The sequence below is a fragment of the Pseudomonas chlororaphis genome (genome assembly GCF_001921865.1).
Lineage (GTDB): Bacteria > Pseudomonadota > Gammaproteobacteria > Pseudomonadales > Pseudomonadaceae > Aquipseudomonas > Aquipseudomonas chlororaphis_D.
Map to the genome: position 1 here is coordinate 238,015 of NZ_MSCT01000005.1, position 55,502 is coordinate 293,516.

The window sequence follows — 55,502 nt, forward strand, 5'->3', positions numbered from 1 at the left end:
CTCACGGAGAAACACTTTGCCCGCTGGCTGGGCCACAAGAATTACTACCAGCTGGAGCAGGGCGGCTACACCGATAACCCGGACCAGCGGATTTCCGAAGACCTCAACAGCTTCACCACCAATACCCTGGGGCTCGCCCTGGGCCTGCTGCGTACCATCGTCAGCCTGGTGTCGTTCTCGATCATCCTGTGGGGCGTGTCGGGCAGCATCGAAGTCTTCGGCTACAGCATTCCCGGCTACATGTTCTGGTGCGCGCTGGTGTATGCGGCCGTCGGCAGCTGGCTGACGCACCTGATCGGCCGGCGCCTGATCGGCCTGAACAACAACCAGCAACGTTTCGAGGCCGACCTGCGTTTCTCCATGGTCCGGGTGCGCGAGAACGCCGAGAGCATTGCCCTGTACAACGGCGAGCCGAATGAGAACAAGCGCTTGAGCGCGCGTTTCGGCATGGTCTGGCACAACTTCTGGGACATCATGAAAGTGTCCAAGCGCCTGACCTTCTTTACCTCGGGATACGGCCAGATCGCGATCATCTTTCCGTTTATCGTCGCGGCCCCGCGCTACCTGTCGGGCAAGATCGAGCTGGGCGAGCTGATGCAGATCAACTCGGCGTTCGGCAACGTCCAGGAGAACTTCAGCTGGTTCATCTCCGCGTATTCCGATCTCGCGGCATGGCGCGCCACTTGCGACCGCCTGCTGAGTTTCCGCCAGGCCATGGGCGAAAACGAAGAACGCCCACCGGCCATCGACGTGCAAAGCGAGGGTGAAACCCTGCAGGTGCATGACCTTGGGCTGGACCTGGCGGATGGCCGGCACTTGCTGGCCGGCGCCGAGATGACGGTGGTCCCTGGCGAGCGCCTGATGCTCAGCGGCCGCTCCGGCAGCGGCAAAAGTACCCTGCTGCGGGCGATGGGGCGGCTCTGGCCTGCCGGTCACGGCAGTATCCGCATGCCTAACGAGCGTTACCTGTTCCTGCCGCAGAAGCCTTACCTGCCGATTGGCAGCCTGCGCGAAGCCTTGAGTTATCCACAGGCGGGCGACACTTACTCGCAAGAGCGGTATGCACAGGTGCTGGAAACCTGCCGCCTGCCCCATCTGGTGGCGCGCCTGGACGAGAGCAATCACTGGCAGCGCATGTTGTCTCCGGGCGAGCAACAACGCTTGGCCTTTGCCCGGGCGCTGCTTTTTGCGCCGCAATGGCTGTACATGGATGAGGCCACCTCGGCCATGGACGAAGAGGACGAAGCGAGCCTCTACCAAGCGCTGATCGACCAGCTTCCGGGCCTGAGCATAGTCAGTGTCGGGCACCGCAGCAGCCTCAAGCGTTTCCACCTGCGGCACATCCGTATCGAGCACGGGCATCTGGTCGACCAGGCGGTGACGGCGTAGTCAACAGTGATCGTACAACTTGGCTGAGCTATGATGCGCCATCAGTTTTCGGAGAAAGATCTTCACCATGGACAACCAGAACCCGGCGCCACGCCTTCCACGCAAGCGCCGTAGCCTCGCCCAGGAGCTGGTGGCCGTGCTGTCGGAGCAGATCCGCGACGGCCTGCTCAAGCGCGGGGACAAGTTGCCGACCGAGTCGGCGATCATGGAAACCCATGGCGTCAGCCGGACCGTGGTACGTGAAGCCATTTCCCGGTTGCAGGCCGCCGGACAGGTGGAAACCCGCCACGGCATCGGTACCTTTGTGCTCGACACGCCGAGCCCGAGCGGTTTCAGGATCGATCCGGCGACCGTGGTGACCTTGCGCGACGTGCTGGCGATTCTGGAGTTGCGCATCAGCCTGGAGGTGGAGTCGGCCGGGTTGGCGGCGCAACGGCGCAGCACCGAGCAGTTGGCGGCGATGCGCGCGGCGCTGGATGCCCTCAACGAAAGTGCGGCCCATGACAGCGATGCCGTGGCCTCGGATTTCCAGTTCCACCTGCAGATAGCCCTGGCCACCGGCAACCGTTACTTCACCGACATCATGACCCACCTGGGGACCAGCATCATTCCACGCACTCGCCTGAATTCGGCGCGCCTGGCCCACGACGACCAACAGCACTACATGGGCCGCCTGAGCCGTGAGCATGAAGAAATCTATGAAGCCATTGCCCGCCAGGATTCGGACGCAGCCCGGGCGGCCATGCGCTTGCACCTGACCAACAGCCGCGAACGGCTGCGCCATGCCCATGAAGAGGCGCAGGCGCAGCGCGGGTAAGCGCACAACCGGCGCCAGACCGGGGAGGTTTGGCGCTTGGGCTGAGGCTATTGCGAGCAAGCTAGCTCCTACAGAAACATTGCTCGTCTTCTGTAGGAGCAGCCTGTCGACGCTCGATTGCTCGCGATGCTTTTAGCCTTTGAGGATCGAGCGATCCACCCTCACCGCCAGTTGCCCGGCCCCGGGCTTGGCGTCGAAGGCAACGTGCCCTTTGGCGTCGACGGTCGCCCGGGCGACCGGGGTGCCGTTGAGCAGCAGTTCCAGGGGCGCGCCCTGCAGGGATTGGCCCGAGGCCAGTTCTAACGTCAGATTGATAGCCATGTCGATGTCCTTATCAGGCATTGCGGTCGATGTAGGTGGTGGTGCTCTTGTCGAGCGATGCGATCAGTTCCGGCGAGCTGCCGCGGAACTGGCGGAAGAGATTGCGTCCGCTGGAACCGTTGCCGCTGTCCAGCGGTACGTTCAGCGTCGGCTGGAAGCGCTCGCTCAATTCGGCGTAGGCGGACCAGGGGCCGATGTACGACTCGTTCAAGCCATTGGTGTAGCTGAAGGCGTAGCGCACGGCATGGCCTGGCAACCAGTTGGGTTCGCTCGGCGTCTGACTTTGCCAGCCGTCGGCCTGGATGCTCGGGGCAAGCGTCGGTGCCTCCAGATAACCTGCCGGCTTGTTGGGCTTGTAGTCCTTGAGCAGCAGGTAGGTGCTCCAACCCCACCAGTTATCGATGGTTTTCGTGTCGTTCAGGTTGTTCACGTCGTTGCGTCGCAGCACTTTGTCGCCCTGCATGACGAACAGCGGTGAGAAGTTGCCGCTCTTGGCCGCGTTCAGGTCGGGCAGCAGTTTCAGTGCGGTGAAGTTGCCGGGAGCAGGGGCCGTACCGCTGAGGTAGCTTTCGAAGACCTCGTCCGCCGAGCGTTGCACCGCCAGCTTGACCTGCTTGCGGTTGCTGCTGTCGATCGTGTCGAAGTAACGCTTGTCGCCATAGGCATGCCAGCGGTCGCCCTGGGCGTTGCTGACGTTGAGGCCGAACTTGCTGTCTTCGTCGTGCATGAAGCGGGTGATCAACGAGCCCAGGTCGCTCGGCGTGACCACTGCCGCCAGTTGCTTGCGCGGCACCCGCACATGCCCGGCGGAAAACAGGTCGGTGAGGAAGTGGTCGGCGAAGGCGTTCATGGCATAGGCCAGTTCCAGCTGTTTCTCGTCCGAGTTGTTGTGCGCCAGCACCGCTTGCTGCACGGCGGCGGTGTGCCCGGCCACGTAGGCCAGCAAGGCCCACTCGCCAAAATGGTCGGCATTGTTGGCCGCCAGTTTCAGGTAGCGGCCCAGGGGGAACAGGGCCGAGACGAAACTGCCGCCGCCGGTGATCTTGTTCCACTCTTCGGACAACGTATCACCCAGGGCGTCATACGCCTCGTGGGGCTGCTTGCCGTCTTTGATCGCCTGGTTGGCGGCAGCGATTTCTTTCTGCATGACCGCGAGAATCTGCTTCGCCTCGTCTTTGGCCGCCGGCAACACGGCGAGCGAGTTGAACGCGGCGGTAAAACGCTGCAGGCGATCCGCCGGCGTGGCGCCTTCGCAGATCGGCCGGTCGGGAATGCCATAGAAATCGCCGCCCAGCGCGACCACCTGGCCGTAGGTCAGGGCCAGGCCGTTGGGCAGGTGCAATTCGACCTGCCAGGCCGGAATGCCGGGGGCGTCCTTGGCGAAGCGCAACAGGGTGGCGTCGCCGATGGCGGTGTGCTCACCACCCTCGAAACGCAGCTGGGGCAGGGCTTTGAGGTTTTTTCCGGGGCGCGCGGGGAGAATCCCCGGCTGGTGGTACTTGATGGTGTGATGGCCGTCGGCGATCAGTACCAGGTGGTCGCCGTCACCGGAAATGGCGACGCCGCGTTCGCTGAAAAGGCTGTCCAGGTCGGCAACGATCTGGCCTTTGTGCTGCAGGTTTTCCTGCTGGTGAGTCTGTAGACCTGACATTTCTATCTCCTTGATATGTCGTGGGTACCTGATAATTTAACTGTATATATGTACAGTTGTTTTCGAGCATAAAGCAAAATATCGGAGCGTCAAGCAGGTATTTTTTACCGCACATTTTTCAAGGCAGGGGACGAATTGCTGTTGACGATTGTCTTTTAAGTTGTACGATGACTTACAACTTCAGCCAAGGCTGATGTGTTTTTCATCACAATGTGCGTCCAGGGTGTTCGAATAATGAATCCACAAGAACTGAAGTCCATCCTCTCCTCCGGCCTGCTGTCTTTCCCGGTGACCGATTTCAATGCCCAGGGCGATTTCCATCGCGCGGGCTATATCAAGCGCCTGGAATGGCTGGCTCCTTACGGCGCCTCAGCGCTGTTCGCGGCGGGCGGCACCGGCGAGTTTTTCTCCCTGGCGGCCAGCGAATATTCGGAAATCATCAAGACGGCGGTCGATACCTGCGCCACTAGCGTGCCGATCCTGGCCGGCGTCGGCGGGGCCACCCGCCAGGCCATCGAATACGCCCAGGAGGCCGAGCGTCTGGGCGCCAAGGGGCTGTTGCTGTTGCCGCATTACTTGACCGAAGCCAGCCAGGACGGGGTTGCCGCCCATGTGGAGGCGGTGTGCAAGTCGGTGAAGATCGGCGTGGTGGTCTACAACCGTAACGTCTGCCGCCTGACCGCGCCGTTGCTGGAGCGCCTGGCCGAACGTTGCCCGAACCTGATCGGCTACAAGGACGGCCTGGGCGATATCGAGCTGATGGTGTCGATCCGCCGCCGTCTCGGCGATCGTTTCAGCTACCTGGGCGGCTTGCCGACCGCCGAAGTCTATGCCGCGGCCTACAAGGCCCTGGGCGTTCCGGTGTACTCGTCGGCGGTGTTCAACTTCATCCCGAAAACCGCGATGGATTTCTACCACGCCATCGCCCGGGAAGATCACGCCACCGTCGGCAAGATCATCGACGACTTCTTCCTGCCTTACCTGGATATCCGCAACCGCAAGTCCGGTTATGCCGTGAGCATCGTCAAGGCCGGAGCGCGCATCGTCGGGCATGACGCCGGCCCGGTGCGGGCGCCGCTGACCGATCTGCTGCCGGAAGAATATGAGGCGCTGGCGGCGTTGATCGACGCCCAGGGCGCGCAGTAATCCATCCCCGGGGCCGCTGAGCGATCAGCGGCCTTTTGCGTAAGGTTTTGTGTAAGGAGAGGGCGTGTGGCAGAGATGAAACGCTTCGATAACTACATCGGTGGCCAATGGGTCGCCGGTGCCGACTGCTCGACCAATATCAACCCGTCCGAGTTGTCCGATGTCATTGGCGAATACGCCAAGGCCGACCTGGCGCAGGTGCAGGCCGCGATCGATGCGGCGCGCGCGGCATTCCCGGCCTGGTCGACCTCCGGTATCCAGGCGCGCAGCGATGCGCTGGACAAGGTCGGCAGCGAGATCCTCGCCCGCCGCGAAGAGCTCGGCACCCTGTTGGCCCGGGAGGAGGGCAAGACCTTGCCCGAAGCCATCGGCGAGGTGAGCCGGGCCGGTAATATCTTCAAGTTTTTCGCTGGCGAATGCCTGCGCCTGTCGGGGGATTACCTGCCGTCGGTGCGTCCGGGCGTCAACGTCGAGGTAACCCGCGAGGCCCTGGGCGTGGTCGGCCTGATCACGCCATGGAACTTCCCCATCGCCATCCCGGCCTGGAAGATCGCCCCGGCCCTGGCCTATGGCAACTGCGTGGTGCTCAAGCCGGCGGAGCTGGTGCCGGGCTGTGCCTGGGCCCTGGCGGAAATCATCTCCCGCGCCGGCTTCCCGGCCGGGGTGTTCAACCTGGTGATGGGCAGCGGCCGACTGGTCGGCGAGGCCCTGGTCAACAGCCCGAAGGTCGACGGCATCAGCTTCACCGGCTCGGTCGGCGTGGGCCGGCAGATCGCCGTCAGCTGTGTCTCGCGCCAGGCCAAGGTGCAGTTGGAGATGGGCGGCAAGAACCCGCAGATCATCCTCGACGACGCCGACCTCAAGCAGGCGGTGGAACTAGCGGTGCAGAGCGCCTTCTATTCCACCGGGCAGCGTTGCACCGCTTCCAGCCGGCTGATCGTTACTGCCGGTATCCACGACAAGTTCGTCGCGGCCATGGCCGAGCGCATGGGTTCGATCAAGGTCGGCCACGCGCTGAAGGCCGGCACCGATATCGGCCCGGTGGTGTCCCAGGCGCAGCTTGAACAGGACTTGAAGTACATCGACATCGGCCAGTCCGAAGGCGCGCGGCTGGTCAGCGGCGGCGGCCTGGTGACTTGCGACACCGAAGGCTACTTCCTGGCGCCGACCCTGTTCGCCGACAGCGAGGCCTCGATGCGTATCAGCCGCGAAGAGATTTTCGGCCCGGTGGCCAACGTGGTGCGCGTGGCCGATTACGAGGCGGCGCTGGCCATGGCCAACGACACCGAGTTCGGCCTGTCGGCGGGCATCGCCACCACCTCGTTGAAGTACGCCAACCACTTCAAGCGTCACTCCCAGGCCGGGATGGTGATGGTCAACCTGCCGACGGCCGGTGTCGACTACCACGTACCTTTTGGTGGCCGCAAAGGTTCATCCTATGGTTCCCGCGAGCAAGGTCGCTACGCGCAGGAGTTCTACACCGTGGTGAAGACTTCCTACATCGGATCGTAAGCCCCCGCTGCACCCCGCCCGGCCTTTGCCTGAGGCCTGGCGGGTCGATGAAAAAGCATGTTTACCCGCATAAAAATAACGAGTGGGAGTACATCCAAATGCAAGCGACCCAGCCGACTCGCGTCCGCTACCTGATCCTGTTCATGCTGTTCCTGGTGACCACGATCAACTACGCCGACCGTGCGACCATCGCCATCGCGGGCTCCAGCCTGCAGAAAGACCTCGGCATCGACGCCGTCACCCTCGGCTACATCTTCTCCGCATTCGGTTGGGCCTACGTGGCGGGGCAGATCCCCGGCGGCTGGCTGCTCGACCGTTTCGGCTCGAAGAAAATCTATGCCTTGAGCATTTTCACCTGGTCGCTGTTCACCGTGCTGCAAGGGTATGTCGGCGAGTTCGGCGTCTCCACCGCAGTGGTGGCGCTGTTCATGTTGCGGTTCCTGGTCGGGCTGGCCGAGGCGCCGTCGTTCCCCGGCAACGCGCGCATCGTCGCGGCCTGGTTCCCCACCGCCGAGCGCGGCACGGCGTCGGCGATCTTCAACTCGGCGCAGTACTTCGCCACGGTGCTGTTCGCGCCGCTGATGGGTTGGATCGTCTATCACTTCGGCTGGCAGCACGTGTTCATCGTGATGGGCGCGATCGGGATCGTCTTCTCCCTGATCTGGCTGAAGGTTATCCACAGTCCTCGCCAGCATCCGCTGATCAACGAGGCCGAGTTCAAGCACATCGCCGACAACGGCGGCATGGTCGACATGGACCAGGACGCCAAGGGCAAGCGCGGCGACGGCCCGAAATGGGACTACCTGCGCCAGTTGCTGAGCAACCGCATGATGCTCGGCGTGTACTTGGGCCAGTACTGCATCAACGGCATCACCTACTTCTTCCTCACCTGGTTTCCGGTGTACCTGGTGCAAGAGCGCGGCATGACCATTCTCAAGGCCGGTTTCATTGCGTCCTTGCCGGCCATCTGCGGTTTTATCGGCGGGGTGCTGGGCGGGGTGATTTCCGATTACCTGCTGCGCAAGGGGCATTCCCTGACCTTCGCCCGCAAGGCACCGATCATTGGCGGCCTGCTGGTTTCCAGCAGCATCGTGGCCTGCAACTACGTGCAGATCGAATGGATGGTGGTGGGTTTCATGGCCCTGGCGTTCTTCGGCAAAGGCGTGGGCGCGCTTGGCTGGGCGGTGGTGTCCGATACCTCGCCGAAACAGATCGCCGGCTTGAGCGGCGGGCTGTTCAACACCTTCGGCAACCTGGCGTCGATCACTACGCCGATCGTCATCGGCTACATCATCAGCTCCACCGGCTCGTTCAAATGGGCGCTGGTGTTCGTTGGCTGCAATGCGCTGCTGGCAGTGTTCAGCTACCTGGTGATCGTCGGCCCGATCAAGCGTGTGGTGCTCAAGGAGCCGCCGAGCAACGGCCCCGAACTGAGCCAACTTTCCCAAGCGCATTCCTGAAGGGGCGGGCGTCATGCAGTTGATTGAACATTCCGATTCGCCGCGCTACATCCGCCTGCACGAGCGGGATAACGTGGTGGTCGTGGTCAATGACCAGGGCGTGCCGCAAGGCACGGCGTTCGCCGATGGCCTGGTCACCCTGGAGTTCGTGCCCCAGAGCCACAAGGTGCTGCTGGAGGACCTGGCCGCCGGCGACCCGGTGATCCGCTACGGGCAGGTCATCGGCCATGCCCAGCAGCCGATCCGACGCGGCAGTTGGGTCAAGGAAGACCTGCTGCGCATGCCCGGCGCCCCGGCGCTGGACAACCTGCCGCTGGCCACCGAGGTGCCGGCCGCCCAGGCGCCGCTGGAGGGCTTCACCTTCGAGGGTTATCGCAATGCCGACGGTACCGTGGGCACGCGCAACATCCTCGGTATCACCACCACCGTGCAGTGCGTGACCGGGGTGCTCGATCACGCAGTGAAGCGGATCAAGGACGAGCTGCTGCCCCGCTATCCCCATGTCGACGACGTGGTGGCGCTGACCCACAGCTATGGTTGCGGCGTGGCGATCAGCGCCACCGATGCCTATATCCCGATCCGCACCGTGCGCAACCTGGCGCGCAACCCGAACCTGGGGGGCGAGGCGCTGGTGATCAGCCTCGGTTGCGAGAAGTTGCAGGCCGGCCAGGTGATGCACGAGGACGACAGCTCGGTGGACCTCAGCGAGCCGTGGCTGTATCGCTTGCAGGACGCCAGCCACGGCTTCACCGAGATGGTCGAGCAGATCATGGCGCTGGCCGAAGTGCGGTTGCGCAAGCTCGACCAGCGACGCCGGGAAACCGTGCCGGCCTCGGAACTGGTGCTCGGCATGCAGTGCGGCGGCAGCGACGCTTTCTCCGGGATCACCGCCAACCCGGCGCTGGGGTATGCCTCGGACCTGCTGCTGCGAGCCGGAGCGACGGTGATGTTTTCCGAAGTCACCGAAGTGCGCGATGCCATCTACCTGCTGACGTCCCGCGCCGAATCCGCGCAGGTGGCTCGGGAGCTGGTGCGCGAGATGGACTGGTACGACCGTTACCTGGCCAAGGGCGAGGCCGACCGCAGCGCCAACACCACGCCGGGCAACAAGAAGGGCGGGTTGTCGAACATCGTCGAGAAGTCCCTGGGCTCCATCGTCAAGTCCGGCAGCAGCGCGATCAACGGCGTGCTGGGGCCGGGCGAGCGGTTTACCCGCAAGGGCCTGATCTTCTGCGCGACCCCGGCCAGTGATTTTGTCTGCGGGACCCTGCAACTGGCGGCGGGCATGAACCTGCATGTGTTCACCACCGGGCGCGGCACGCCCTACGGGCTGGCGATGGCGCCGGTGGTCAAGGTCTCGACCCGGACCGAGCTGGCCCAGCGCTGGCCGGACCTGATCGACATCGATGCCGGGCGCATCGCCACTGGGCGGGCGAGCATCGAAGAGCTGGGCTGGGAACTGTTCCACTTCTATCTGGACGTGGCCAGCGGCAAGCAACAGACCTGGGCCGAACGACACAAGCTGCACAACGACATCACCCTGTTCAACCCGGCGCCGATCACCTGACCGTGATCGCTCTTGATATCGCAGGAGGTCCTGCGGACCTATCGCAGCCTACGGCAGCGGCTACAGAGTTCGTGTTAGGCCCGATTGGGTGGCACCCTGCAACCTCTGTAGCCGCTGCCGAGCAGCGCGAGGCTGCGATCGACCGCAACGCGGGCGTGGCTGTTGATCGCGATGGGGGCCTTGTGGCTCGATGGATTTGCGCCTGATCCGGGCAAATCTGCCAGGCTTAAGCGTGCCGGCTGGCTTATCATTAGCGACCTAACGACAGGCTCAAGGTTGACCCGGCATGCTGGCCATATTTCTCGAAACCCTGAATATCACCGCGCCGGTATTCGCCATGTTGTTTCTCGGGGTGCTGCTCAAGCGCATCGACTGGATCAACGACGGTTTTATCCACACCGCGTCGGCCCTGGTGTTCAACGTCACCATGCCGGCGCTGCTGTTCCTCGGCATCCTGCACGCCGACCTGCATTCGGCGCTCAAGCCCGGGCTGCTGATCTACTTCGCCGTGGCCACCCTGGCCAGCTTTGCCTTCGCCTGGGGCTGGGCGATCTGGCGTTGCCCGCGGGAAGACCGGGGCATCTATACCCAGGGCGCGTTTCGCGGCAACAACGGGGTCATTGGCCTGGCGCTGGCGGCCAGCATGTACGGCGACTACGGGATCTCCCTCGGGGCGATCCTCGCGGCGCTGGTGATCCTGTTCTACAACACCCTGTCGACCATCGTCCTGGCGGTGTACAGCCCGGTGATCAAGTCGGACCCGTGGAGCATCTGCAAAAGCGTGGTCAGCAACCCGCTGATCATCAGCGTCCTGGCGGCCACGCCGTTCGCCGTTTTGCAGATCGGCCTGCCGACCTGGCTGGAGACCTCCGGCCAGTACCTGGCGCAGATGACCCTGCCGTTGGCGCTGATCTGCATCGGCGGCACCTTGTCCCTGGCGGCGCTGCGCAAGAGCGGCAACCTGGCGTTGAGTTCGAGCCTGGTAAAAATGGTTGCCCTGCCGGTCATGGCAACCCTGGGCGCCTGGCTCTGCGGATTCCGCGGGGCGGAGCTGGGGATTCTGTTCCTGTATTTCGGCAGCCCGACCGCCGCGGCGAGTTTTGTCATGGCCCGGGCGGCCGAGGGCAATCACGAATTGGCGGCAGCGATCATCGTCATCACTACCTTGATGGCGGCGGTGACCACCAATATCGGGATCTTCCTGCTGCAGTGGGGCGGGTGGATCTAGCGGGCCCTTGTACTTGTAGGAGCGAGCTTGCCCGCGATCCGGCAGTGAATCCACAAGCGGCCTTCGGCCTATCGTGAGCAAGCTCGCTCCCACATAAAGGGGAGGGGTTATTCGGGTTTCTGGTAGGTGTCGATCACTTCCTGGGCGGCGCGGAATGCGTCGATCGCTGCCGGTACTCCGGCGTACACCGCGCAATGCAGCAACGCCTCGCGAATCTCTTCCACCGTGCAACCGTTGTTCAACGCGCCACGGACATGCCCCTTGAGTTCCTGCGGGCACTTGAGTGCGGTCAGGGCGGCGAGGGTGATCAGGCTGCGGGTTTTCAGCGGCAGGCCTTCGCGGTTCCATACTCCGCCCCAGGCATGTTCGTTGACGAAGTCCTGCAACGGTTGGGTGAATTCGGTGGCGTTACCCAGGGCGCGATCGACGAAGGCGTCGCCCATTACCTGGCGGCGTACTTCCACGCCCTGCTTTTTATTATTCCCGGTCATTGCGCTTCCCCTTTGTGGTGTTGGCGGCGCCAGGCTCGCAGCGAACTGAACAGCAGAAACGCCACCAGCACTGGCAGGACGAAAAACAGCATCAGGCGCTCCAGCTTGCCGGCCAGCGGCATGCCGGTGGTGAAGGACACCACGTGCAGCCCGTACGCCAGGTACAGGCCGAGAAACAGCAGGCCTTCGGCGCGGGTGACCCGGTAGCCCGAATAAAACACCGGCAGGCACAGCACGGCGACGCCCAACAGCACGGGCAGGTCGAAGTCCACGGCGTTGGGCGATACCGACAGCGGCGTTGGCGCCAGCAGGGCGGTGAAGCCCAGTACCCCGAGCAGGTTGAACAGGTTGCTGCCGATGACGTTGCCCACGGCGATGTCGCGCTGGCCGCGCAGCGCGGCGATCAGCGAGGTGGCCAGGGCCGGCAGCGAGGTGCCGACGGCGACGATGGTCAGGCCGATGATGCGCTCGGACAGCCCCAGGTCGGTGGCGACCTCCACCGCGGCCTCGACCAGCAGATGGCCGGCGAATACCAGCAGGAGCAGGCCGCCGATCATCCACAGCAGGCTGCTCAGCCAATGCGCGCGAGCAGGGGCGTCTTCCTGATGGGCGTGCGGGCGCATCGAATGCCGCGACTGGCGCAGCAACAGCCCCAGGTACAGGACCAGGGTGGCCAGCAGGATCAGGCCGTCCAGCGGTGTCAGTTCTTCGTTGTAGGCGAGGACGAACACCAGCAGGCTGGCGAGGATCATCAGCGGGATGTCCAGCCGCACCAGTTGCCGGGAGACCCGCAGGGGAATGATCAACGCCGACAGGCCGAGGGTGACGAGGATATTGAAGATGGCGCTGCCGATCACGCTGCCGACGGCGATATCGCTGTTCTCGGCCAGGGTCGCTTGCAGGCTGACGGCCATTTGCGGCGCGCTGCTGCCGAAGGCGACGATGCTCAAGCCGATGATCAGGGGGCGGACATGCAGGCGAGCGGCGAGGCGGACCGCGCCGCGGACCAGCAGCTCGGCGCCGGCGACCAGCAGGATCAGGCCACTGAACAACTGCAGGACGCTGAACAGCGGTAAATCGGTTAATCCGAAAATGGTCTGGGCTCCGTGGTCAGTCGCTGATGGCTTGCACGCGAACCTTCGCGGTGCCGCTTCTGATCATACCCAACTGTTGCGCGGCGGCACGCGACAAATCGATCAGGCGGCCACGGGTGTGCGGGCCGCGGTCGTTGATGCGGACCACGACGCTCTTGTCGTTGTTGAGGTTGGTGACCTTGACGCGGGTGCCGAAAGGCAGCTCGCGGTGGGCGGCGGTCATGCCATGCTGGTTGAAGGGTTCGCCGCTGGCGGTGCGCTTGCCGTGGTGCTTGGCGCCGTAATAGGAGGCGGTGCCGGTCTGGTCGTAACCCCGAGGGTCGATGACATGGCTGGCGCAGCCGGCCAGGAATGAAAAAAGGAGCAGACAGCCCAGCAGGCGTTTCATCGATCGGGACCCCAGATACAAGTGTAGGAACGAGCATGCTCGCGATAGCGTTCTGTCTGAGACAACGCATCGCGAGCAAGCTCGCTCCTACAGGGGGCGAAAAAAGTGAATTTCGCCTTCAGCACCGCACTCAGCCTTCGAGTTTGCTCTTGAGCAGTTCGTTGACTTGCTGTGGGTTGGCCTTGCCTTTGGAGGCCTTCATCGCCTGGCCGACGAAGAAGCCGAACATCTTGCCGCGCTTGGCTTCATCGGCGGCGCGGTATTGCTCGACCTGTTCGGCGTTGGCCGCGAGCATTTCGTCCAGCACCGCGGAGATCGCACCGGTGTCGGTGACCTGCTTGAGGCCGCGCTTTTCGATGATCTCGTCGGCCTGGCCTTCGCCGTTGGCCATGGCTTCGAACACGGTCTTGGCGATCTTGCCGGAGATGGTGTTGTCCTTGATGCGCAGCAGCATGCCGCCCAGTTGTTCGGCCGAGACTGGCGCCGCGTCGATTTCCAGGCCCTGCTTGTTCAACAGGCTGCCCAGCTCGACCATGACCCAGTTGGCGGCGAGCTTGGCGTCGCCGGCGATCTTCACCACTTGCTCGAAGTAGTCCGCCTGCTCGCGGCTCGAAGCCAGCACGCTGGCGTCGTAGACCGACAGGCCGAACTGCTCCTGGAAGCGCTCGCGTTTCTGCGGCGGCAACTCCGGCAGGGTGGCGCGTACCTGGTCGAGGAACGAGTCCTCGATGACCACGGGCAGCAGGTCCGGATCGGGGAAGTAACGGTAGTCGTTGGCTTCTTCCTTGCTGCGCATCGGACGGGTTTCGTCCTTGTTCGGGTCGTACAGGCGGGTTTGCTGGATGACCTTGCCGCCGTCCTCGATCAGCTCGATCTGACGCTGGATTTCCGAGTTGATGGCTTTTTCGATGAAGCGGAACGAGTTGACGTTCTTGATCTCGCAACGAGTGCCGAACTCAGCCTGGCCTTTGGGGCGGATCGAGACGTTGCAGTCGCAACGCAGGGAACCTTCGGCCATGTTGCCGTCGCAGATCCCCAGGTAACGTACCAACGCGTGGATCGACTTGACGTAGGCCACGGCTTCCTTGGCGCTGCGCATGTCCGGCTCGGAAACGATTTCCAGCAGCGGCGTGCCGGCGCGGTTCAGGTCGATGCCGCTGGCGCCGTTGAACTCCTCGTGCAGGCTCTTGCCGGCGTCTTCTTCCAGGTGTGCGCGGGTGATGCCGACGCGTTTTACCGTGCCGTCTTCCAGCGGGATGTCCAGGTGGCCCTTGCCGACGATCGGCAGCTCCATCTGGCTGATCTGGTAGCCCTTGGGCAGGTCCGGGTAGAAGTAGTTCTTGCGGGCGAACACGTTGTGCTGGCCGATCTCGGCATCGATGGCCAGGCCGAACATGACCGCCATGCGCACCGCTTCCTGGTTCAGCACCGGCAGTACGCCGGGCATGCCCAGGTCGACCAGGCTGGCCTGGGTGTTGGGCTCGGCGCCGAAAGCGGTGGAGCTACCGGAGAAAATCTTCGATTGGGTGGTGAGCTGGGTGTGAATCTCCAGCCCGATCACGACTTCCCATTGCATGTGTGTCTCCTCAGAAGCCGGTTGGGGTGCGGGTGTGCCAGTCAGTGTTCAACTGATACTGGTGCGCAACGTTGAGCAAGCGGCCTTCCTGGAAATACGGGGCGAGCAATTGCACGCCGACCGGCAAGCCGTCGACGAAACCTGCTGGCATGGACAAGCCTGGCAGGCCCGCGAGGTTGGCGGTGATGGTGTAGACGTCTTCCAGATACGCAGCGACCGGGTCGCTGCTCTTGTCGCCGATTTTCCAGGCCGGGTTCGGCGTGGTCGGGCCAAGGATGATGTCGACTTCATTAAAGGCAGCCATGAAGTCGTTCTTGATCAGGCGACGGATCTTCTGTGCCTTCAGGTAGTAGGCGTCGTAGTAACCGGCCGACAGCGCATAGGCGCCGACCATGATCCGGCGCTGCACTTCGCTGCCGAAACCTTCGCCGCGGGAGCGCTTGTACAGGTCGCTGAGGTTGAGCGGGTTCTCGCAGCGATAGCCGAAACGCACGCCGTCGAAACGCGACAGGTTGGAGGAGGCTTCCGCCGGCGCGATCACGTAGTACGCGGGGATGGCGTGCTGCATGTTCGGCAGGCTGATTTGCTTGATCACGGCGCCGAGTTTTTCCAGCGCCTTGACGCTGTCATGGATCAGCTCGGCGATGCGCGGGTCGAGGCCGGCGCCGAAGTATTCCTTGGGCACGCCGATGCGCAGGCCTTGCAGCGAACCGTTGAGGCTGGCGCTGTAGTTCGGCACCGGTTCGTCGATGCTGGTGGAGTCGTTCGGGTCGAAGCCGGCCATGCCTTGCAGAAGGATCGCGCAGTCTTCGGCGGTGCGCGCCAACGGGCCGCCCTGATCGAGGCTGGAGGCGTAGGCGATCATGCCCCAGCGCGAAACGCGACCGTAGGTCGGTTTCAGGCCGGTAAGGTTGGTCAGCGCCGCCGGCTGGCGGATCGAGCCGCCGGTGTCGGTGCCGGTGGCGGCAGGCAGCAGGCGCGCGGCAACCGCGGCGGCCGAACCGCCGGACGAACCGCCTGGTACGCGTTCCAGGTTCCAGGGGTTTTTCGCCGGGCCGTAATAGCTGCTCTCGTTGCCCGAGCCCATGGCGAATTCGTCCATGTTGGTCTTGCCCAGGGTCACGGTGCCGGCGGCGGCCAGCTTGGCGACCACGGTGGCGTCGTAGGGCGCCTTGAAGTTGTCGAGCATCTTCGAGCCGCAGCTGGTGCGGATGCCTTGGGTGCAGAACAGGTCTTTGTGGGCGATCGGCGCGCCGAGCAGGGCGCCGTTCTCACCGTTGGCGCGACGGGCATCGGCGGCCTTGGCCTGCTGCAGTGCGAGGTCTTCGGTGAGGCTGATGAAGCTGTTGAGCTGCGGGTCGAGCTGGGTGATGCGCGCCAGCAGGGTCTTGGTCAGCTCTTCGGAGGAAAACTTCTTGTCGGCGAGTCCGCGGGCGATCTCGGCCAGGGTCATGGAATGCATTGCAGGCTCTTTCCCTTTAGTCGATGACTTTCGGAACCAGGTACAGGCCGTTTTCGACCGCTGGCGCGATGGACTGATAGGCCTCGCGATGATTGGACTCGGTCACAACGTCTGCGCGCAGGCGCTGGCTGGCTTCCAGTGGGTGGGCCAGGGGCTCGATACCGTCGGTATCGACTGCCTGCATTTCATCCACCAGGCCGAGAATGCTGTTCAGGGCCGAGGTGATGTGTGGAAGATCGGCATCATTGAGGCCAAGGCTGGCCAGATGAGCGATTTTTTCCACGTCGGAGCGTTCAAGCGCCATGGGATTCTCCAGTGGAAAACAAAGACGGACCTTGTCCGTGTATTGGATTGTCGGAACACTACCGCATTTTTGCGGTCACATAGGCCGCGATCGTGGGGATTGGTGCACAGAAAAGCGGCCAATTTAACATATTGGCGCCTTGCCCAAAATCCCTGTCGTTGTTAGAGTTTGCCGCACTTTTTTACCCACGCGTTGCCTAGGGTCCCTTTCCCATGTTCAAGAAACTGCGTGGCATGTTTTCCAGCGATCTTTCCATTGACCTGGGCACTGCCAACACCCTTATTTACGTGCGCGAGCGCGGTATTGTCCTGAATGAGCCATCGGTTGTGGCCATTCGGACCCACGGTAATCAGAAAAGTGTTGTGGCTGTCGGGACCGAAGCCAAGCGCATGCTCGGTCGTACTCCGGGCAACATTGCTGCCATTCGTCCGATGAAAGACGGCGTGATCGCCGACTTCAGCGTCTGCGAAAAGATGTTGCAATACTTTATCAACAAGGTTCACGAAAACAGTTTTCTGCAGCCCAGCCCTCGTGTGCTGATCTGCGTTCCATGCAAGTCCACCCAGGTCGAACGTCGTGCCATCCGTGAATCGGCCCTCGGTGCCGGTGCCCGTGAAGTGTTCCTGATCGAAGAGCCGATGGCGGCTGCGATCGGTGCCGGCCTGCCGGTCGAAGAGGCCCGCGGTTCGATGGTCGTGGATATCGGTGGTGGTACCACCGAGATCGCCCTGATCTCCTTGAACGGCGTGGTGTATGCCGAATCCGTGCGTGTCGGCGGCGACCGTTTCGACGAAGCGATCATCACCTACGTGCGTCGCAACTACGGCAGCCTGATCGGCGAATCCACCGCCGAGCGCATCAAGCAGGAAATCGGTACGGCCTACCCGGGCGGCGAAGTCCGTGAAGTCGACGTCCGCGGCCGTAACCTGGCCGAAGGCGTGCCACGCGCATTCACCCTGAACTCCAATGAAGTGCTGGAAGCCCTGCAAGAGTCGCTGGCAACCATCGTTCAGGCGGTGAAAAGCGCGCTGGAGCAATCGCCTCCGGAACTGGCTTCGGACATCGCCGAGCGCGGCCTGGTGCTGACCGGCGGTGGTGCCCTGCTGCGCGACCTGGACAAGCTGCTGGCCCAGGAAACCGGTCTGCCGGTGATCGTCGCCGAAGACCCGCTGACCTGCGTCGCCCGTGGCGGTGGCCGTGCATTGGAAATGATGGACAAACACACCATGGACCTGCTCTCCAGCGAATAATCGCGCCGGATGCACCCATGCGTACCGCTCGCAGGCAGCACTTTGCAGTGCTGCCTGTTGGCGTTTATCTTCTGTCATTCTGCTCCAGGCCGGTTTGAAGCCGTATGAATAAAGAGAATATTTGCCTGGGAGGAGCGGCTTATTAAACCGCTTTTCGCCAAAGGCCCCTCATTGGGCGTACGCCTGTTGGTGTTGGTCGTGCTATCGGTCGCGCTGATGGTGGTTGATGCCCGCTTCACACTGCTCAAGCCAGTGCGTAGCCAAATGTCGCTGGTGCTGATGCAGTCTTACTGGATCACCGACCTGCCGCAGCGGCTATGGCAGGGTGTGGCCAGCCAATTCGGCAGCCGCACCGAACTGGTCGCCGAAAACGAAAAACTCAAGACCGAAAACCTGTTGCTCCAGGGGCGCCTGCAAAAGCTCGCCGCCTTGACCGAGCAGAACGTGCGCCTGCGCGAGTTGCTCAACTCGTCCGCACTGGTCAACGAGAAGGTCGAAGTGGCCGAACTCATCGGCATGGACCCCAACCCTTTCACCCATCGCATCATCATCAACAAGGGTGAGCGCGACGGCGTGGTGCTCGGGCAGCCGGTGCTCGACGCCCGCGGCCTGATGGGGCAGGTGGTCGAGTTGATGCCCTACACCTCCCGGGTGCTGTTGCTCACTGACACCACCCACAGCATTCCCGTGCAGGTCAACCGCAACGGCCTGCGGGCGATTGCCAGCGGCACCGGCAACCCGGAACGCCTCGAACTGCGCCATGTGGCCGACACCGCGGATATCAAGGAAGGCGATCTGCTGGTCAGCTCCGGCCTCGGCCAGCGCTTCCCGGCGGGTTACCCGGTGGCGACGGTCAAGGAAGTGATCCACGACTCCGGCCAGCCATTCGCCATCGTGCGTGCCGTACCGACGGCGGCGTTGAACCGCAGCCGTTACCTGCTGCTGGTATTCAGCGATAACCGTACCGCCGAAGAGCGCGCCAACGACGCCGCCCAGGCGCAGGAAGCCCAGGACCAACAGGGCGGCGCCGCAGCCCCGATCGTTCCGGCGACCGTGCCCAAGCCTGTCGTGCCTGCGGCCCCGGCTCCCGCGGCAGCTCCTGCCGCCGCGGCTCCCGCGACGCCAGCCGCTGCGACACCGGTGAAGCCCGCGGCCCATCCGGCCCCGGTCAAGCCGGCCGCCACCAGACCCGTCACGCCCAAGCCGCCAGCGGCGGCCCCGGCCTCCACGGGAGGAAGAGAATAATGTCCCGAAACGGCTGGATGGTCTGGTTGACCTTCGCCATCGGCATGCTGCTCAGCGTGTCGCCCTTGCCGCAATTCATGGAAATCCTGCGCCCGCTCTGGCTGGCCTTGCTGCTGGCGTTCTGGGCCCTGGCCCTGCCGCACAAGGTCGGCATGGTCACGGCCTGGTGCCTGGGGCTGGCCGAGGATGTGCTGTACGGCACGTTGCTGGGGCAGAACGCGCTGATCCTGACCCTGATCACCTTCCTGGTGCTGTCGTTGCAGCAGCGCCTGCGCATGTTCCCGATGTGGCAGCAATGCCTGGTGATCCTGGTGATCTTCGGCCTGGCGCAGCTGGTGCAGCTGTGGCTCAGCGCCCTGACCGGCAACCGTCAACCGACCCTCGCCCTGGTCCTGCCGGCGTTGGTCAGCGCCTTGCTCTGGCCCTGGGTCAGCTTCGGTTTGCGCGGGTTGCGCCGACGTTTCAAAATCAACTGATTCGGTCAGGCATTTGCCCGTACCTCGACAGGGAGATGTCTTGATGAAAACGCTTTACCTCGCCTCAGGCTCGCCGCGTCGACGCGAACTGCTCACGCAGATCGGCGTGCCTTTTACCGCCCTCAGCGCGGATATCGATGAAACCCCGCTCCCCGATGAAAGCCCCGCGGCCTATGTCGAGCGCCTGGCGCGCGGCAAGGCGGCGGCCGGGCATGCGCTGCTTGCCCATGACCGTTCCGGTGCCTGCGTGTTGGGGGCGGACACGGCGGTGGTCCTCGATGGGCGGATTCTTGGCAAGCCCCTGGACCAGGCCGACGCGCGGTCGATGCTCATGGCGCTGTCGGATCGCGAGCATGAAGTGCTGACGGCCATCGCGGTGCTCGACGGCCAGCGCTGCGAGTCGCGGGTCATACGCAGCCTGGTGCGCTTCCGGGCGATCGACGAGGACGAGGCGGCACGCTACTGGGCCAGCGGCGAACCGTGCGACAAGGCCGGCGGCTACGGGATCCAGGGGCTTGCGGCGGTATTCGTGGCAGGGCTCAATGGCAGTTATTCAGCCGTCGTCGGCTTGCCGGTATGCGAAACCGCAGAATTGCTTGGCCATTTCGGCATACCCTGTTGGCAAACCCTTGCAGTGCACTAAGCGCCGCACCCGACCGATGCGGCCATCCCAGTGAATATGCCTGAACGAGACCCTGCCATGAGTGAAGAGATTCTGATCAACATCACGCCGATGGAGTCGCGCGTGGCGGTGGTCGAAAACGGTGTATTGCAAGAAGTCCATGTCGAGCGGACTCAGCGTCGCGGCATCGTCGGCAATATCTATAAAGGCAAGGTGGTTCGGGTCCTGCCGGGCATGCAGGCGGCGTTCGTCGATATCGGCCTGGATCGTGCGGCATTCATTCATGCCTCGGAAATCTCCCTGCGAGAAGGGCCGGCGGTGGAAAGCATCGGCGCCCTGGTCCATGAGGGGCAGAGCCTGGTAGTCCAGGTGACCAAGGACCCGATCGGCTCCAAGGGCGCGCGGTTGACCACCCAGCTGTCGATCCCTTCGCGCTACCTGGTGTATATGCCGCGTACCGCCCATGTCGGCATTTCCCTGAAGATCGAGGACGAGGCCGAGCGCGAGCGCCTGAAGCAGGTGGTCAGCGATTGCGTGGCCCAGGAAGGCATCAAGGAAGCCGGCGGATTTATCCTGCGGACCGCCGCCGAGGGCGCGGGCGCCGACGAAATCCTCATGGACATCCGCTACCTGCGCCGCCTGTGGGATCAGATCGCTGCCCAGATCAAGACCATCGGCGCGCCCAGCGTGATCTACGAAGACCTGGGCCTGGCCCTGCGCACGCTGCGGGACCTGGTCAGTCCGAAGATCGAGAAGATCCGCATCGACTCCCGGGAAACCTTCCAGAAAACCACGCAGTTCGTCGCCGAGCTGATGCCGGAAATCGCCGACCGCCTGGAGCATTACCCGGGCGAGCGGCCGATCTTCGACCTGTACGGCGTCGAAGATGAAATCCAGAAGGCTCTGGAGCGCAAGGTGCCGCTCAAGTCCGGCGGTTACCTGGTGGTCGATCCGGCGGAGGCGATGAGTACCATCGACGTCAACACCGGCGCTTTCGTCGGCCATCGCAACCTCGAAGAAACCATCTTCAAGACCAATCTCGAGGCGGCGACCGCGATTGCCCGCCAGCTGCGCCTGCGCAACCTGGGCGGGATCATCATCATCGACTTCATCGACATGGAAGACGAAGAGCACCAGCGCCAGGTGCTGCGCACCCTGGAGAAACAGCTGGAGCGCGATCACGCCAAGACCAACATCATCGGCATCACCGAGCTGGGCCTGGTGCAGATGACCCGCAAACGCACCCGGGAAAGCCTCGAGCAGGTGCTGTGCGAGCCCTGCAGCAGTTGCCAGGGACGGGGCAAGCTGAAGACCCCGGAAACCATTTGCTACGAAATCTTTCGCGAAATCCTGCGCGAGGCGCGGGCCTATCAGGCAGAAGGTTATCGGGTCCTGGCGAATCAGAAAGTCGTCGATCGGTTGCTCGACGAGGAGTCGGGCAACGTGGCGGAACTGGAGGCCTTTATCGGTCGGACCATCCGTTTTCAGGTCGAGACCATGTATTCCCAGGAACAATACGACGTGGTGTTGCTCTGAGTCCGCGTACCCTACATTTACCGGATACAGCTGGCTCCGGCTTGTGTATGACTTTTGCCATGGGGGCCAACTGACATGGAGCGTCTGATGCGCTTTCTTGCCGCTCTGACCCGCTGGGGGCTGGGGCTTTGTGCGTTGCTGCTGGTGCTGACGGCGTTGTACGTCAGCCTGGGTCGGGAATTGACCCCGCTGGTGGCCGAATATCGGACCGAGGTCCAGGCCAAGGCCGAAGAAGCCTTGGGCATGCCGGTGCAGATCGGTCGCCTGGAAGGCAGCTGGAGCGGCTTTTCGCCGATCCTGCTGGCCCAGGATGTGATTGTCGGCGAGGGCGCCAATGCCCTGCGCCTGGATCAGGTGCGCGTGGCGCCCGACCTGCCGGGCAGCGCGTTGGCGCGCCAGTTGCGCATCGAGCATCTTGAGTTCAGCGGCCTCAACCTGAGCCTGAAAGAAGGCCCGGACGGGCGCTGGGCGCTCGAAGGCCTGCCGGTGCAGGACGACCAGCCCGTCGATCCCGAGCAGTTGCTCAACCGTATGCAGATGGTCAGCGAGCTGTCGGTGCTCAATAGCCAGGTGACCCTGCAACCACAGGATCATGCGGCGATCGCCTTGACCTATGTCGGCTTGAATCTGCGCACCGGCGCCAGCCGGCAACGCCTGGATGCGCGCCTGACCCTGCCGGACGGCCAGCCGCTGGCGATCAACCTGCGTACGCGAATCCGCGCCAGCGCCTGGCGCGAGGGGCAGGCCGACGCTTACCTGAGCCTGCCGCAAAGCGATTGGGCGAAATGGCTGCCGCCGCGCCTGACCCGACAATGGCGCCTCTCCGAACTCAAGGCCGGCGGTGAGTTCTGGCTCAGTTGGGGCGAGGGGACGTTGCAGAGTCTGGTTGCGCGCCTGAACGCGCCGCAGGTCAGCGGAGCCTACGACGAGCGCAAGCCGATCACTCTGAAGAACCTGGCGCTCACCGCTTACTTCCAGCGCAATGACCAGGGGGTCAATGTCCTCTTCGATTCGCTGGCCATGAACCTGGGCGAGACGCGCTGGGAATCCCATGTGCAACTGCAACAGAGTGGTACCGCCAACAGCGCCGAAGAGCGCTGGCACTTGCAGGCCGACCGTCTCGACCTGACACCAATCACCCCGATCCTGGATGCCTGGGCGCCGTTGCCGCAGGGTGTGGCGACGGCGATCGACAACCTCAAGGTCACGGGCGCGCTGCGCAATGTCTTGCTCGACTACCGTCCGCAAGCCAGCGGCGATCAGCGCCTGAGTTTTGCCGCCAACCTGGAGCAGGTCGGCTTCAACGCCTATCACGGCGCGCCGGCGGCCCGTAACGTCAGCGGCAGCATCAGCGGCGACCTGGGGCAGGGCGAGCTGCGGATGGACAGCAAGGACTTTTCCCTGCACCTGGACCCGATCTTCGCCAAGCCGTGGCAGTACCTGCAGGCCAACGCCCGGCTGACCTGGAAGCTCGACCAGCAGGGCTTCACCCTGATCGCGCCGTACCTGAAGGTCTTGGGCGAGGAGGGCAAGATCGCCGGCGACTTCCTGATCCGCCTGCATTTCGATCACACCCAGGAAGACTACATGGACCTGCGGGTCGGCCTGGTCGACGGCGACGGGCGCTACACCGCCAAGTACCTGCCCGAGGTGCTCAGCCCGGCGTTGGACGAATGGCTGCGCACAGCGATTCTCAAGGGTGCGGTGGATGAAGGTTTCTTCCAGTACCAGGGTTCGCTGAACCATGGCGCGGCCGATACGGCGCGCAGCATCAGCCTGTTCTTCAAGGTCCATGACGCTGAGCTGGCTTTCCAGCCGGGCTGGCCGCATATCGGCAAGGTCAGCGGCGATGTGTTCATCGAAGACAGCGGGGTACGCATCCTTGCGAGCCAGGGCCAGTTGCTCGATACCCGGGTGAAGGACGTCTACGTCAATATTCCCCATGTGCCCGAAGGGCAAAACAGCCACATGTTTATCGACGGCGAGTTTGCCGGCGGTTTGGGCGACGGCTTGAAGATCCTCCAGGAAGCGCCGATCGGTACGGGAGAGACCTTTGCCGGCTGGCAGGGCGAGGGTGACCTGCAGGGCAAGATGAAGCTGGATATCCCGCTGGCCAAGGGCGAAGAGCCCAAGGTGGTGGTGGATTTCAAGACAGCCAAGGCCCGGCTCAAGCTGAGCGAGCCGGAGTTGGAGCTGAGCCAGCTCAAGGGCGACTTCCGCTTCGACAGCAGCAAGGGCTTGAGTGGCCAGGGCATCAGCGCCCAGGCCTTCGAGCGCCCGGTGACCGCGCAGATTTTCGCCGACGGCCGCCCCGGCAAGCTCGACACCCGGGTCGTCGCCAAGGGCCAGGTATCGGTGAAGGCGCTCACGCAATGGCTGAAATACAACCAGCCGCTGCCGGTTTCCGGCGACATTCCCTATCAGTTGCAGCTCAACCTCGACGGCGCGGACAGCCAGCTGATGGTCAGCTCGAGCCTCAAGGGCGTCGCCGTCGACCTGCCCGCGCCGTTCGGCATGGCGGCCAGCCAGGGGCGCGACAGTGTGTTCCGCATGACCTTGCAGGGCGCCGAACGGCGTTACTGGTTCGACTACGGCGAACTGGCCAACTTTACCTTCGCCGCGCCAAGCAGCAATTTCGCCGATGGCCGTGGCGAGCTTTTCCTCGGTGAGGGCGATGCTGTATTGCCGGGCCCCAAGGGCCTGCGGGTGCGTGGCGTGCTGTCGGAGCTGGATGTGGAGCCCTGGAAGGCGCTGATGGATCGTTATGCTGGGCAGGACGCGGGCGGTAGCGCCAAGCAACTGCTCAGCGGCGCCGACTTCCGGGTGGGCAAGCTCAGCGGGTTCGGCACCGTGCTGGACGAAGCCCGGGTACAGCTGACGCGCAAACCGTCCGCCTGGGCCTTGCAGCTCGACAGCCAGCAGGCCAGAGGCAACGTGGCGATTCCCGATGCCAAGGCGGCGCCGATGGCGATCAACTTGCAGTACGTGCGCCTGCCGGCCGCCGATCCGACGGCGCAGGCCGACGAGAATGCACCGGACCCGCTGGCCACGGTGGACCCGAAGAAAGTCCCGGCGCTGGACCTCTCGATCAATCAGCTGTACCAGGGCGACGACCTGATCGGCGCCTGGTCGCTGAAAGTGCGGCCGACCGCCAAGGGCATGGCCTTCAACAGCCTCGACCTGGGCCTCAAGGGCATGGTCCTGCAAGGCGCCGGCGGTTGGGAGGGCGAGGCGGGCGCCAGCAGCAGTTGGTACAAGGGGCGCCTGGGCGGCAAGAACCTGGCGGACGTGCTCAAGGGCTGGGGGTTTGCCCCGACCGTGACCAGCGAAGAGTTTCATCTGGACGTGGACGGGCGCTGGCCCGGTTCGCCGGCCTGGGTCGGGCCCAAGCGCTTCTCCGGCAGCCTGGATGCGACCCTGCGCAAAGGCCAGTTCGTCGAGGTCGAAGGCGGCGCGCAGGCCCTGCGGGTCTTCGGCTTGCTGAACTTCAACTCCATAGGCCGGCGCTTGCGCCTGGACTTTTCCGACCTGTTCGGCAAAGGCCTGAGCTACGACCGGGTCAAGGGGTTGCTGGTGGCCAGCAATGGCGTCTACGTGACCCGCGAGCCGATCGTGCTGACCGGTCCGTCGAGCAACCTGGAGCTCAACGGTACCCTCGACCTGGTGGCCGATCAGGTCGATTCGAAGCTGCAGGTGACGCTGCCGGTGACCAACAACCTGCCGATTGCCGCGTTGATCGTCGGTGCGCCGGCCGTCGGCGGGGCGCTGTTCCTGATCGACAAGCTGATCGGCGACCGGGTGTCGCGTTTCGCCAGCGTCCAGTACAGCGTCAAGGGCCCCTGGAAAGACCCGAAAATCACCTTTGAAAAGCCTTTTTGAAAAAGCCTGGTCCGGGCCCATGGAGTAGCATGGCCTTCTATCCAACCTGGAGTGCGCCATGTCTCTTGCGGTGATTCAAATGGTCAGCCAGAGCGAGGTGCTGGCCAATCTGCAGCAGGCCCGGCACCTGCTGGAACAGGCCGCCGCCGGGGGGGCGCGCCTGGCGGTACTGCCGGAAAATTTCGCCGCCATGGGCCGTCGCGATGCGGCGGCCATCGGCCGTGCCGAGGCCCTGGGCGAAGGCCCGATCCTGCCCTGGTTGAAACAGACCGCCCGCGACCTCAAGTTATGGATAGTGGCCGGTACCTTGCCGCTGCCGCCGGTGGGCCAGCCCGAGGCCAAGGCCCGCGCTTGCTCGCTGCTGGTCGACGAGCAAGGCGAGACGGTGGCGCGTTACGACAAGCTGCATCTGTTCGATGTAGACGTAGCCGACAATCGTGGCCGTTACCGTGAGTCGGATGACTATGCTCATGGAGAGCAGGTGGTGGTGGCGGATACGCCGGTGGGGCGGGTTGGCTTGAGCGTGTGCTACGACCTGCGTTTCCCGGAGCTGTACAGCGAATTGCGGGCCGCTGGCGCGGAACTGATCACGGCGCCTTCGGCTTTCACCGCGGTGACCGGCGCGGCGCACTGGGAGGTGCTGATCCGCGCCCGGGCCATCGAAACCCAGTGCTACCTGCTGGCGGCGGCGCAGGGCGGTACGCACCCGGGGCCCCGGGAGACCTTCGGCCATGCGGCCATCGTCGACCCTTGGGGACGGGTGCTGGCGCAACAGGATCAAGGCGAGGCCGTGCTGCTGGCCGAACGCGACAGCAGCGAACAGGCGTCCATCCGGGCGTGCATGCCGGTGGCCAGTCACCGGCGCTTTTTCTCGCAAGGCGCGCAGCGACTTGCTTAAGAACGACGAATTTAAGGCGTAAAGCATATGAGCGGGTTGTTATCTTCAGTCAGCGAACACCTTCTGGCGCCCGGTGGCGTAACCCTCGAAAGCCTGCAGGGCGTACTTGGTGACCTGGCGGGTCCGGGCATCGATGCTGCCGACCTGTATTTCCAGGGGCAGATTTCCGAGTCCTGGTCGCTGGAGGACGGCATCGTCAAGGAAGGCAGTTTCAACCTCGACCAGGGCGTTGGCGTGCGGGCGCAGTCGGGAGAGAAAACCGGTTTTGCCTACAGCAATGCCATCACCCTTGAAGCTCTGGGCCAGGCGGCCCGGGCTGCGCGCTCCATTTCCCGTGCCGGGCAGAACGGCACCGTCCAGGCCTTCACCGCCCAGGACGTGGCGCAGTTGTATGCGCCAGACAACCCGCTGGAAGTCATCAGCCGGGCGGAAAAGGTCGAGCTGCTCAAGCGTGTCGACGCCGCCACCCGCGCCCTCGATCCGCGCATCCAGCAGGTCAGCGTCAGCATGGCCGGGGTCTGGGAGCGGATTCTCGTGGCTTCCACCGATGGCGGCCTGGCGGCGGATGTGCGGCCTCTGGTGCGCTTCAACGTCAGTGTGATCGTCGAGCACAACGGCCGGCGCGAGCGCGGCGGCCATGGCGGCGGCGGTCGGACCGATTACCGTTATTTTCTCAGCGAAGACCGCGCCATGGGCTATGCCCGCGAAGCGCTGCGCCAGGCGCTGGTCAACCTCGAGGCGATTCCTGCGCCGGCCGGTACCTTGCCGGTGGTGCTCGGTTCCGGCTGGTCCGGAGTGTTGCTGCACGAAGCGGTGGGCCACGGCCTGGAAGGCGACTTCAACCGCAAGGGCAGCTCGGCCTACAGCGGCCGCATGGGCGAGAGGGTCGCTTCCAAGCTGTGCACCATCGTCGATGACGGGACCCTGGCCGGGCGTCGCGGCTCCTTGAGCGTGGACGACGAAGGTACGCCGACCGAGTGCACCACCCTGATCGAGAACGGCGTGCTCAAGGGCTATATGCAGGACAAGCTCAATGCCCGCCTGATGGGCGTGGCCCGCACCGGCAACGGGCGTCGCGAATCCTATGCGCACCTGCCGATGCCGCGCATGACCAATACCTACATGCTGGGCGGCGAAAGCGATCCGGCGGAAATCATCGCCTCGGTGAAAAAGGGTATCTATTGCGCCAATCTGGGCGGCGGCCAGGTGGATATCACCAGCGGCAAGTTCGTGTTTTCCACCAGCGAGGCTTATCTGATCGAGGACGGCAAGATCACCGCGCCAGTCAAGGGCGCAACCCTGATCGGCAATGGCCCGGAAGCCATGAGCCGGGTGTCGATGGTCGGTAACGACCTGGCGCTGGACAGCGGTGTAGGAACCTGCGGCAAGGACGGGCAGTCGGTGCCGGTGGGTGTCGGCCAGCCAACCTTGAAGATCGATGCGATCACCGTGGGTGGCACGGGCGCTTGAGATGTGGAGCGGCGGATGGGTTGCCGGGCAACCCATCCGGATCGAGTCTTAACGCAAACCGCGTTGCGTCTCGTCCAGCTCGCGGATGTATTTGAAGATTTTACGGCTGGAGGCGGGCGGCTTGTTATGCGCTACCTCATGCTGGGCCTGGCGGACCAGGGAGCGCAGTTGCTGACGATCCGCTTCCGGATAGTCGGCGACGAACTTCTCCAGGACCGCGTCGTCGCCCGCGATCAAACGGTCGCGCCAGCGTTCCAGGCCATGGAAGCGTTCGTTGTACTGGCGAGTCGAGGCGTCGAGCTGGTCCAGCAGTTCGAGGATCGCGCCGGTGTCCTGATCGCGCATCAGCTTGCCGATGAATTGCATATGGCGTTTACGCGCGATATGGGCGACATGCTTGGGCGCATCCGCCAGGGCTCGGCGCAAGGCGTCGGTCAACGGCAGTTTGTTCAGCAAGTCGGGCTTGAGTGTTGTAAGGCGCTCGCCGAGATCAACCAGAGCATGCAGCTCGCGTTTGACCTGGGATTTGCTTTTCTCCCCATCGAGGGAGTCGTCGTAAGAATCAACCATGGTGGCAGTCCGCAAAGAAACGCCGCCATGATAACCAGTCGGGGGCCGCTTGTCCGGCCCGGTCGCTCGAAGGCCTTAACCGAAAGCAGAATTTGAGTGGAGAAAACCATGAGTGCAGCACAGAGCGTCGGCCCGCAGGCTTTGCCGGCACTGCAGGATCAAGTCGAGCAGATCATCGCCGAGGCCAAGCGCCAGGGCGCCAGTGCCTGCGAAGTGGCGGTTTCCCTGGAGCAGGGGCTGTCGACTTCGGTTCGCCAGCGGGAAGTGGAAACCGTCGAATTCAATCGCGACCAGGGTTTCGGCATCACCTTGTACGTCGGTCAGCGCAAAGGCTCGGCCAGCACTTCGGCCAGCGGCCCCGAGGCGATTCGCGAAACCGTCGCCGCGGCCCTGGCCATCGCCAAGCACACCTCGGAAGACGAAAGCTCGGGGCTAGCCGATGCAGCCCTGATGGCCAGGGACTTGCCTGACTTCGACCTGTTCCACCCCTGGGACATCACCCCGGAACAGGCCATCGAGCGGGCGCTGGCTTGCGAAGCCGCGGCCTTTGCCGCCGATAGCCGGATCAAGAATGCCGACGGTACGACCCTGAGCACCCACCAAGGCTGCCGGGTGTATGGCAACAGCCATGGTTTTGTCGGCGGTTACGCCTCGACTCGGCACAGCCTGAGCTGCGTGATGATCGCCGAGGGCGACGGCCAGATGCAGCGCGACTACTGGTACGACGTCAATCGCCAGGGCGACCTGCTGCTGGACCCGGCGACCATTGGCCAGCGTGCCGCACAACGGGCCGCGAGCCGCCTGGGCGCACGCCCGGTGCCAACCTGCGAAGTGCCGGTACTGTTTTCCGCGGAGCTGGCCGGCGGTCTGTTCGGCAGCTTCCTGGGGGCGATTTCTGGCGGCAACCTGTACCGCAAATCGTCTTTCCTCGAAGGCGCCCTGGGCCAGCGGTTGTTCCCTGAATGGCTGACCATCGACGAGCGTCCGCACTTGATGCGTGCCTTGGGCAGTTCGGCCTTCGATGGCGATGGCCTGGCCACGTACGCCAAGCCTTTCGTCGAGAACGGCGAACTGGTGTCCTATGTGCTGGGTACCTATTCCGGGCGCAAGCTCGGCCTGCCCAGCACCGCCAACGCGGGCGGCGTGCACAACCTGTTCGTGACCCACGGCGAGGAAGACCAGGCAGCCTTGCTGCGTCGCATGGGCCGGGGCCTGCTGGTCACCGAGCTGATGGGCCACGGGCTGAACATGGTCACCGGCGATTACTCCCGGGGGGCGGCGGGTTTCTGGGTCGAGAATGGCGAGATCCAGTTCGCGGTCCAGGAAGTGACCATCGCCGGCAATATGCGCGACATGTTCAAGCAAATCATCGCCGTCGGTAACGATCTGGAGTTGCGCAGCAACATCCGCACTGGCTCGGTATTGATCGAACGCATGACGGTCGCCGGCAGCTAAGCCTCGACTGTTTCGACACAAGCGCGCGTCCCGTCCGGGACGCGCGCTTTTTTATTGCCCGGCTTTTCAGTGAACGACGAATTGCCCTGTTCCTGTAGGCGCGAGCTTGCTCGCGATAGCGTTTCGCCTGACCCACCGCTGATCGCGAGCAAGCTCGCTCCTACAAGGCTGGGGCTTACCCTGGGCTTGTGTTGATTCTCAATGTCATATAATAATAAATCTCATTATCGAATGAGCCCAGGTCATGAGTTCTGCCTTGCACGAGCAGCCTTACCTTGAAAGCTGGCGTTGGATGAGTCGCCAGATCCGTTGTGCCCTCGATCCGGACGAGCCGCGCCTGATCGAGCACTACCTGGCCGAAGGGCGCTACCTGGCGTGTTGTACCGCCACCTCGCCCTGGCTGATCGCCGAAACCTCATTCCGCCTGTTGCTCGATACCGCCACCGATACCGCATTGCCCTGGCATTGGCGCAGCCAGTGCATCGACCAGGCCTGGCGCCCGCTGCGCGACCTGGAACGCCTGTCTTTCTGCAAATGCCGGCTCAAGCGCTGGCAAAGCCATGCCTGGCAACTGGCAACCTGCTCGTTGCTGCCTTCCATTCCCCTTATCGAACTGGTGCAAGGATTTCCCGATGAGTAATACCCGTATCGAACGCGACAGCATGGGCGAGCTGCATGTCCCGGAGCAGGCGCTGTATGGCGCGCAGACTCAGCGCGCGGTGGATAACTTCCCCATCAGCCACCAGCGCATGCCGGCGCAGTTCATCCGCGCGCTGATCCTGGCCAAGGCGGCCGCGGCCAAGGCCAACGTCGAGCTCAAGCAAATCAGCGAAGCCCAGGGCAAAGCCATAGTCGACGCTGCCCAGGGCCTGCTGGAAGGCGACTTCATGCAGCATTTCCCGGTGGATATCTTCCAGACCGGTTCCGGCACCAGTTCCAACATGAACGCCAACGAAGTCATCGCCACCCTGGCCAGCCGCCTGCTCGGCGAGCCGGTCAACCCGAACGATCATGTGAACTGCGGGCAGAGCAGCAACGACATCATTCCCACCACCATTCACGTCAGCGCTGCCCTGAGCCTGCATGAACAATTGCTGCCGGCGCTGGTGCATCTGGTGCAGGTCGTCGAGCACAAGGCGGTCGAGGTGCATCCGTTCATCAAGACCGGGCGAACCCACCTGATGGACGCGATGCCGGTTCGCATGAGCCAGGTCCTGGAAGGCTGGGCGCAACAGCTCAAGGCCAATATCGGCCACCTGCAGGACTTGCTACCGAGCCTGCAATCCCTGGCCCAGGGCGGTACGGCGGTGGGTACCGGGATCAACGCCCACCCGCAGTTCGCTGCTGGCTTCAGCCATCAGTTGAGCAGCCTGACCCGGGTGCAGTTCACCCCGGGCAAGAACCTGTTCGCCCTGATCGGCTCCCAGGACACCGCTGTGGCGGTCTCGGGCCAGCTCAAGGCCATTGCCGTCACCTTGATGAAGATTGCCAATGACCTGCGCTGGATGAACTCCGGGCCATTGGCCGGCCTCGGCGAGATCGAGCTGGAAGGGCTGCAACCGGGCTCGTCGATCATGCCGGGCAAGGTCAACCCGGTGATTCCGGAAGCCACGGCGATGGTCGCGGCCCAGGTGATCGGCAACGACACGACGATCACGGTGGCGGGTCAGTCGGGTAACTTCGAGCTGAACGTCATGCTGCCGATCATCGCCCAGAACCTGTTGAGCAGCATCGAGTTGCTGGCCAATTCCAGCCGCCTGCTGGCGGACAAGGCCATCGCCAGCTTCAAGGTCAACGAGCCCAAGCTCAAGGAAGCGCTGTCGCGCAATCCGATCCTGGTCACGGCGCTCAACCCGATCATCGGTTACCAGAAAGCCGCCGAAATCGCCAAGACCGCCTACAAGCAGGGGCGGCCGGTGATCGACGTGGCGCTGGAGCATACCGACCTGTCGCGCAGCCAGCTGGAGATCCTGCTCGATCCGGAAAAACTCACCGCGGGCGGCGTGTAAATCCCGACACTGCTTTGGAGGTTCACCATGGAGCACTGGAAACGCACGATCGAAAGGGCAAACCGTTTCTTCATGCAGGGCGACCTGGTGGACGCCCGCGAGTATTACTTGCAGGCCCTGGCCCTGGCGCAAGTGTTGTTCGAGCGCTGGAGCGATGCCGACGAAGCGGTGGCCGCCTGTGTCATTTCCCATCACAACCTGGCGGACCTGCACCTGCGCCTGAACCAGCCCGAGGAGAGCGCTGAATACCTTTGCGCCATCCACCAGCGGCTGTTGCAGGCCATGCAGGACAGCCGCCTGGCGCCGGCGCTGCGCGAAGCCGCGCTGCGCCAGAGCAGCAAGACCTACGTCGGGTTGCTCAACTTCATCAGTGAGCACGGTGAATACCCCCGGACTCACCGCCTGCTGGAAAGCAATGTCGCGCAATCGACTTCCGGCACCGCGACCCCGAATGCCCCTCATTACGGAGCACATTGAAATGTCCTTTACCTTGCCTGCATTGCCCTACGCCTACGACGCCCTGGAACCGCATATCGATGCGCAGACCATGGAAATTCACTACACCAAGCACCACCAGACCTATATCAACAACCTCAACGCGGCCGTGGAGGGCACTGAATGGGCAGGGTGGTCGGTGGAACGGCTGGTGGCCGGGGTCCAGCAATTGCCGGAGAAGCTGCGGGCCGCGGTGATCAACCAGGGCGGCGGACATGCCAACCACTCGTTGTTCTGGGCGGTGATGGCGCCGACCGGCGGAGGCAAGCCGGACGGTGCGCTGGCCAAGGCGATCGAGGAGCAGTTGGGCGGTTTCGAGAGTTTCAAGGAAGCCTTTACCAAGGCTGCGCTCACCCGTTTCGGCAGCGGCTGGGCCTGGCTCAGCGTGACGCCGCAAAAGACCCTGGTGGTCGAGAGCAGCGGTAACCAGGACAGCCCGTTGATGAACGGCAACACCCCGATCCTGGGGCTGGATGTGTGGGAACACGCGTATTACCTGCGTTATCAGAACCGGCGGCCGGAATACATCAACGCGTTCTACAACGTGATCAATTGGCCTGAAGTCGCTCAGCGCTATCAGGCCGCGCTGGTTTGAGCTCCCTCCTATAAAAAGATCTAAGGCTGACTATGGGCACTGAAACACTGACGATCAGCAGCGGACGGATGTTTCGCTACGCATTCGGTTCGCTGTTGCTGTTGGCCGGTACCGCGCTGCTGGTGGCCCAGGCCTTGTCTTGGCTGGACCTGGAGCCGCGCCTGCTGCGTGCATTGCAGGGCGGGGCGATCTGCGCCCTGGGAACCGCGCTGGGAGCAGTGCCGGTATTGGTCATTCGTAAGATGCCGGTGGCGCTGAGTGATACCTTGCTGGGGTTCGGGGCCGGGGTGATGCTGGCGGCGACGGCGTTTTCGCTGATCGTGCCGGGGATCGCCGCGGCGGAAAACCTCGGCTTGTCGGCCTGGGCGTCGAGTGGGCTGATCAGTTTCGGCATCATGCTCGGGGCTTTCGCCCTGTTCCTGGTGGACCGCAAGGTGTCGGCGGGCAACCCGGAGGCCTTGGTGGGCACCCTGGAGCATCCGGTCATCCCGCCGCGAATCTGGTTGTTCGTGTTTGCCATCATCGCCCACAACATTCCCGAGGGCATGGCCGTGGGCGTTTCCGCGGGCGGCGGCATGCCGGAGGCGGACAGCCTAGCCATGGGGATCGCCTTGCAGGATGTGCCGGAAGGCCTGGTGATTGCCCTGGTGCTGGCGGGCGCCGGCATGTCCAGGGTCAAGGCGTTCCTGATTGGCGCCGCGTCAGGCCTGGTCGAGCCGGTGTTCGCTTTGCTCTGTGCCTGGCTGGTGAGCCTGGCCGAGATGCTGCTGCCGTTGGGGCTGGCGCTGGCTGCGGGGGCGATGCTGTTGGTGGTGACCCATGAAGTGATCCCGGAATCGCGGCGCAACGGTCACGAAAAGCTGGCGAGCCTGGGGTTGTGTGTCGGCTTTTGCCTGATGATGGTGATGGATACGGCACTCGCCTGAGTGCCTTTCGGCAGGGTTGCCCTGCCGACTTACTCGCCTTCGTCGAAGAAGTTATTGATCAATGCTGCCAGAGCATCCAGCGCTTCCTGTTCCTGCTCGCCTTCGGTTTTCAGATGAATCCGGGTGCCCTTGCCGGCGGCCAGCATCATCATTGCCATGATGCTCTTGCCGTCGACCATCGACTCCGGCGTCCTGCCGGCGCGAATCTGGCAAGGAAATTGACCGGCCACGCCGACGAACTTTGCCGAGGCACGGGCATGCAGGCCCAGTTTGTTGATGATTTCAATTTCCAGAGCAGGCATCGCGGGGTAGATCCTTTCAGCTGAGGTCGCGGTGGCGGACCTGGACGTTCTTCAGGGACTTCTGCAGGACTTGGCCCAGGCGTTCGGTCAGGTAGACCGAGCGGTGGTGGCCACCCGTGCAGCCGATGGCAATAGTGACGTAGGCGCGGTTGCTGGCGGCAAACCGCGGCAACCATTTCAGCAGGTAGCTGGAAATGTCCTGGAACATTTCCTCGACATCCGGCTGGGCAGCCAGGTATTCGGCAACCGGCTGGTCGAGCCCGGATTGGGCACGCAGCTCGGGTTTCCAGTACGGATTGGGCAGGCACCGCACATCGAACACCAGGTCGGCGTCGACGGGCATGCCCCGCTTGAACCCGAAAGACTCCACCAGAAAGGCGGTGCCCGGCTCCGGCTGGTTCAACAGGCGCAGCTTGATGGTGTCGCGCAGTTGATACAGGTTCAGGTTGGTGGTGTTGACCTTGAGGTCGGCGAGGTCGGCGATCGGGCCCAGCAAGTGGCTTTCGTCCTGGATCGCTTCGGCCAGCGAGCGGTTGTTGTTGCTCAGGGGGTGCCGGCGGCGGGTTTCCGAAAAACGCTTGAGCAGGGTTTCTTCGTCGGCGTCCAGGTACAGCACATCGCACTGGATATGCCGGCTGCGCACTTCCTCAAGCAGTTCGGGGAAACGCGACAGGTGGCTTGGCAGGTTGCGGGCATCGATCGATACGGCGACCAGCGGTTGCGCCAGTTCAGTGTGGATCAGCGCGCGCTCGGCCAGTTCGGGCAACAGCCCGGCCGGCAGGTTGTCGATGCAGTAGTAGCCGCTGTCCTCGAGAACATCGAGGGCGGTGCTTTTACCTGAGCCGGAACGGCCGCTGACGATGATCAAACGCATGGCTACTGACCGTTCTGCTCGTTCAGGACGACGTTGTACAGCGCTTCGTTGCTGGTGGCGCTACGCAGCTTGTCGCGCACCTCCTTGCGGTCCAGCATGCTGGCGATCTGCCGAAGCAGTTCCAGGTGAGCATCGGTGGCGGCTTCCGGGACCAGCAGCACGAACAGCAGGTCGACCGGGGCGCCGTCGATGGCGTCGAAATCGATGGGAGCGTCCAGGTGCATCAGGGCACTGATGGGCGACTCGCAGCCTTTGAGGCGACAGTGTGGAATGGCGATGCCGTTGCCGAAACCGGTGGAACCGAGTTTTTCACGGGCAATCAGGCTTTCGAAGACATCTTGCATCTCCAGATCAGGCACTTCGCGGCTGATCAGGTTGGCAATTTGTTCGAGGGCGCGTTTTTTACTGCCGCCCGGCACGTTCACCAGGGAACGGCCGGGGGTCAGGATGCTTTCAAGTCGGATCATGGGAGGGGAGTATTAGCGACCCGTGCCTTGGAGAAGGTGGAGTTGCTTTTCCTTATGCTTTTTCAGTTGGCGGTCAAGCTTGTCCGTGAGCAAGTCGATTGCGGCATACATGTCGTCATGTTCTGCGTTCGCGACGACTTCCCCACCGTGGATGTGCAGCGTGGCCTCGATTTTCTGCTTCAGTTTCTCGACGGCCAGCGTTACCTGCACATTGGTAATCTTGTCAAAGTGCCGCTCCAGTCGGTCGAGTTTTTCGCCGATGTAAGCGCGCAGAGGTTCGGTCACTTCCAGTTGGTGTCCACTGATGTTGACTTGCATACAGCTTCTCCTTCGTTGCCAGTGCATAAAGCGGCAGGTCGATTGACCTGCCACTGGAACGCTGTGGCGAGCCCGGCGGCTACATCAACCGCTTCCGTTCGCTGGAAGGCGCGATCCCAAGGGATTCGCGGTACTTGGCGACGGTACGACGGGCTACCTGAATGCCTTGTGCCTCCAGTAAACCAGCGATCTTGCTGTCGCTCAACGGCTTTTTCTGATTTTCCGCGGCGACCAGTTTCTTGATGATCGCGCGGATCGCCGTGGACGAGCATTCACCGCCTTCGGAGGTACTTACGTGGCTGGAGAAAAAGTATTTCAGTTCATAAATGCCCCGTGGGGTATGCATGAATTTCTGCGTGGTGACCCGTGAAATCGTCGATTCGTGCATGCCGACCGCTTCGGCGATGTCATGCAGGACCAGGGGTTTCATCGCCTCGTCGCCGTACTCGAGGAAGCCGCGCTGATGCTCGACGATCTGGGTGGCGACTTTCATCAGGGTTTCGTTGCGGCTCTGCAGGCTCTTGATGAACCAGCGGGCTTCCTGCAACTGATTGCGCATGAAGGTGTTGTCGGCGCTGGTGTCGGCGCGCCGCACGAAGCCGGCGTATTGCGGGTTGACGCGCAAGCGCGGCACGGACTCCTGGTTCAGCTCTACCAACCAGCGTTCGTTGTCCTTGCGCACAATGACGTCGGGGACCACGTATTCGGCTTCGGTGGATTCGATTTGCGAGCCCGGGCGCGGGTTGAGGCTCTGCACCAGCTCGATGACCTGGCGTAGCTCGTCTTCCTTGAGTTTCATGCGGCGCATCAGCTGGCTGTAGTCGCGGCTGCCAAGCAAGTCGATGAAGTCGGTGACCAGGCGTTTGGCCTCCGCCAGCCACGGGGTCTTGGCGGGCAACTGGCGCAGTTGCAGCAGCAGGCATTCGCCGAGGTTGCGGGCGCCGATGCCGGCCGGTTCGAATTGCTGGATGCGGTGCAGGACGGCCTCGATTTCGTCGAGTTCGATGTCCAGCTCCGGGTCGAAGGCGTCGAGGATCTCCTCGAGGGTCTCGTCCAGGTAGCCCTGATTGTTGATGCAGTCGATCAGGGTCACGGCGATCAGGCGATCGGTGTCGGACATGGGCGCCAGGTTGAGCTGCCAGAGCAGGTGGCTCTGCAGGCTTTCGCCGGCCGATGTACGGGTGGTGAAGTCCCACTCGTCGTCATCGTTGCTCGGCAGGCTGCTGGCGCTGGTCTGGTAGACGTCTTCCCAAGCGGTGTCGACCGGCAGGTCGTTGGGAATGCGTTCGTTCCATTCGCCGTCCTCGAGGTTGTCCACCGTCGGGGCGGCTTCCTGGTAGGAGGTTTCCTGGATATCGGTGTTGGGTTTCTGCTCGGGGTTGTCGGCCAGCGGGTCGGTGTTGTCGAAGTCGTCGCCTTCTTCCTGGCGCTCGAGCATCGGGTTGGACTCCAGGGCCTCCTGGATTTCCTGTTGCAGGTCCAGGGTCGACAATTGGAGCAGGCGGATGGCCTGTTGCAGCTGCGGTGTCATCGTCAGCTGCTGGCCCATTCTGAGGACTAGCGATGGTTTCATGGCAGGGGCTTAACACCTTATTCGCCGGCGCACATGCGCCATCCACTACAGGGCGCGTGAGCGCCAAACATAAGCAAATTATATGCCTGAAACTGAAGTGTTTGCCTAGAGCGCTGTAACAATAAAAACAGCAGGGTTTTATTGGGGCAGGCGCTCTGGCGACCAGCCAAACACCTCAGGGCTTACAGGCGGAACTCATGGCCCAGATACACTTCCTTGACCAGATCGTTGGCGAGGATGGTTTCGGCGTCGCCTTCGGCGATCAGCTGGCCATCGTTGACGATGTAGGCGGTTTCGCAGATGTCCAGGGTTTCACGGACGTTGTGGTCAGTGATGAGCACGCCGATGCCCTTGGCCTTCAGGTGGTGAATGATCTGCTTGATGTCGCCTACCGAGATCGGGTCCACGCCGGCGAAGGGTTCGTCGAGCAGGATGAACTTGGGCGCGGTGGCCAGTGCACGGGCGATTTCCACGCGGCGACGTTCACCGCCGGAGAGGCTCATGCCGAGGTTGTCGCGAATGTGGTTGATGTGGAATTCCTGCAGCAGGCCTTCCAGTTCCTGGCGACGGCCGGCCTTGTCGAGTTCCTTGCGGGTCTCGAGGATGGCCATGATGTTGTCGGCCACCGAAAGCTTGCGGAAGATCGAGGCTTCCTGGGGCAGATAGCCGATCCCGGCTCGGGCGCGACCGTGCATCGGCTGGTGGCTGACATCCAGGTCGTCGATCAGGATGCGTCCCTGATCGGCCTGGACCAGGCCGACGATCATGTAGAAGCAGGTGGTCTTGCCGGCGCCGTTGGGGCCGAGCAGGCCGACGATCTGGCCGCTGTCGATAGACAGGCTGACGTCACGCACGACCTGGCGGCTCTTGTAGCTCTTGGCCAGGTGCTGGGCTTTCAGAGTTGCCATTACTGGGCCTTTTGCTCGTCGGTTTTCTTTTTCGGCTGGATGACCATGTCGATCCGTGGGCGCGACTCGGTCACCTTGCTACCGGTAGCGCGGCCGGCGCTGGCCAGCTTTTTATTCGTGTCGTAGACGATTTTCTCACCCTGGGTGATGTTGCCGTCCTTGTCGATGACCTTGGCGCGGTCGATCAGCACGACGCGGTTTTGCGCGGCGTGGTACTGGATGGTCACGCCGTAGCCCTGGACAGGCTTGGTGTCGCCCTGGGTCTGGATCTGTTCGAAGTAGGCCAGGTTGCCCACCGAAGTCACCACGTCGATGTCGCCGGACTGGGTGCGGGTGATGGTCACGGTGTTGCCGGTGACCTTCATCGAGCCCTGGGTGATGATCACATCGCCGCGGTAAGTGGCTACGCCGTTCTTGTCGTCCAGTTGCGCGTCGTCGGCCTGGATGCGGATCGGTTGCTGGCTATCGTTCGGCAGAGCCCAGGCGCTCACGCTTCCCAGTGCTGCGCTCAGGCCGAGCAAAATAGGGAGGGTTTTAACGAGCCTCATACTGTCCTCTTACGTTCGATAGCAGGTTCATCCTGCCTTCTTTCAAATACGCTTTCATTCCCTTGCCAGTCGTCACGCCGCCGGCGCCGTCGATTCTAACGTCTTGATCGGTCTGCGCATATTGCTTCTGCGGGAATACTGTCATGCGGGTCGTGGTGATCAGCAGGTCGCGATTTTTCTCGTCGGTGCGGGCAACCCGCACCGAGTCGATCAGCTCGACCTGGGTGCCGTCCGGGTTGACTTCGCCGCGCTTGCTCTGGACGTGCCAGGGGAAAGCGCTGCCGCGATACATGTGCAGGTCCGGGTTGGTCAAGAGCGTCACCTCGCTGGCCTTGAGGTGCTCTACCTTGTCGGCCGTCATGTCGTATTGCAGTCCGCCGTCAGGCAGGTACTGCACGCTATGGGCGTTGATGGCGTAGTAGTCGATGGCGCTTTCGTCGACTTGCGCGACCGGCTTGTCGAGGAAGCGTTCCGGGCTGATATTCCAGTACCCCACCGCCAGGAACAGCACGGTGATGATGCCGAAGATCAGGATGTTGCGAATCTTTTTGCTCAGCATGGGAGGCTCTATAAGTAGGCGGCGTGGGCCGCTTCAAGGCTGCCTTGGGCGCGCAGGATCAGTTCGCAGAACTCGCGGGCGGCGCCTTCGCCGCCACGGGCCTGGGTGATGCCATGGGCGTGTTCGCGGACAAAACCGGCGGCATTGGCGACCGCCATGCCCAGGCCGACCCGGCGGATCACCGGCAGGTCCGGCAGGTCGTCGCCCAGGTAGGCGACCTGCTCATAGCTTAGGCCCAGTTGGGCAAGAAGCCCGTCCAGCACCACCAGTTTGTCTTCGCGGCCCTGGAACAGGTGGGGAATCCCCAGGTTTTTCGCCCGGCGTTCGACCACCGGCGTCTTGCGGCCGCTGATGATTGCCGTCTGCACGCCCGCGGCCATCAGCATCTTGATGCCCTGGCCGTCGAGGGTGTTGAAGGTCTTGAACTCGCTGCCGTCTTCGAGGAAGTACAGGCGACCGTCGGTCAGTACGCCGTCGACATCGAATACCGCCAGCTTGATGTTCTTGCCGCGTTGCAGCAGATCCGTGCTCATTACATGACTCCCGCGCGCAACAGGTCGGACAGGTTGAAGGCGCCGATCGGGCGGTCCTCGGCGTCCACCACGACCAGTGCGTTGATTCGATTGTCTTCCATGATTTTCAGGGCTTCGGCCGCCAGCATTTCGGCGCGGGCGGTCTTGCCGTGAAGGGTCATGACTTCATCGATGGTGGTGTGATGGATGTCGATGGTGCGGTCCAGGGTTCGGCGCAGGTCACCGTCGGTGAAAACCCCGGCCAGGCGGCCGTCGGTTTCGACAATGACAGTCATGCCCAGGCCCTTGCGGGTCATTTCCATCAGGGCGTCCTTGAGCAGCGTGCCCCGTTGGACCTGCGGCAGTTGTTCGCCGGCATGCATGACGTTCTCGACCTTCAGCAGCAGGCGGCGGCCCAGGGCGCCGCCCGGGTGGGAAAAGGCGAAGTCTTCGGCGGTGAAACCGCGGGCTTCGAGCAGCGCCACAGCCAGGGCGTCGCCCATGACCAGGGCGGCGGTGGTCGAGGAGGTCGGAGCCAGGTTCAGCGGGCAGGCTTCCTGCTCGACCTGGACATTGAGGTTGACCTCGGCGGCCTTGGCCAGCGGCGAATCGGGATTGCCGGTGATGCTGATCAACTGGATGCCCAGGCGCTTGATCAGAGGCAAGAGGGTCACGATTTCGTTAGTCGAGCCGGAGTTGGACAGGGCCAGGATCACGTCGTCGCGGGTGATCATGCCCATGTCGCCATGGCTGGCCTCGGCTGGATGGACGAAAAACGCGGTGGTGCCGGTGCTGGCCAGGGTGGCGGCGATCTTGTTGCCGATATGCCCGGACTTGCCCATGCCGACCACTACGACGCGGCCTTTGCTGGCCAGAATCATCTCGCAAGCGCGTACGAAATCTGCGTCGATATAGGGCAGCAAGCCTTCTACGGCTTCTATCTCGAGGCGGATGGTGCGTTGTGCCGATTGAATCAGGTCGCTGGATTGGCTCATGTCAGAAATCGTATAGCCTGATGAAAAGGCGGCGATTATAGCGGTAATGATCGATTCCCTCACGCAAGTTCGTCAGCCTTTGACCTTCTATAGCCCGGAATTGTTCTGTAAAGCCCGTTTTAGCCTGTCGTGATCCTGAACATGGGTGGCTTCGGCCTTGGGGGCTCCGTATCAGCAGTGATATAGTTCGCCGCCAGTTCGGCCTGCCCTGGGTGCATGTACTCCCGGCAGGGAGCCAAGCGTCCGAGTGAGAGGCTGCATCGCAAGGAGTTTAGATGAGTGCCGATAACGCCTACGCGGTCGAGCTGAAGGGACTGTCCTTCAAGCGCGGTGCGCGCAGCATCTTCAATAATGTCGATATCCGTATTCCGCGGGGCAAGGTCACCGGCATCATGGGGCCTTCCGGCTGCGGCAAGACCACGCTCTTGCGGTTGATGGGCGCGCAACTGCGTCCCAGCAGCGGCGAAGTCTGGGTCAATGGCCAGAACCTGCCCAAGTTGTCGCGCGGGGACCTGTTCGACGCCCGCAAGCAGATGGGCGTGCTGTTTCAGAGCGGCGCGCTGTTCACCGATCTGGATGTGTTCGAGAACGTTGCCTTTCCGTTGCGCGTGCATACCGAGCTGCCGGATGAAATGATCCGCGATATTGTCCTGCTCAAGTTGCAGGCGGTCGGCTTGCGCGGTGCCATCGACCTGATGCCCGACGAGTTGTCAGGCGGTATGAAGCGTCGCGTGGCGCTGGCCCGGGCCATCGCCCTGGACCCGCAGATCCTTATGTACGACGAGCCGTTCGTAGGCCAGGACCCGATCGCCATGGGCGTGCTGGTACGCCTGATCCGCCTGCTCAACGATGCGCTGGGTATCACCAGTATCGTGGTTTCCCACGATCTGGCGGAAACCGCGAGCATCGCCGACTACATCTATGTCGTGGGCGACGGCCAGGTGCTGGGGCAGGGCACTCCCGACGAATTGATGGGGTCCGATAACCCGCGGATCCGTCAGTTCATGAAGGGTGACCCCGACGGCCCGGTACCCTTTCACTTTCCAGCGCCGGATTACCGCGCAGATCTTCTGGGGAAGCGCTGATGCGCAAAGTATCTTTACTGGAGCGGATCCGTCTGTTCGGCCACTCGGGCATCGACGTTCTCGCGGTGCTCGGCCGTTCGAGCCTGATGCTGTTTCATGTGTTGTTCGGCCGCGGCCGGGTGGGCGGCAGCTTCGGCCTGCTGGTCAAGCAGCTGCATTCGGTGGGCGTGATGTCCCTGGTGATCATCGTGGTCTCCGGGGTGTTCATCGGCATGGTCCTGGCGTTGCAGGGCTTCAATATCCTGTCTAGCTACGGTTCGGAGCAGGCGGTGGGGCAGATGGTGGCCCTGACCCTGCTGCGTGAACTGGGGCCGGTGGTCACGGCATTGCTCTTCGCCGGTCGTGCCGGCTCGGCGCTGACCGCGGAAATCGGCAACATGAAGGCTACCGAGCAGCTCTCCAGCCTGGAGATGATCGGTGTCGACCCGCTCAAATACATTGTCGCGCCCCGCCTGTGGGCCGGTTTCATTTCCCTGCCGTTGCTGGCGATGATCTTCAGCGTGGTGGGTATCTGGGGCGGTTCGTGGGTGGCGGTCGACTGGCTGGGTGTCTATGACGGCTCCTACTGGTCGAACATGCAAAACAGCGTGACGTTCAGCGCCGACGTGCTCAATGGCATTATCAAGAGCATCGTCTTCGCCTTTGTCGTGACCTGGATCGCCGTATTCCAAGGCTATGACTGCGAGCCCACTTCAGAGGGGATCAGTCGTGCCACTACCAAGACCGTTGTGTACGCCTCGTTGGCCGTACTCGGCCTGGACTTTATTCTGACCGCCTTGATGTTTGGAGATTTCTGATGCAAAACCGCACCCTGGAAATCGGTGTCGGCCTTTTCCTGCTGGCTGGCATCCTGGCTTTGCTGTTGCTTGCCTTGCGGGTCAGTGGCTTGTCCCCGACCTCGAGCACCGATACTTATAAACTTTATGCTTATTTCGACAATATCGCCGGTTTGACGGTCAGAGCTAAAGTGACCATGGCCGGTGTGACCATCGGCAAGGTCACGGCTATCGATCTGGACCGCGACAGTTTCACCGGTCGGGTCACGCTGCAGTTGGAAAAGCGCGTAGATAACCTACCGACCGACTCCACTGCATCTATCCTGACCGCTGGGCTGCTCGGCGAGAAATACATTGGCTTGAGCGTCGGCGGCGAAGACACGTTGCTCAAGGATGGCGGGACCATCCATGACACCCAGTCTTCACTGGTACTTGAGGACCTGATCGGTAAGTTCCTGCTCAATACCGTTAGCAAAGACGCTAAATGAGGAGTTTTTCATGATCTCTACCTTGCGACGTAGCCTGTTGGTGTTACTGGCGGCGTTGCCGTTGATGGCTAGCGCCGTGGCGGCACCTTCCGCGCATGATCTGGTCCAGGACACCACCAGCCGTCTGCTGGCAGACCTGGCCGCCAACAAAGAAAAGTACAAGCAGGACCCGCAGGACTTCTATGCGGCGCTTAACAGTATCGTCGGGCCCGTCGTGGATGCCGAAGGTATTTCCAAGAGCATCATGACGGTCAAGTACTCGCGCAAAGCCACGCCGCAGCAAATGCGTACCTTCGAGGAAAACTTCAAGAGGGGGCTGTTCCAGTTCTATGGCAATGCCTTGCTGGAGTACAACAACCAGGGCATCGTCGTCGATCCTCCGCGGGATGAGTCGGGCGATCGCACCAGCGTCGGCATGACGGTCAAAGGCAGCAACGGCGCGGTCTATCCCGTGTCGTACACGCTGGAGAAGATCAATGGCGAGTGGAAGCTGCGCAACGTGATCATCAACGGCATCAATATCGGCAAGCTGTTCCGTGATCAGTTCTCCGATGCCATGCAGCGCAACGGCAACGATCTGGACAAGACCATCAACAACTGGGCGGGCGAAGTGGCCAAGGCCAAGCAAGCCAGCGAAAACGCCGCAGAGAAGGTCACGCAATGAGCGAGTCGGCCGTCCGTCTGGGAGAGCCCGGCGAACTGTTGATCAGCGGTGTGCTGGACTATCGCTCCGGCCCGGGCCTGCGCAAGCAGGGGCAAACCCTGATCGCCTCCAGCCAGGCCGCGGCGCTGGTGCTCGATTGTTCGGCGGTAGAGAAGTCCAGCAGCGTTGGTTTGTCGTTGCTGCTGGCCTTCATGCGTGATGCGGCGGCGGCCGGCAAGGCGGTCAGTATCCGCGCCTTGCCCGAGGACATGCGCGAAATCGCCGAGGTTTCCGGTTTGACCGAGATTCTGGCGCATCCTTAACCACCCATCGACAGAAAGCCCCCCGTCAGAGTCCTGCTATGCGGGGTTCGCAGGCGCGGGGCTTTTTTGTATGATGTCCGACCCGCGCGCACAGGGCGCCGATTGAGGTTGAGCATGCAGGCCAACGAAGTGAAGAGCTTCCTTGAAGGAAAGCTGTCCGAGACTCTGTCATCAGTGCAGGTAGAAGTTGAGGGCGAAGGCTGCAACTTTCAGCTGAACGTAATCAGTGACGAACTCGTGGCCTTGAGTCCGGTCAAGCGTCAGCAGAGCATCTATGCCCATTTGAACCCATGGATCGCCGATGGCAGCATCCACGCGGTCACTATGAAATTTTTCAGCAGCGCGGCCTGGGCCGAGCGCACCTGAGCCCAAGGGCGTCGAGATTCTTATGGATAAATTGATTATTACCGGCGGCGTTCGTCTTGATGGCGAAATCCGCATTTCCGGGGCAAAGAACTCTGCCCTGCCGATTCTGGCTGCAACCCTGCTGTGCGATGGCCCGGTGACGGTCGCCAACCTGCCGCACCTGCACGACATCACCACCATGATCGAGCTGTTCGGCCGCATGGGCATCGAGCCGGTGATCGACGAGAAGCTCAGCGTCGAAATCGACCCGCGCACCATCAAGACCCTGATCGCACCGTACGAGCTGGTCAAGACCATGCGCGCCTCGATCCTGGTCCTGGGGCCGATGGTTGCCCGTTTCGGCGAAGCCGAAGTTGCGTTGCCTGGCGGTTGCGCCATCGGTTCGCGCCCGGTCGACCTGCACATCCGCGGCCTGGAAGCCATGGGCGCGGTGATCGACGTGGAAGGTGGCTACATCAAGGCCAAGGCGCCTGAAGGCGGCCTGCGCGGGGCGCATTTCTTCTTCGATACCGTGAGTGTGACCGGTACCGAGAACATCATGATGGCCGCTGCCCTGGCCAAAGGCCGCAGCGTGTTGCAGAACGCCGCTCGCGAACCTGAAGTGGTCGACCTGGCGAACTTCCTCAACGCCATGGGCGCCAAGGTTTCCGGCGCCGGTACCGACACCATCACTATCGACGGTGTGGAGCGTCTGCACTCGGCGACCTACAAGGTCATGCCCGACCGTATCGAAACCGGTACCTACCTGGTCGCCGCCGCCGTCACCGGCGGCCGCGTGAAGGTCAAGGACACCGATCCGACCATCCTTGAAGCCGTCCTGGAAAAACTCAAGGAATCCGGTGCCGAAGTCACCACCGGCGAGGACTGGATCGAGCTGAACATGCACGGCAAGCGTCCGAAGGCGGTCAACGTGCGTACCGCGCCGTACCCGGCGTTCCCGACCGACATGCAGGCCCAGTTCATCTCCCTCAACGCCATTGCCGAAGGCACTGGCGCGGTGATCGAGACCATCTTCGAAAACCGCTTCATGCATGTCTACGAGCTGCACCGCATGGGCGCGAAGATCCAGGTCGAGGGCAATACCGCCATCGTGACCGGCACCGAGAAACTCAAGGGCGCGCCAGTGATGGCCACCGACCTGCGGGCTTCGGCCAGCCTGGTGATCTCGGCGCTGGTCGCCGACGACGACACCCTGATCGATCGCATCTACCACATCGACCGTGGTTACGAGTGCATCGAGGAAAAACTGCAGATGCTCGGCGCCAAGATCCGCCGCGTACCGGGCTAGTTTGCGCGATGGGCACAAGGACGTGCCCGAAGGTTTCGTTCCAAGTCGAGCCTGTGTTCAGGCTCGATGCGTGTCTGGCGCCGTTTGCGACCGGGCATGAGTATCCTGATAAGGACTTACGTTTCCCATGTTGACCATCGCACTGTCCAAGGGCCGCATCCTTGATGACACCCTGCCGCTTCTGGCTGAAGCCGGCATTGTGCCAACCGAGAATCCGGACAAGAGCCGCAAGCTGATCATCCCCACGACCCAGGCCGATGTGCGCTTGCTGATCGTGCGCGCCACCGATGTGCCGACCTATGTCGAGCATGGTGCCGCCGATCTCGGCGTGGCCGGTAAAGATGTGCTGATGGAATACGGCGGCCAGGGCCTGTACGAGCCGCTGGACCTGCAGATCGCCCAGTGCAAGCTGATGACCGCCGGCGCTATCGGCGCGGTCGAGCCCAAGGGGCGCCTGCGCGTAGCCACCAAGTTCGTCAACGTTGCCAAGCGTTACTATGCCGAGCAGGGCCGCCAGGTCGACATCATCAAGCTGTACGGCTCGATGGAGCTGGCGCCGCTGATCGGTCTGGCGGACAAGATCATCGACGTGGTCGATACCGGCAACACCCTGCGGGCCAACGGCCTGGAGCCCCAGGAGCTGATTTCCATGATCAGCTCCCGCCTGGTGGTCAACAAGGCCTCCATGAAAATGCAGCACGCCCGCATCCAGGCCCTGATCGACACCCTGCGCAAAGCAGTGGAGTCGCGACACCGCGGTTGATTCACTCGCGCGGCGCGAGCCGCGCCCGTCTATCCGTGTCATAGCCAATTTTCTCAGGTGCCCGCGCGAATGGACTGGTAGCTTAGGGCGCCTGAGCATTAGCCATTCAATGAGGCCCTCGCTATGACCGCTCCCACTGCAATTGCCCGACTCAACGCTGCTGACCCGGATTTCGCGCATCATCTGGATCATCTGCTGAGCTGGGAAAGTGTGTCTGACGACTCGGTCAATCAGCGGGTGCTGGACATCATCAAGGCCGTGCGCGAACGCGGCGACGCGGCGCTGGTGGAGTTCACCCAGCGCTTCGACGGCTTGCAAGTGGCCTCGATGGCCGACTTGATCCTGCCGCGCGAGCGCCTGGAGCTGGCCCTGACCCGGATCACCGTGGCCCAGCGCGAAGCCCTGGAAAAAGCCGCGGCGCGGGTGCGCAGCTACCACGAAAAACAGAAGCAGGATTCCTGGAGCTACACCGAGGCCGATGGCACGGTGCTGGGCCAGAAGGTCACGCCGCTGGACCGCGCCGGCCTGTACGTGCCGGGCGGCAAGGCGTCCTATCCGTCTTCGGTGCTGATGAATGCCATCCCGGCCAAGGTGGCCGGTGTCGCCGAGGTGGTGATGGTGGTGCCGACCCCGCGTGGCGAAGTCAACGAGCTGGTGCTGGCCGCGGCCTGCATCGCCGGCGTCGACCGCGTGTTCACCATTGGCGGCGCCCAGGCCGTGGCCGCCCTGGCCTATGGCACTGAAAGCGTGCCGCAGGTGGACAAGGTGGTCGGTCCGGGCAACATCTATGTGGCCACCGCCAAGCGCCACGTGTTCGGCCAGGTCGGCATCGACATGATCGCCGGTCCTTCGGAAATCCTCGTGGTGTGCGACGGCCAGACCGATCCGGACTGGATCGCCATGGACCTGTTTTCCCAGGCCGAGCACGACGAAGACGCCCAGGCGATCCTGGTCAGCCCGGACGCCGCTTTCCTCGACCGGGTCGCTGCCAGCATCGACAAGCTGCTGCCGACCATGGAGCGCGCGGAAATCATCAAGACCTCGATCAATGGCCGCGGCGCGCTGATCCAGGTCCGCGACATGCAGCAGGCCATCGAAGTGGCCAACCGCATTGCCCCGGAGCACCTGGAGTTGTCCGTCGCCGATCCGCATGCCTGGCTGCCGCAGATCCGCCACGCCGGCGCGATCTTCATGGGCCGCCACACTTCCGAGGCCCTGGGCGACTACTGCGCCGGTCCCAACCACGTATTGCCGACGTCCGGTACGGCGCGCTTCTCCTCGCCGCTGGGCGTGTATGACTTCCAGAAACGTTCGTCGATCATTTTCTGCTCGGAGCAGGGCGCTTCCGAACTGGGCAAGACCGCGTCGGTGCTGGCTCGCGGCGAGTCGCTGACCGCCCACGCCCGCAGCGCGGAGTACCGCATCGTCGCCGACCAGGAACAGGGGCAATAAGCATGAGTAAATTCTGGAGTGCGTTCGTCAAGGACCTGGTGCCTTACGTGCCGGGCGAACAACCGAAGCTGACCAAGCTGGTCAAGCTCAACACCAACGAGAACCCGTACGGCCCGTCGCCCAAAGCCCTGGCGGCGATGCAGACCGAGCTGAACGACAACCTGCGACTGTACCCGGACCCCAACAGCGACCTGCTCAAGCAGGCGGTGGCCAGGTATTACGGGGTGCAGAGCAACCAGGTATTCCTCGGCAACGGGTCCGACGAAGTCCTGGCGCACATCTTTCACGGCTTGTTGCAGCACGACCGGCCGCTGCTGTTCCCGGACATCAGCTACAGCTTCTACCCGGTGTATTGCGGCCTGTACGGCATCGGCTTCGAGGCGCTGCCGCTGGACGAGCAGTTCCAGATCCGTCCGGCCGACTACGCCAGGCCGAACGGCGGGATCATCTTCCCCAACCCGAATGCGCCGACCGGTTGCCTGCTGGCCCTGGAGGCCATCGAGCTGATCCTCAAGGCCAGCCCGGATTCGGTGGTGGTGGTTGATGAGGCCTACATCGACTTCGGTGGCGAAACCGCCATCAGCCTGGTGGACCGCTATCCGAACCTGTTGGTAACCCAGACCCTGTCCAAGTCGCGCTCGCTGGCCGGTCTGCGAGTCGGTCTGGCGGTGGGGCACCCGGACTTGATCGAGGCGCTGGAGCGGATCAAGAACAGCTTCAACTCTTACCCGCTGGACCGCTTGGCCATCGTTGGCGCCGCCGCGGCGTTCGAGGATCGCGAGTACTTCGCCAAGACCTGCCAGTTGGTGATCGATAGCCGCGAGCAAGTGGTCGCGCAATTGCAAGCCAAGGGTTTTGAGGTGCTGCCGTCGGCCGCCAACTTCATCTTTGCCCGTCATCCCAAGCACGATGCGGCGGGCCTGGCGGCCAAGCTGCGGGAACAGGGAGTGATTGTGCGGCACTTCAAGCAGGAGCGGATTGCCCAGTTCCTGCGGATCAGCATCGGTACGCCAGAGCAGAACCAGGCCTTGATCGACGGTCTGGGCGAGCTTTAAACCGTTATCGCGAGCCAGTGCGCTCCTGTAGGAGCGAGCTGGCTCGCGATGCCTTTACTGTTCTTCCTTGACCGGCGCCGGTGGCGGGCGCAGGCCGATTTCGGCGGTGAGCTTGAGCTCCTTGCCGTTGCGCATCACCTGGATGTTGACCTTGTCGCTGGGCTTGATCCGCGCCACCTGGTTCATCGAGCGCCGGCCATCGCCAGCCGGTTCGCCGTCGATACTGAGAATCACGTCACCCAACTGCATGCCGGCCTTCTGCGCCGGACCGTCGCGGAAAATCCCCGCCACCACGATTCCCGGGCGCCCGGCCAGGCCGAATGATTCAGCCAACTCCTGGGTCAGCGGCTGCACTTCGATGCCCAGCCAGCCACGAATCACCTGGCCGTGTTCGATGATCGACTTCATCACGTCCATGGCCAGCTTGATCGGGATGGCGAAACCGATGCCCTGGGAGCCGCCGGACTTGGAGAAGATCGCGGTGTTGATCCCGGTCAGGTTGCCGTTGGCATCCACCAGCGCGCCGCCGGAGTTACCCGGGTTGATTGCCGCGTCGGTCTGGATGAAGTCTTCGTAGTTGTTCAGGCCCAGCTGGTTGCGCCCGGTGGCGCTGATGATGCCCATGGTCACGGTCTGGCCGACGCCGAACGGGTTGCCGATGGCCAGGGTCACGTCGCCGACGCGGATGTTTTCGGAGCGGCCCACGGTAATCGAAGGCAGGTTCTTCAGGTCGATCTTCAGCACCGCCAGGTCGGTTTCCGGGTCGCTGCCGATCACGTGGGCCAGGGTCTCGCGACCGTCCTTGAGCGCCACCACTATCTGTTCGGCGCCAGAGGTCACGTGGTTGTTGGTCAGCAGATAGCCTTCGGGGCTCATGATTACCCCGGAACCCAGGCTCGACTCCATGCGCTGCTGCTTGGGCAGGTTGTCGCCGAAGAAGCGGCGGAACTGCGGGTCCTCGAACAGCGGATGCGCCGGCTTGTTGATGACCTTGGTGGTGTACAGGTTGACCACCGCCGGGGCGGCGATCGTCACCGCGTCGGCATAGGACACCGGGCCCTGGCGCAGGGCCGTGGTTTGCGGAGCTTGCTGCAGGTTGACGTCCAGGCTGGGCAGGCCGACCCACTGTGGATAACGCTGAATAATCAGCAACGCGATAAGCACGCCGGCCAACAGTGGCCAGCCAAAAAAACGCAGAGCCTTGAGCATTGAGCAAATCCTGAGAGGTTGCAGGCCGCTCGGGACGGCCCATAATGTCGCGCATTATACGAGGCCGCGCGCGCCTCTGAACGGGATATTTAGGAGTCTTTTATGGCCGTTGCCCTGAGCACTCTGGTAGAGGAAGCGGACCGCTACCTGGGCAGTTCGCGAATCGCCGATTATTGCCCCAACGGCCTGCAGGTCGAAGGCCGGCCGCAGGTGATGCGCATCGTCAGCGGCGTCACGGCCAGCCAGGCCTTGCTCGACGCCGCGGTGGAGGCCAACGCCGACCTGGTGCTGGTGCATCACGGTTATTTCTGGAAAGGCGAGAACCCCTGCATCACCGGCATGAAGCAGCGCCGGCTGAAAACCCTGCTCAAGCACGATATCAGCCTGCTGGCCTATCACCTGCCGCTGGATCTGCACCCGGACGTTGGCAACAACGTGCAGTTGGCCCGGCAACTGGAGATCACCGTGGAAGGCCCGCTGGACCCGGACAACCTGAAAGTCGTCGGGCTGGTTGGTTCTCTCGCCGAGCCCATGACCGCGCGGGACTTTGCCCGCAAGGTCCAGGAGGCGATGGGCCGCGAGCCGCTGGTGGTCGAAGGCAGCAAGATGATCCGGCGGGTCGGCTGGTGCACCGGCGGCGGCCAGGGCTACATCGATCAGGCGGTGCAGGCCGGCGTCGACCTGTACCTGAGCGGCGAGGCCTCCGAGCAGACCTTCCACAGCGCCCGGGAAAACGACATCAGTTTTATCGCCGCCGGCCACCACGCCACCGAGCGTTACGGGGTGCAGGCGCTGGGGGACTACCTGGCCCGGCGTTTCGCCCTCGAGCACTTGTTCATCGACTGCCCGAACCCTATATAAAGCATGACTCTGTAGCCGCTGCCGCAGGCTGCGATCGACTGCGTAGCAGGCGCGGCTCTTGAGGAGCCCAGGACGCTCCTGCGGACCTTTTCGCAGCCTGCGGCAGCGGCTACAAGTCGACGGAATCACAACAAACAGGCGGGTATATTCATATACCGTTTCGATCTAGCCGGCGTCCTGATTAGAAGAGGTCGCTGTGCTAGCATGCCCCGCTCGAACACGGCCCGCAGGCCGTCCATAAGAAAGCTTTCGTGAGTAGCCATGGTCGACAAACTGACGCATCTGAAACAGCTGGAGGCGGAAAGCATCCACATCATCCGCGAGGTGGCCGCCGAGTTCGACAACCCGGTGATGCTGTACTCCATCGGTAAAGACTCCGCCGTGATGCTGCATCTGGCGCGCAAGGCGTTCTTCCCGGGCAAGCTGCCGTTTCCGGTGATGCACGTCGACACCCGGTGGAAATTCCAGGAGATGTACAAGTTTCGCGATCAGATGGTCGAAGAGCTGGGCCTGGACCTGATTACCCACGTCAACCCGGACGGCGTTGCCCAGGGTATCAACCCATTCACCCACGGCAGTGCCAAGCACACCGACATCATGAAGACCGAGGGCCTCAAGCAGGCGCTGGACAAGTACGGTTTCGATGCGGCATTCGGTGGTGCCCGGCGCGACGAAGAGAAATCCCGCGCCAAGGAGCGCGTGTATTCGTTCCGCGACAGCAAGCACCGCTGGGATCCGAAGAACCAGCGCCCCGAGCTGTGGAACGTCTACAACGGCAAGGTCAACAAGGGCGAGTCGATCCGCGTCTTCCCGCTGTCGAACTGGACCGAGCTGGATATCTGGCAATACATCTACCTCGAAGGTATCCCGATCGTGCCGCTGTACTTCGCCGCCGAGCGTGAAGTGATCGAGAAGAACGGCACCCTGATCATGATCGACGACGAGCGCATCCTCGAGCACCTCTCCGACGAGGAGAAGGCCCGCATCGTCAAGAAGAAGGTGCGTTTCCGTACCCTTGGCTGCTACCCGTTGACGGGCGCGGTGGAGTCCGAGGCCGAGAGCCTGACGGACATCATTCAGGAAATGCTCCTGACGCGAACTTCCGAGCGCCAGGGCCGGGTCATCGATCACGATGGCGCCGGTTCCATGGAAGACAAGAAACGTCAGGGCTATTTCTAAGTAGGGTCTAACATGTCGCATCAATCCGAATTGATCAGCGAGGACATCCTCGCCTACCTGGCCCAGCACGAACGCAAAGAACTGCTGCGCTTTTTGACCTGCGGTAACGTCGACGACGGCAAGAGCACCCTGATCGGGCGCCTGCTGCACGACTCGAAGATGATCTACGAAGACCATCTGGAAGCCATCACCCGCGACTCGAAAAAAGTCGGCACCACCGGCGACGATATCGACCTGGCGCTGCTGGTCGACGGCCTGCAGGCCGAGCGCGAGCAGGGCATCACCATCGATGTCGCCTACCGCTATTTCTCCACCGCCAAGCGCAAATTCATCATTGCCGATACCCCAGGCCATGAGCAGTACACCCGCAACATGGCCACCGGTGCCTCCACCTGCGACCTGGCGATCATCCTGGTCGACGCCCGCTACGGCGTGCAGACCCAGACCCGTCGCCACAGCTTCATCGCCTCCCTGCTGGGCATCAAGCACATCGTCGTAGCCATCAACAAGATGGACCTCAAGGGCTTCGACCAGGGTGTGTTCGAGTCGATCAAGGCCGACTACCTGAAGTTCGCCGAAGGCTTGAAGATGAAGCCCACCAGCCTGCACTTCGTGCCGATGTCGGCCCTCAAGGGCGACAACGTGGTGAACAAGTCCGAGCGTTCGCCGTGGTACACCGGCCAGTCGCTGATGGAAATCCTCGAGACCGTGGAAGTGGCGGGCGACCGCAACTTCACCGACCTGCGTTTCCCGGTGCAGTACGTCAACCGTCCGAATCTGAACTTCCGCGGCTTCGCCGGCACCCTGGCCAGCGGCATCGTGCACAAGGGCGACGAAGTCGTGGTGCTGCCGTCGGGCAAGAGCAGCCGGGTGAAATCCATCGTCACCTTCGAAGGTGAGCTGGAGCACGCCGGCCCGGGCCAGGCCGTGACCCTGACCATGGAAGACGAGATCGACATCTCCCGCGGCGACCTGCTGGTGCATGCCGACAACGTTCCGCCGGTGACCGACAGCTTCGAAGCCATGCTGGTATGGATGGCCGAAGAGCCGATGCTGCCGGGCAAGAAATACGACATCAAGCGTGCCACCAGCTACGTGCCGGGTTCTATCGCCAACATCGTCCACAAGGTCGATGTGAACACCCTGGAAGAAGGGGCTGCCAGCGCTTTGCAGTTGAACGAGATCGGCAAGGTCAAGATTGCCCTCGACGCCCCGATCGCGCTCGACGGCTACGACAGCAACCGCACCACCGGTGCGTTCATCGTCATCGACCGCTTGACCAACGGCACCGTCGGCGCCGGTATGATCGTCGCCCAGCCTGTGGTGCATGGCAGCGCCACCCAGCATGGCAAGTTGGCACATGTAGCCACCGAGGAGCGCGCCCAGCGCTTCGGCCAGCAACCGGCCACCGTGCTGTTCAGCGGCCTGTCCGGCGCCGGCAAGAGCACCTTGGCCTATGCGGTGGAGCGCAAGCTGTTCGACATGGGGCGTGCGGTATTCGTCCTCGACGGCCAGAACCTGCGCCACGACCTGAACAAGGGGCTGCCGCAGGATCGCGCCGGGCGTACCGAGAACTGGCGTCGTGCGGCGCATGTGGCGCGCCAGTTCAACGAAGCCGGGTTGCTGACCCTGGCGGCCTTCGTCGCCCCGAGCGCCGAAGGTCGCGAGCAGGCCAGGGACCTGATCGGCAAGGAGCGTCTGTTGACGGTCTATGTCCAGGCCTCGCCGGCGGTTTGTGCCGAGCGTGATCCGCAAGGCTTGTACGCGGCCGCCGGGGACAATATCCCGGGCGAGTCCTTCCCGTTCGACGTGCCGCTGGATGCTGACCTGGTGATCGACACCCAGTCCGTGTCGCTGGAAGAGGGCGTCAAGCAAGTGCTGGATCTGCTGCGCAAGCGCGGCGCGATCTAAGCCTTAGCGGTCATGAAAAGCCCGCGTCGAGCGATCGACGCGGGCTTTTTTGTGTTCCTGGGAAAGCTATCGCGAGCAAGCTCGTTCCTACAGGGGGTTAGCGTGGCTTTTCTGTAGGAGCGAGCTTGCTCGCGATCAGATCGATAGAACACCTCATTTCTTGCCGGGGTACTCGCGATGCATCTGGGCAAGCAGCGCATCCTTGTCTTGCCACAGCTGATTGATCCAGCCCTGGAACTCCAGGCGATAAGCGCCGTCCTGGTCGTAGTTCTTGCCGATGAACTGCGGCGGAATCGGCAACTCCTCGAAATGCACCACCACCTCGTTGACCTTGCCGCACAACAGGTCCCAGTAACCCGGCTGGCCCGCCGGGTAGTGGATGGTGACGTTGACGATGGACTCCAGCTGTTCGCCCATGGCGTCGAGGACGAAGGCAATGCCGCCGGCCTTGGGCTTGAGCAGGTAGCGCAGCGGCGAGGCCTGTTGTGCATGCTTGGCCTGGGTGAAGCGCGTGCCCTCGACGAAGTTGAAGATGCCCACCGGGTTGTCGCGGAATTTCGCGCAGGTCCGGCGAGTGGTTTCCAGGTCCTTACCCTTTTTCTCCGGGTGTTTTTCCAGGTAGGCCTTGGAGTAGCGCTTCATGAACGGGAACCCCAGGGCCCACCAGGCCAGGCCGATTACCGGGACCCAGATCAGCTCCTGCTTGAGGAAGAACTTCAGCGGGCGGATACGCCGGTTGAGCACGTACTGCAGGACCATGATGTCGACCCAGCTCTGGTGGTTGCTGGTGATCAGGTACGAGTGCTGGTAGTCCAGCCCGGCGAGCCCGCCTAAGTGCCAGCGGGTGTGCCCGAGCAGGTCCATCCAGGCCTTGTTGTTGCTGATCCAGGCCTCATGGATGTGGCTCATCAACCAGTCGGTGAAGCGCTGCGCGGCCGGGAACGGCAGCAGCAACTTGACGATCGCCACCACGAACAGCGGGGTGCAGCAGACGAGGGTGTTGAGCGCCAATAACAGCGAGGCGATCACACCGCGCAGCGGTGCAGGTAGGAAATCCAGCATTTACACATCCAGAGGTCGGTTGGCGGCTTGAATCGCGGTCAGGGCGATGGTGTAGACGATATCGTCGACCTGGGCGCCGCGCGGCAGGTCGTTCACCGGTTTGCGCAGGCCTTGCAGCATCGGCCCGAGGCTGACGCAGTCGGCGCTGCGTTG

Annotated in this window: 56 protein-coding genes (2 of these 56 only partly in view); 34 read left to right on the forward strand and 22 right to left on the reverse strand. The window is 62.9% G+C overall.

Features of this window, described 5'->3' with window-relative positions; genetic code table 11:
- On the forward strand, positions 1–1,389 hold the 3' portion of the coding sequence (locus BTN82_RS03960) for an ABC transporter ATP-binding protein/permease (RefSeq protein WP_075118124.1). 339 nt of this gene lie to the left of the window's left edge; only the last 1,389 of its 1,728 coding nucleotides appear in the window; the start codon falls outside the window, past its left edge; it ends in the stop codon at positions 1,387–1,389.
- A 67-nt stretch (positions 1,390–1,456) separates the two neighbouring features.
- Entirely contained in the window at positions 1,457–2,206 is a 750-nt protein-coding gene (locus BTN82_RS03965; protein WP_075117865.1) for a FadR/GntR family transcriptional regulator, read from the forward strand.
- 132 nt (positions 2,207–2,338) lie between these two features.
- On the opposite strand, the gene BTN82_RS03970 is transcribed toward BTN82_RS03965, so the two are convergent.
- Both BTN82_RS03970 and BTN82_RS03975 read right to left on the reverse strand, forming a co-directional pair.
- Complete coding sequence (locus BTN82_RS03970) at positions 2,339–2,527, reverse strand: hypothetical protein (protein WP_075118125.1); 189 nt, start codon at positions 2,525–2,527, stop codon at positions 2,339–2,341.
- 13 nt (positions 2,528–2,540) lie between these two features.
- Positions 2,541–4,178, reverse strand: a complete 1,638-nt coding sequence (locus BTN82_RS03975) for a phospholipase (RefSeq protein ID WP_075117866.1) — start codon at positions 4,176–4,178, stop codon at positions 2,541–2,543.
- 234 nt (positions 4,179–4,412) lie between these two features.
- Between BTN82_RS03975 and kdgD the strand changes: the two genes are divergently transcribed.
- The 5 genes from kdgD (at position 4,413) to BTN82_RS04000 (ending at position 11,091) form a co-directional block, all read left to right on the forward strand.
- Positions 4,413–5,324, forward strand: a complete 912-nt coding sequence (gene kdgD, locus BTN82_RS03980) for a 5-dehydro-4-deoxyglucarate dehydratase (protein WP_075117867.1) — start codon at positions 4,413–4,415, stop codon at positions 5,322–5,324.
- A 66-nt stretch (positions 5,325–5,390) separates the two neighbouring features.
- On the forward strand, positions 5,391–6,836 hold the full coding sequence (locus tag BTN82_RS03985) for an aldehyde dehydrogenase family protein (protein WP_075117868.1): 1,446 nt from the start codon (positions 5,391–5,393) through the stop codon (positions 6,834–6,836).
- A 47-nt stretch (positions 6,837–6,883) separates the two neighbouring features.
- Complete coding sequence (locus BTN82_RS03990) at positions 6,884–8,296, forward strand: MFS transporter (protein ID WP_410002782.1); 1,413 nt, start codon at positions 6,884–6,886, stop codon at positions 8,294–8,296.
- 13 nt (positions 8,297–8,309) lie between these two features.
- Positions 8,310–9,863 (forward strand): galactarate dehydratase, encoded by a 1,554-nt coding sequence (garD, locus tag BTN82_RS03995; protein ID WP_075117869.1) that lies wholly within the window; start codon positions 8,310–8,312, stop codon positions 9,861–9,863.
- A 286-nt stretch (positions 9,864–10,149) separates the two neighbouring features.
- Positions 10,150–11,091 (forward strand): AEC family transporter, encoded by a 942-nt coding sequence (locus BTN82_RS04000; protein ID WP_075117870.1) that lies wholly within the window; start codon positions 10,150–10,152, stop codon positions 11,089–11,091.
- A gap of 107 nt (positions 11,092–11,198) precedes the next feature.
- Here the strand turns inward: BTN82_RS04000 and BTN82_RS04005 are convergent, their stop codons facing one another.
- From BTN82_RS04005 to gatC, 6 genes are all read right to left on the reverse strand, one after another.
- Entirely contained in the window at positions 11,199–11,582 is a 384-nt protein-coding gene (locus BTN82_RS04005) for a carboxymuconolactone decarboxylase family protein (RefSeq protein ID WP_075117871.1), read from the reverse strand.
- Positions 11,579–12,634 carry a calcium/sodium antiporter gene (locus BTN82_RS04010; protein ID WP_075117872.1) on the reverse strand — a complete coding sequence of 352 codons (1,056 nt, stop codon included), beginning with the start codon at positions 12,632–12,634 and terminating at the stop codon, positions 11,579–11,581. Before BTN82_RS04010 ends, BTN82_RS04005 begins: the two co-directional genes overlap by 4 nt.
- Positions 12,635–12,692: 58 nt before the next feature.
- Positions 12,693–13,064: a septal ring lytic transglycosylase RlpA family protein gene (locus BTN82_RS04015; RefSeq protein ID WP_075117873.1), complete on the reverse strand. Its 372-nt coding sequence runs from the start codon at positions 13,062–13,064 to the stop codon at positions 12,693–12,695.
- A gap of 130 nt (positions 13,065–13,194) precedes the next feature.
- Positions 13,195–14,640, reverse strand: a complete 1,446-nt coding sequence (gene gatB / locus BTN82_RS04020) for an Asp-tRNA(Asn)/Glu-tRNA(Gln) amidotransferase subunit GatB (RefSeq protein ID WP_075117874.1) — start codon at positions 14,638–14,640, stop codon at positions 13,195–13,197.
- 10 nt (positions 14,641–14,650) lie between these two features.
- A complete protein-coding gene (gene gatA, locus BTN82_RS04025; RefSeq protein WP_075117875.1) occupies positions 14,651–16,102 on the reverse strand; it encodes an Asp-tRNA(Asn)/Glu-tRNA(Gln) amidotransferase subunit GatA in 1,452 nt (483 codons plus the stop codon).
- A 16-nt stretch (positions 16,103–16,118) separates the two neighbouring features.
- The gene (gene gatC / locus BTN82_RS04030; RefSeq protein ID WP_044461215.1) at positions 16,119–16,406 is read right to left on the reverse strand and encodes an Asp-tRNA(Asn)/Glu-tRNA(Gln) amidotransferase subunit GatC; all 288 of its coding nucleotides are present in this window, start codon (positions 16,404–16,406) and stop codon (positions 16,119–16,121) included.
- Positions 16,407–16,618: 212 nt separating this feature from the next.
- On the opposite strand from gatC, the gene mreB reads away from it, so the two are divergent.
- The 8 genes from mreB to tldD all read left to right on the forward strand — a co-directional run bounded on the left by mreB (position 16,619) and on the right by tldD (position 27,782).
- On the forward strand, positions 16,619–17,656 hold the full coding sequence (gene mreB / locus BTN82_RS04035) for a rod shape-determining protein MreB (RefSeq protein WP_002555108.1): 1,038 nt from the start codon (positions 16,619–16,621) through the stop codon (positions 17,654–17,656).
- Between the two features lie 141 nt (positions 17,657–17,797).
- Positions 17,798–18,901 (forward strand): rod shape-determining protein MreC, encoded by a 1,104-nt coding sequence (gene mreC / locus BTN82_RS04040; RefSeq protein ID WP_075117876.1) that lies wholly within the window; start codon positions 17,798–17,800, stop codon positions 18,899–18,901.
- On the forward strand, positions 18,901–19,377 hold the full coding sequence (mreD, locus tag BTN82_RS04045) for a rod shape-determining protein MreD (RefSeq protein WP_075117877.1): 477 nt from the start codon (positions 18,901–18,903) through the stop codon (positions 19,375–19,377). Before mreC ends, mreD begins: the two co-directional genes overlap by 1 nt.
- A gap of 43 nt (positions 19,378–19,420) precedes the next feature.
- Positions 19,421–20,020, forward strand: a complete 600-nt coding sequence (locus tag BTN82_RS04050) for a Maf family protein (protein ID WP_075117878.1) — start codon at positions 19,421–19,423, stop codon at positions 20,018–20,020.
- 57 nt (positions 20,021–20,077) lie between these two features.
- On the forward strand, positions 20,078–21,535 hold the full coding sequence (gene rng / locus BTN82_RS04055; RefSeq protein ID WP_075117879.1) for a ribonuclease G: 1,458 nt from the start codon (positions 20,078–20,080) through the stop codon (positions 21,533–21,535).
- A 75-nt stretch (positions 21,536–21,610) separates the two neighbouring features.
- Positions 21,611–25,414 (forward strand): YhdP family protein, encoded by a 3,804-nt coding sequence (locus BTN82_RS04060; protein WP_075117880.1) that lies wholly within the window; start codon positions 21,611–21,613, stop codon positions 25,412–25,414.
- Between the two features lie 58 nt (positions 25,415–25,472).
- Positions 25,473–26,312: a carbon-nitrogen hydrolase family protein gene (locus BTN82_RS04065; RefSeq protein ID WP_075117881.1), complete on the forward strand. Its 840-nt coding sequence runs from the start codon at positions 25,473–25,475 to the stop codon at positions 26,310–26,312.
- A gap of 27 nt (positions 26,313–26,339) precedes the next feature.
- Positions 26,340–27,782 (forward strand): metalloprotease TldD, encoded by a 1,443-nt coding sequence (gene tldD, locus BTN82_RS04070; protein WP_075117882.1) that lies wholly within the window; start codon positions 26,340–26,342, stop codon positions 27,780–27,782.
- 48 nt (positions 27,783–27,830) lie between these two features.
- Here tldD and yjgA read toward each other — a convergent pair whose 3' ends face one another.
- Positions 27,831–28,352: a ribosome biogenesis factor YjgA gene (gene yjgA, locus BTN82_RS04075; RefSeq protein ID WP_075117883.1), complete on the reverse strand. Its 522-nt coding sequence runs from the start codon at positions 28,350–28,352 to the stop codon at positions 27,831–27,833.
- A 108-nt stretch (positions 28,353–28,460) separates the two neighbouring features.
- Here yjgA and pmbA point away from each other — a divergent pair, with 108 nt between their 5' ends.
- The 6 genes from pmbA to BTN82_RS04105 all read left to right on the forward strand — a co-directional run bounded on the left by pmbA (position 28,461) and on the right by BTN82_RS04105 (position 33,832).
- A complete protein-coding gene (gene pmbA, locus BTN82_RS04080; protein ID WP_075117884.1) occupies positions 28,461–29,807 on the forward strand; it encodes a metalloprotease PmbA in 1,347 nt (448 codons plus the stop codon).
- Positions 29,808–30,051: 244 nt separating this feature from the next.
- Positions 30,052–30,447, forward strand: a complete 396-nt coding sequence (locus BTN82_RS04085; RefSeq protein WP_075117885.1) for a FagA protein — start codon at positions 30,052–30,054, stop codon at positions 30,445–30,447.
- Positions 30,440–31,816, forward strand: a complete 1,377-nt coding sequence (locus tag BTN82_RS04090) for a class II fumarate hydratase (RefSeq protein WP_075117886.1) — start codon at positions 30,440–30,442, stop codon at positions 31,814–31,816. The genes BTN82_RS04085 and BTN82_RS04090 overlap by 8 nt, the downstream gene beginning before the upstream one ends.
- A 27-nt stretch (positions 31,817–31,843) precedes the next feature.
- Entirely contained in the window at positions 31,844–32,293 is a 450-nt protein-coding gene (locus BTN82_RS04095) for a hypothetical protein (RefSeq protein ID WP_075117887.1), read from the forward strand.
- A gap of 1 nt (position 32,294) precedes the next feature.
- The gene (locus tag BTN82_RS04100; protein ID WP_075117888.1) at positions 32,295–32,906 is read left to right on the forward strand and encodes a superoxide dismutase; all 612 of its coding nucleotides are present in this window, start codon (positions 32,295–32,297) and stop codon (positions 32,904–32,906) included.
- 32 nt (positions 32,907–32,938) lie between these two features.
- Positions 32,939–33,832 carry a ZIP family metal transporter gene (locus BTN82_RS04105; RefSeq protein ID WP_075117889.1) on the forward strand — a complete coding sequence of 298 codons (894 nt, stop codon included), beginning with the start codon at positions 32,939–32,941 and terminating at the stop codon, positions 33,830–33,832.
- A gap of 29 nt (positions 33,833–33,861) precedes the next feature.
- Here BTN82_RS04105 and BTN82_RS04110 read toward each other — a convergent pair whose 3' ends face one another.
- The 10 genes from BTN82_RS04110 to BTN82_RS04155 all read right to left on the reverse strand — a co-directional run bounded on the left by BTN82_RS04110 (position 33,862) and on the right by BTN82_RS04155 (position 40,888).
- Positions 33,862–34,134 carry an HPr family phosphocarrier protein gene (locus BTN82_RS04110; RefSeq protein ID WP_075117890.1) on the reverse strand — a complete coding sequence of 91 codons (273 nt, stop codon included), beginning with the start codon at positions 34,132–34,134 and terminating at the stop codon, positions 33,862–33,864.
- A 16-nt stretch (positions 34,135–34,150) separates the two neighbouring features.
- Positions 34,151–35,008, reverse strand: coding sequence for an RNase adapter RapZ (gene rapZ / locus BTN82_RS04115; protein ID WP_075117891.1), 858 nt, complete (start codon positions 35,006–35,008; stop codon positions 34,151–34,153).
- A 2-nt stretch (positions 35,009–35,010) separates the two neighbouring features.
- Entirely contained in the window at positions 35,011–35,475 is a 465-nt protein-coding gene (ptsN, locus tag BTN82_RS04120) for a PTS IIA-like nitrogen regulatory protein PtsN (protein ID WP_075117892.1), read from the reverse strand.
- A gap of 12 nt (positions 35,476–35,487) precedes the next feature.
- Positions 35,488–35,793 (reverse strand): ribosome hibernation-promoting factor, HPF/YfiA family, encoded by a 306-nt coding sequence (gene hpf, locus BTN82_RS04125; RefSeq protein ID WP_007929872.1) that lies wholly within the window; start codon positions 35,791–35,793, stop codon positions 35,488–35,490.
- A 79-nt stretch (positions 35,794–35,872) separates the two neighbouring features.
- Positions 35,873–37,366, reverse strand: a complete 1,494-nt coding sequence (locus tag BTN82_RS04130; protein ID WP_075117893.1) for an RNA polymerase factor sigma-54 — start codon at positions 37,364–37,366, stop codon at positions 35,873–35,875.
- Between the two features lie 182 nt (positions 37,367–37,548).
- The gene (gene lptB, locus BTN82_RS04135) at positions 37,549–38,274 is read right to left on the reverse strand and encodes an LPS export ABC transporter ATP-binding protein (protein ID WP_075117894.1); all 726 of its coding nucleotides are present in this window, start codon (positions 38,272–38,274) and stop codon (positions 37,549–37,551) included.
- The gene (gene lptA, locus BTN82_RS04140; protein WP_075117895.1) at positions 38,274–38,822 is read right to left on the reverse strand and encodes a lipopolysaccharide transport periplasmic protein LptA; all 549 of its coding nucleotides are present in this window, start codon (positions 38,820–38,822) and stop codon (positions 38,274–38,276) included. The genes lptB and lptA overlap by 1 nt, the downstream gene beginning before the upstream one ends.
- A complete protein-coding gene (gene lptC, locus BTN82_RS04145; protein ID WP_075117896.1) occupies positions 38,809–39,381 on the reverse strand; it encodes an LPS export ABC transporter periplasmic protein LptC in 573 nt (190 codons plus the stop codon). Before lptC ends, lptA begins: the two co-directional genes overlap by 14 nt.
- Positions 39,382–39,389: 8 nt before the next feature.
- Positions 39,390–39,914 carry a KdsC family phosphatase gene (locus BTN82_RS04150; protein ID WP_075117897.1) on the reverse strand — a complete coding sequence of 175 codons (525 nt, stop codon included), beginning with the start codon at positions 39,912–39,914 and terminating at the stop codon, positions 39,390–39,392.
- A complete protein-coding gene (locus BTN82_RS04155; RefSeq protein WP_075117898.1) occupies positions 39,914–40,888 on the reverse strand; it encodes a KpsF/GutQ family sugar-phosphate isomerase in 975 nt (324 codons plus the stop codon). Before BTN82_RS04155 ends, BTN82_RS04150 begins: the two co-directional genes overlap by 1 nt.
- A gap of 275 nt (positions 40,889–41,163) precedes the next feature.
- On the opposite strand from BTN82_RS04155, the gene BTN82_RS04160 reads away from it, so the two are divergent.
- From BTN82_RS04160 to hisC, 10 genes are all read left to right on the forward strand, one after another.
- Positions 41,164–41,973 (forward strand): ATP-binding cassette domain-containing protein, encoded by an 810-nt coding sequence (locus BTN82_RS04160; protein WP_075117899.1) that lies wholly within the window; start codon positions 41,164–41,166, stop codon positions 41,971–41,973.
- Entirely contained in the window at positions 41,973–42,770 is a 798-nt protein-coding gene (gene mlaE / locus BTN82_RS04165; RefSeq protein ID WP_075117900.1) for a lipid asymmetry maintenance ABC transporter permease subunit MlaE, read from the forward strand. The genes BTN82_RS04160 and mlaE overlap by 1 nt, the downstream gene beginning before the upstream one ends.
- Positions 42,770–43,237: an outer membrane lipid asymmetry maintenance protein MlaD gene (gene mlaD, locus BTN82_RS04170; protein WP_075117901.1), complete on the forward strand. Its 468-nt coding sequence runs from the start codon at positions 42,770–42,772 to the stop codon at positions 43,235–43,237. The genes mlaE and mlaD overlap by 1 nt, the downstream gene beginning before the upstream one ends.
- A gap of 10 nt (positions 43,238–43,247) precedes the next feature.
- On the forward strand, positions 43,248–43,901 hold the full coding sequence (locus BTN82_RS04175) for a phospholipid-binding protein MlaC (RefSeq protein ID WP_075117902.1): 654 nt from the start codon (positions 43,248–43,250) through the stop codon (positions 43,899–43,901).
- Complete coding sequence (locus tag BTN82_RS04180; protein WP_075117903.1) at positions 43,898–44,203, forward strand: lipid asymmetry maintenance protein MlaB; 306 nt, start codon at positions 43,898–43,900, stop codon at positions 44,201–44,203. Before BTN82_RS04175 ends, BTN82_RS04180 begins: the two co-directional genes overlap by 4 nt.
- Before the next feature lie 114 nt (positions 44,204–44,317).
- Positions 44,318–44,569 carry a BolA family protein gene (locus tag BTN82_RS04185; protein WP_007929860.1) on the forward strand — a complete coding sequence of 84 codons (252 nt, stop codon included), beginning with the start codon at positions 44,318–44,320 and terminating at the stop codon, positions 44,567–44,569.
- A gap of 22 nt (positions 44,570–44,591) precedes the next feature.
- Positions 44,592–45,857 carry a UDP-N-acetylglucosamine 1-carboxyvinyltransferase gene (gene murA / locus BTN82_RS04190; RefSeq protein ID WP_075117904.1) on the forward strand — a complete coding sequence of 422 codons (1,266 nt, stop codon included), beginning with the start codon at positions 44,592–44,594 and terminating at the stop codon, positions 45,855–45,857.
- A gap of 127 nt (positions 45,858–45,984) precedes the next feature.
- Positions 45,985–46,620 carry an ATP phosphoribosyltransferase gene (gene hisG / locus BTN82_RS04195; RefSeq protein WP_007929858.1) on the forward strand — a complete coding sequence of 212 codons (636 nt, stop codon included), beginning with the start codon at positions 45,985–45,987 and terminating at the stop codon, positions 46,618–46,620.
- 123 nt (positions 46,621–46,743) lie between these two features.
- Complete coding sequence (gene hisD / locus BTN82_RS04200) at positions 46,744–48,072, forward strand: histidinol dehydrogenase (RefSeq protein ID WP_075117905.1); 1,329 nt, start codon at positions 46,744–46,746, stop codon at positions 48,070–48,072.
- Between the two features lie 2 nt (positions 48,073–48,074).
- Positions 48,075–49,127, forward strand: coding sequence for a histidinol-phosphate transaminase (gene hisC, locus BTN82_RS04205; RefSeq protein ID WP_075117906.1), 1,053 nt, complete (start codon positions 48,075–48,077; stop codon positions 49,125–49,127).
- A 54-nt stretch (positions 49,128–49,181) separates the two neighbouring features.
- On the opposite strand, the gene algW is transcribed toward hisC, so the two are convergent.
- A complete protein-coding gene (gene algW, locus BTN82_RS04210; RefSeq protein ID WP_075117907.1) occupies positions 49,182–50,336 on the reverse strand; it encodes a Do family serine endopeptidase AlgW in 1,155 nt (384 codons plus the stop codon).
- A 102-nt stretch (positions 50,337–50,438) separates the two neighbouring features.
- On the opposite strand from algW, the gene BTN82_RS04215 reads away from it, so the two are divergent.
- The 3 genes from BTN82_RS04215 to cysN all read left to right on the forward strand — a co-directional run bounded on the left by BTN82_RS04215 (position 50,439) and on the right by cysN (position 54,287).
- Positions 50,439–51,197: a Nif3-like dinuclear metal center hexameric protein gene (locus BTN82_RS04215; protein ID WP_075117908.1), complete on the forward strand. Its 759-nt coding sequence runs from the start codon at positions 50,439–50,441 to the stop codon at positions 51,195–51,197.
- Positions 51,198–51,458: 261 nt separating this feature from the next.
- Complete coding sequence (cysD, locus tag BTN82_RS04220) at positions 51,459–52,376, forward strand: sulfate adenylyltransferase subunit CysD (protein ID WP_075117909.1); 918 nt, start codon at positions 51,459–51,461, stop codon at positions 52,374–52,376.
- 12 nt (positions 52,377–52,388) lie between these two features.
- Positions 52,389–54,287, forward strand: a complete 1,899-nt coding sequence (cysN, locus tag BTN82_RS04225) for a sulfate adenylyltransferase subunit CysN (RefSeq protein WP_075117910.1) — start codon at positions 52,389–52,391, stop codon at positions 54,285–54,287.
- Between the two features lie 153 nt (positions 54,288–54,440).
- On the opposite strand, the gene BTN82_RS04230 is transcribed toward cysN, so the two are convergent.
- Together BTN82_RS04230 and pta are read right to left on the reverse strand one after the other, a co-directional pair.
- Positions 54,441–55,349 carry an acyltransferase gene (locus BTN82_RS04230; protein WP_075117911.1) on the reverse strand — a complete coding sequence of 303 codons (909 nt, stop codon included), beginning with the start codon at positions 55,347–55,349 and terminating at the stop codon, positions 54,441–54,443.
- Positions 55,350–55,502 carry the 3' end of a phosphate acetyltransferase gene (pta, locus tag BTN82_RS04235; RefSeq protein ID WP_075117912.1) on the reverse strand. Its footprint extends 1,947 nt past the window's final position, so the window shows 153 of its 2,100 coding nt (coding positions 1,948–2,100); its start codon lies off the right edge, out of view; the stop codon is at positions 55,350–55,352. It lies immediately after the preceding gene.

Coding starts and splice junctions, on each gene's coding strand:
- yjgA (WP_075117883.1), bottom strand. CDS start 28,352: ATGGTTGATTCTTACGACGACTCCCTCGATGGGGAGAAAAGCAAATCC.
- BTN82_RS04000 (WP_075117870.1), top strand. CDS start 10,150: ATGCTGGCCATATTTCTCGAAACCCTGAATATCACCGCGCCGGTATTC.
- gatB (WP_075117874.1), bottom strand. CDS start 14,640: ATGCAATGGGAAGTCGTGATCGGGCTGGAGATTCACACCCAGCTCACC.
- BTN82_RS04015 (WP_075117873.1), bottom strand. CDS start 13,064: ATGAAACGCCTGCTGGGCTGTCTGCTCCTTTTTTCATTCCTGGCCGGC.
- mlaD (WP_075117901.1), top strand. CDS start 42,770: ATGCAAAACCGCACCCTGGAAATCGGTGTCGGCCTTTTCCTGCTGGCT.
- BTN82_RS04065 (WP_075117881.1), top strand. CDS start 25,473: ATGTCTCTTGCGGTGATTCAAATGGTCAGCCAGAGCGAGGTGCTGGCC.
- gatC (WP_044461215.1), bottom strand. CDS start 16,406: ATGGCGCTTGAACGCTCCGACGTGGAAAAAATCGCTCATCTGGCCAGC.
- BTN82_RS04085 (WP_075117885.1), top strand. CDS start 30,052: ATGAGTTCTGCCTTGCACGAGCAGCCTTACCTTGAAAGCTGGCGTTGG.
- mlaE (WP_075117900.1), top strand. CDS start 41,973: ATGCGCAAAGTATCTTTACTGGAGCGGATCCGTCTGTTCGGCCACTCG.
- rapZ (WP_075117891.1), bottom strand. CDS start 35,008: ATGCGTTTGATCATCGTCAGCGGCCGTTCCGGCTCAGGTAAAAGCACC.
- garD (WP_075117869.1), top strand. CDS start 8,310: ATGCAGTTGATTGAACATTCCGATTCGCCGCGCTACATCCGCCTGCAC.
- BTN82_RS03975 (WP_075117866.1), bottom strand. CDS start 4,178: ATGTCAGGTCTACAGACTCACCAGCAGGAAAACCTGCAGCACAAAGGC.
- lptC (WP_075117896.1), bottom strand. CDS start 39,381: ATGCTGAGCAAAAAGATTCGCAACATCCTGATCTTCGGCATCATCACC.
- BTN82_RS04060 (WP_075117880.1), top strand. CDS start 21,611: ATGGAGCGTCTGATGCGCTTTCTTGCCGCTCTGACCCGCTGGGGGCTG.
- BTN82_RS03990 (WP_410002782.1), top strand. CDS start 6,884: ATGAAAAAGCATGTTTACCCGCATAAAAATAACGAGTGGGAGTACATC.
- pmbA (WP_075117884.1), top strand. CDS start 28,461: ATGAGTGCAGCACAGAGCGTCGGCCCGCAGGCTTTGCCGGCACTGCAG.
- BTN82_RS04090 (WP_075117886.1), top strand. CDS start 30,440: ATGAGTAATACCCGTATCGAACGCGACAGCATGGGCGAGCTGCATGTC.
- hisC (WP_075117906.1), top strand. CDS start 48,075: ATGAGTAAATTCTGGAGTGCGTTCGTCAAGGACCTGGTGCCTTACGTG.
- BTN82_RS04100 (WP_075117888.1), top strand. CDS start 32,295: ATGTCCTTTACCTTGCCTGCATTGCCCTACGCCTACGACGCCCTGGAA.
- cysN (WP_075117910.1), top strand. CDS start 52,389: ATGTCGCATCAATCCGAATTGATCAGCGAGGACATCCTCGCCTACCTG.
- BTN82_RS04155 (WP_075117898.1), bottom strand. CDS start 40,888: ATGAGCCAATCCAGCGACCTGATTCAATCGGCACAACGCACCATCCGC.
- BTN82_RS03965 (WP_075117865.1), top strand. CDS start 1,457: ATGGACAACCAGAACCCGGCGCCACGCCTTCCACGCAAGCGCCGTAGC.
- gatA (WP_075117875.1), bottom strand. CDS start 16,102: ATGCATTCCATGACCCTGGCCGAGATCGCCCGCGGACTCGCCGACAAG.
- ptsN (WP_075117892.1), bottom strand. CDS start 35,475: ATGATCCGACTTGAAAGCATCCTGACCCCCGGCCGTTCCCTGGTGAAC.
- BTN82_RS04150 (WP_075117897.1), bottom strand. CDS start 39,914: ATGAGCACGGATCTGCTGCAACGCGGCAAGAACATCAAGCTGGCGGTA.
- rng (WP_075117879.1), top strand. CDS start 20,078: ATGAGTGAAGAGATTCTGATCAACATCACGCCGATGGAGTCGCGCGTG.
- BTN82_RS04050 (WP_075117878.1), top strand. CDS start 19,421: ATGAAAACGCTTTACCTCGCCTCAGGCTCGCCGCGTCGACGCGAACTG.
- BTN82_RS04230 (WP_075117911.1), bottom strand. CDS start 55,349: ATGCTGGATTTCCTACCTGCACCGCTGCGCGGTGTGATCGCCTCGCTG.
- BTN82_RS04185 (WP_007929860.1), top strand. CDS start 44,318: ATGCAGGCCAACGAAGTGAAGAGCTTCCTTGAAGGAAAGCTGTCCGAG.
- mreB (WP_002555108.1), top strand. CDS start 16,619: ATGTTCAAGAAACTGCGTGGCATGTTTTCCAGCGATCTTTCCATTGAC.
- BTN82_RS04005 (WP_075117871.1), bottom strand. CDS start 11,582: ATGACCGGGAATAATAAAAAGCAGGGCGTGGAAGTACGCCGCCAGGTA.
- BTN82_RS04110 (WP_075117890.1), bottom strand. CDS start 34,134: ATGCCTGCTCTGGAAATTGAAATCATCAACAAACTGGGCCTGCATGCC.
- BTN82_RS04095 (WP_075117887.1), top strand. CDS start 31,844: ATGGAGCACTGGAAACGCACGATCGAAAGGGCAAACCGTTTCTTCATG.
- hpf (WP_007929872.1), bottom strand. CDS start 35,793: ATGCAAGTCAACATCAGTGGACACCAACTGGAAGTGACCGAACCTCTG.
- murA (WP_075117904.1), top strand. CDS start 44,592: ATGGATAAATTGATTATTACCGGCGGCGTTCGTCTTGATGGCGAAATC.
- BTN82_RS03970 (WP_075118125.1), bottom strand. CDS start 2,527: ATGGCTATCAATCTGACGTTAGAACTGGCCTCGGGCCAATCCCTGCAG.
- BTN82_RS04215 (WP_075117908.1), top strand. CDS start 50,439: ATGGCCGTTGCCCTGAGCACTCTGGTAGAGGAAGCGGACCGCTACCTG.
- hisG (WP_007929858.1), top strand. CDS start 45,985: ATGTTGACCATCGCACTGTCCAAGGGCCGCATCCTTGATGACACCCTG.
- BTN82_RS04130 (WP_075117893.1), bottom strand. CDS start 37,366: ATGAAACCATCGCTAGTCCTCAGAATGGGCCAGCAGCTGACGATGACA.
- lptA (WP_075117895.1), bottom strand. CDS start 38,822: ATGAGGCTCGTTAAAACCCTCCCTATTTTGCTCGGCCTGAGCGCAGCA.
- lptB (WP_075117894.1), bottom strand. CDS start 38,274: ATGGCAACTCTGAAAGCCCAGCACCTGGCCAAGAGCTACAAGAGCCGC.
- BTN82_RS04180 (WP_075117903.1), top strand. CDS start 43,898: ATGAGCGAGTCGGCCGTCCGTCTGGGAGAGCCCGGCGAACTGTTGATC.
- BTN82_RS04175 (WP_075117902.1), top strand. CDS start 43,248: ATGATCTCTACCTTGCGACGTAGCCTGTTGGTGTTACTGGCGGCGTTG.
- kdgD (WP_075117867.1), top strand. CDS start 4,413: ATGAATCCACAAGAACTGAAGTCCATCCTCTCCTCCGGCCTGCTGTCT.
- algW (WP_075117907.1), bottom strand. CDS start 50,336: ATGCTCAAGGCTCTGCGTTTTTTTGGCTGGCCACTGTTGGCCGGCGTG.
- tldD (WP_075117882.1), top strand. CDS start 26,340: ATGAGCGGGTTGTTATCTTCAGTCAGCGAACACCTTCTGGCGCCCGGT.
- BTN82_RS04160 (WP_075117899.1), top strand. CDS start 41,164: ATGAGTGCCGATAACGCCTACGCGGTCGAGCTGAAGGGACTGTCCTTC.
- hisD (WP_075117905.1), top strand. CDS start 46,744: ATGACCGCTCCCACTGCAATTGCCCGACTCAACGCTGCTGACCCGGAT.
- BTN82_RS04105 (WP_075117889.1), top strand. CDS start 32,939: ATGGGCACTGAAACACTGACGATCAGCAGCGGACGGATGTTTCGCTAC.
- cysD (WP_075117909.1), top strand. CDS start 51,459: ATGGTCGACAAACTGACGCATCTGAAACAGCTGGAGGCGGAAAGCATC.
- mreD (WP_075117877.1), top strand. CDS start 18,901: ATGTCCCGAAACGGCTGGATGGTCTGGTTGACCTTCGCCATCGGCATG.